Genomic DNA, 57,671 nt, shown 5'->3' with positions numbered 1-57,671 from the left:
ACGAGGCATAATACTGGATGATTCTGAGTCGAGGATTGAGAAGCAAGTAATTAAACAGCCAGTTTTGGATGCCGATATTAGCAAGGAGACGTTGACGTCCCTGATTCAAGATGTCGAGGATAGTTGGTGTATCACCTTGTTTACATCTGGCACGACAGGGAAACCAAAGAGTGTGGTGCACAGTTTTAAGTCCATTACCCGTTCAATTAAACAGTCGCCCGCACATCAGGATGATGTATGGGGATATACGTATATCCCGACCCACATGGCAGGGGTGCAGGTGTTTTTCCAGGCTGTACTGAATGGAAACCCGTTGGTAGATCTATCGGGTGGGAATGCATTAGATCTTGGAGATATCATTCGAAAATATGGCGTTACGAGTATCTCCGCCACACCAACGTTTTACCGAGTGAATATGCCTTACTTTGGGATTTGCGACAATGTGAGGCAGTTGACCATTGGTGGTGAAGGGTACGAAAAGACGTTGCTCGACACGCTTCGCAAAGGCTTCCCCAACGCAAGACTCAGGAATGTGTATGCATCAACAGAAGCTGGGGCACTGCTTGCAAGTACTGGTGAGGAGTTTGTGGTAAAGGAGTCGTTTAAATTGCTCGTAAAGGTGGTTGAGAATGAACTGTGGATACATCGTGATGCACTTGGAGATGGTGTGGTTCAGGATGAAGAATGGTATCGGACAGGTGATTCTGTTGAGATTCTTTCGGAAGATCCTACACGATTCAGATTTGTAGGCAGGAAGGAGGAAATGATAAATGTTGGTGGAAACAAGGTCAATCCCAAGGATGTTGAGGATGCGCTGCGCCAGTATCCTGGAATTGTGGATGTGCATGTATATGGGAAACGCAACAGCGTACTTGGAAACATAGTGTGTTGTGATATTGTGTCCGAAGAAAGCGCGATATGTGAATCCGCCATTCGAACCTATCTGGCCGAGAGGTTGCAGGAGTACAAAATACCAAGAATTATTAAATTTGTTGACCGAGTAGAAACGACGAGATCAGGGAAAACGAAAAGAGGATGACATGAACATTCTGCTGACAGGTGTATCCAGAGGCTTGGGTTTCGTAACAGCTGAATTGTTGCTTGATGCAGGACACACTGTCTATGGAATTAGCAGAAAAGAGACAGAACAGCTTGTCGGTCTTATTGAGCACTACCCGGATCAAATGAGATGGCTGAGTTATGACTTGAGTGATGATGTGCTTGTGCGCGACAAGATCATGAAAGAGTGGATAGGCCTTACGACGCCGATCCATGGTTTTGTCAACAATGCTGCCTATGCATACGATGATATTGCATCGAACGCAAATAGTGATCGGCTGCTGGAAATGCACAGAATCAACGTTATTACTCCAATCATAATGACGAAATATATACTTCGTAATATGCTTCTCAACAGAGTTGCTGGTTCGATGGTCCACATATCATCAATAAGTGTTCATACTGGATATAAAGGTTTGTCTATGTATGCTTCAACGAAGGGTGCATTGGAAGCCTATTCGAAGAACATTGCTCGGGAATGGGGTGAGTTGGGAATCCGATCGAATTGTATCGTGGCTGGTTTTATGAATACCGAAATGACTTCCTCGCTTTCTGATGGGCAGAAGGATAGAATATACCGGCGAACATCTCTGAAAAGTGCAGTGGATGAGCAGTCGGTGGCGGAAACAATATGGTTCTTGCTATCTGAGAAATCGAAATCGATAACAGGTCAGAATATCTTCGTTGATTCAGGGACAATATGAGTCATAAATGTGCCAATACCTCCCTACAGTCCCTGATTTCTCTATCGCCATATGAGCCCAGTGCGAAAAATACGGAAGGCACTGTCATTTGACTCGAGGACTTTTGAGTCCTACCGAGGTTTTATGCAGGAAGTGCAGCTCGCTGGTTTCTCGTTCGTAAAGTTAGAGCAAATGGCAAGTCCAAGCGAACGTATGACTGGTGTCGTCTCAATGCGGCATGATGTGGATTCATCGTTGATGCAAGCATTGAGGATGGCGCAGCTGGAGCATGACATAGGTGTTTCTGCGACATATTTTATTTTGCATACAGCGAACTATTTTAAAACACGAAGTGATGGTGGCTTAGAGCCAAGGACACTTGAAAAGGTCCTCTATATGCAAAATGAACTAGGACATGAGATTGGTCTGCATCTAGACCTGATGCACATACAGTTCTTTCACGAAGCAGACCCAGAAGTTTATCTCAAGGATCAAGTGCAGGTATTGCGGTCCCAAGGAGTACATATTGTCGGCGTATCACCTCATGGAAATATGCTGCGAAATGTGTATAGAAAAGGCACTCCTCAGTCGCAATCTAGCGGATCGGAGAATGTGTTTATCGATTCGCACCGTAAACTGAGGCTGGATTATTTACAGTTGAAGTACGAGGCCTATAGTGTCGATCGTGACCTCTATTTCAGTGATGCGTCATTTATTGGTGGCAAGCGTTGGAAGTTTAGTGATGCCAATGTGGGCGCATGGGAGGAGGCCGCAAGGGTGATAGTGCTGACACACCCAATACACTGGGCGGAATCAGCAATGAAATATTATACGCTGAATATGTATTACGATACTATGTATGCCGCGAAGTATATGAAGGAGTATCTCGATATTCGCAAAGGGAGTCGCAGATGATACGGAAGGTGTTACTGAGACTGGGTCAGCTGCTTGCATACAATATACCAGGTGCAAAATCACTTCGAGTCCGCATTCACAGACTACGCGGTGTTAGCATTGGAGATGATGTCTTTATAGGGCAGCATGTGCATCTCGATAGTGCTGCGCCGCATCGGATACATATTGGCAAAAATACTCAGTTGAGTATGAACGTAGTCGTTGTGGCTCATTTTCGTGAACTTGGCCAGAATGTCAACAAGGAGTATTCGGTCTATATAGACGATGATGTGTTCATTGGCATTAATGTTGTGATACTTCCGGATGTCAAAATTGGCAAAGGTTCGGTGATTGCTACTGGGAGTGTGGTGTCTACTTCAATTCCGGAATACACATTCGCAGCCGGCAATCCAGCTGTCCCAAAGGCCCGAGTAGGAAAACCACTGCTTGCTGAAACATCTTACGCAGATTTCATTCGCAATCTTAAACCAATCATCTAGGATTTGAATATGCTTGCGTTCAATCATCTGACGCTTTATGTAGACCCAGGTACTGGGAGTTTTATTGCGCAGGCGGTTATTGCGGGTGTGCTGGGATTTTTGTTTGTGATTCGGAAGTGGCTGAGGGATATGTGGAGGAGGCTGCGCGGGATAAAAGGGGAAGAGGGTGAGGAATGAGGGACTGCTGGGTGGGTCGTTTCGTGATCCTGCCGGGTATGTATTTGAACGCGAAGGAGTAGTCTTCCGGGCGTTGCGCGCGGAAGGGGATGCGGACTATCGTCTGCTGCAGGAGTCGGGGCTGTATGATGAGCTGACGGGGAAGGGACTGCTGCCCGCGCATGAGGAGATTATCGGACTCTCCGCACTTCCATCAGATATCGTTCGCGTGCTGCGGCCGGAGCAGCTGCCTTTCTTCTCCTATCCGTATGAATGGAGCTTTACGCAGCTCAGGGATGCCGCGCTGCTGACGCTTCGTGTGCAGCGTATGGCACTGAAGCATGGACTCACACTGAAAGATGCCTCCGCGTTTAATGTGAGCTTCCGCGGTACGCAGCCGCTGTTTGCGGATATCCTCTCCTTCACCCGCTATGAAGAAGGAGCCCCCTGGCAGGCGTATCTGCAGTTTTGTGAGCAGTTTTTCGTCCCGCTTCTGCTGTCCCGCAGGGCGGGACGCTCTGTATCCAGCCTCCTGCGTGCCCATATCGATGGCATTCCGCTCACGCTGGCCGCACGCATGCTGCGTGGGTTGCGGCGATTCAGTCCCGCTGAACTGCTGCACGTGCACCTCCACGCCCGCAGCATCCGGAAAAATATGCAGAAAGTGCATAATTCCGGGCGTCCCACCCATCAGAGCAGGCAGCAGACACTCGCATTGCTCGACAGCCTCGAACGCACCATTCAAAAAATGACGGCGCCGGCGCCCGAAAGTCACTGGTCCGGCTACTATGCCGACACCGTCTACGACGAAGCCGAAACCACCGCGAAAGAGAATTTCATTCGCGACAGCGTTCGAAAGCTCGCGCCGGCCATGGTATGGGATCTCGGCAGCAATACCGGACGATATGCCCGTATCGCCGCGGAGGAAGGAGCGACGGTCATCGCCATGGATGCGGATGATGCCGTGGTTGATGCCATGTACAGGGAGTGGAAGAAAGAGAAGCGCGAACACTGCACGCCACTGGTGATGAACCTGGCCAATCCCTCCCCCGCCCTCGGCTGGGCACATGAGGAGCGCCTTTCACTCGAACAGCGCGGTCCCGCCGACCTCGTGCTGTATCTCGGACTCATCCACCACCTCCGCTACACGCACATGATCCCGCTCGAGCAGCAGGCCGCCTACCTCGCCCGCATCGCCCGCAATGTAATCCTCGAGTGGATTCCCCCCGACGATCCCAACGTCAAACTCCTCGCCCGCGGCAGCCGGAGTGGATTCGCCTATTCCCGGGAACTACTCATGATCTCGCTGGCAGAGTACTTTGACGTTTCATACACAGAGATGTTGGAGAGCAGTGGGCGGGAATTGATGGTATGTATGCGGAAGGGCGCGATATGAAACAGTGGAATGCCCTGTTTCTACCGTTGCTGATTGCCCTGATGGTACCGATGCACGTTCTGGCCGAGAATCCAGGGACGGCATTCGTGGAGGATGTTCTCTTTGTCAGCTGCTGCTTCCTGGCGGCTGCTGTCTGCATGCTCGCACTTGGATATGCTTTGTGGAGGGACATCCCCAAAGCAGGTGTCTTTGCCGCAGGAATGCTGCTGCTGCTCGGCGTGAACATCGGTTTTCGTCTCTTTCTGCAGTGGATCGGATTCAGCATGGAGCTGACGAGGAATCTACTGTTTCAGGGTGCCCTTCATGTGTTCTGGTTTTTGCTCCTGCTCTGGATTGTTACACGCGTGAAAGAGCCAGGAAAGCTGCTGCTTGGTGGGACACTTGCGGTTGCGCTGTTCCTGCTTTTTGATGTTGGGCGCATTGCATTTCCCGACAACCATACGCCAGTACGATCAGAAGGGTTCACGCAGCAGTATGCAGCAGCGGATAGTACCGATCGTCCGCCTGACATCGTAATGATAGTTCTCGATGGACATGCGAGGCAGGATGTACTCAAGGAACTGTACGGCGTCGACAATGGCCGGCTGATTGAATTTTTGCGTTCCAGGAACTTCTACGTGGCAGACAGGGCGTTCGCCAACTATCCACAGACACAGCTCTCCATGACGGCAATGTTCAGCATGGAGTACATTGATCCGTCGGATTACGCCAGTATGGACGGTGAGGAAGTGCGCCGAAGGATGAGCCACATGATCCTGCGAGAAGCAGCACACAGGAAGCTGAAAGCGGAGGGATATCACAGTCTCATAGATCTTTCCTGGCAGAACACCTATCATTTCGACGAATCTGTCGGAGAGGTCATTCCCCGTGATCATCTTGTGCTGTATGAAACAGCTGTGTGGGAATACAGTAGCCGTTTCTTCTTCGAGAAAGTGCTGCGCTGGATCGGGATTCTCACAACACCAAATGAATTGGAGCGATTCGGACTGCTCGTAAAATCCCAGTTGTCGGATCTGCCGGCATACATGGATTTCGATGAACCGGTATTTGTTTTCTGTCATATCATTTCTCCGCATCCGCCCTTTGTTCTCGGCAGGGTGAATACCGCTGATATAAAGAATCGTCCGTATGTCGGCGCCGATGCATCGCATCATCTGCAGGAGGCAGGTGTCGCGCCTGCGGAATACCGCAGACGATATGCATCGCAGGTTGTGAAGCTGGATGAACTGGTGATGGACGCACTTGATCAATTGATCAAGGCGAACAGCGATGCCTGTATCATACTTATGTCCGACCATGGTCCCGGTTCGATGTTCGATTTCGACAATGCAGGCCGCACAAATGTGCGTGAGCGATTCCCTGTTCTCAGTGCGTACAGGGTACCCGGTGCTCCTGCAGGATTGTTCTACCCGGATATCACGCCCGTAAATACGTTTCGACGTCTGTTTTCATATTTGTTCGATACGGACAGCAGCACAGTTCCAGACCGTGCGTTTCTCTCCACCTGGAAGCAGCCATTGCGCCTTTATGACGTCACTGAGAAAGCGAGACAGGGGTACAGTCTTGAGCACTGACCGCGACCACATTGCGTCCGGGGCGACAGCGCGCAGAACGTTCGGATTCAATGCATCCGCGAAAAAGTGGTTTGCTCCGGCAATCCTTCTGCTCGTGCTGCTTGCATTTTACCTCCCCAACGTCCTTTCGCATGCTGAGTTTTATACCGATGACTATTACCTCCTGACACTGCTGCGTGAGAGGGGCATACCATCTCCGTTTTCCGGGACGGCAGGGCCGTACCACGCAGCGATGCGTCCACTGGCCATGCTGTCGCTGGGACTGGATTACCTGTTGTTCGACACGCACAGTGGCTGGTACTACGTGAGCAACCTGCTCATGGTATGGTTGGCTTCGCTGGCCCTGTACATGCTCATGCGCAGATTGATCGTGCAGTTTTCTCCGTATGGGGACAGCATCCTTCCCCTGCTGTTTGCCAGTGCGTTTATTCTCCATGCCGATATGTTTTACGCTGCCGTCTGGATCTCGAATCGGACGGAAGTACTCATGATTCTGCTCTACCTGCTTGGTGTACTGACCATGCTGCAGTATTTCAGTACGGGCAGGCGTATGCAACTGCTTGCGGTGTATCTACTGTTTGTTCTCATGCTCGCCACAAAAGCGCAGCCAGCGCATTTCCCGCTGTTATTCCTTTTCGTTGGATACCTGCTGCATCGGACGGACCGGACCCCGCTGCGTGTCAGGAGCATCTTCTCTGCCTCGGTGCCTCTGTTTCTCCTGACGGCAGCCTATGCCTGGGTAACCATTCTGCATGATCCGAGACTGTCGAGCCTGCCGTTTCAGTGGCTCCCTGAGAAAATGATGTCCGCAATAGGCATTTCCCTGATTGCCTTCCATCCCACCCTGGCAGAACCGGTGTATACCTATTTCGTGTACCACAAGGCAGCGGCGATGGTGGTGGCAGTGCTGCTTGTCGCGCTTGCTGTCTGGCTGCTTCAGCGTTTTTCTTCTCTTCAGCGACGCACCCTTCTGGGGTTTGCGCTGCTCTATGCCATCTCACTCTATCCACGAATTCTGCACTTTTCCGCACCGCGTGTGAATTCGATACAGGTCGTTCTCATACTTCTTTTCCTCTGCTGGTTTGCGCTGCAGCTGCCGCGCCGGTATGGGATGGCGCTGGCCGGTGTTTTTCTGGGTTTGCATCTCGCCGCAACTGCTGCCGTCGAGCTTCCCCGGTTTTATGATCAGGTGAGCAATCATCGATATCGTCAGCTCCTCGCTGATGAACAGGGTCATCCAGAGCAATATCGTCTCATGGTCTCCCGACAGTATTTCGATTCGTACGCAATGTATTTCCACCGCCATCATGCATTCGGCAAAGACAGCACGTTCGTCAAGTTTCCCGTACTTGTCGATCTGCAATACGGAAGCAGGACGGGATTTCAGTATGACATCTTCCGCCGCGGTGATACGCTTGTTTTCGCGTCCGCTGACCCGCGCACGACCTTTTTCCAGGAGAGTACCTTTACCCTGCCTGAGGATTTCACGATCGGATGGGAGCAGGAGGTGAAGCCGGGGAATTACCTGCGAGTGTGTCTGCTGCAGAGAGTCCCCGTCGACGGTGCTCGATATCTCGTGGAGCGCGACTACAGGTATGAGCGCATGGACGATTATCTACGCTTCGCACAGACGGAGCCTGTTCGATGATGCGGAACTACCAGAAACAATGGTTGAACAGTGTTTCCGCTCTCGCGCTTCTGCCCGTTCTTGCTGCCGCTGTGCTCGTTGTGCTGTTGATACTGAAGGCGGGTGCGTCTTTCACAACGGATTCCTTCGGATATCTCACAATCTCCCGGCACCTGGTGGAGGACGCTTCCTTTACGGATTACCTCGGCGTTCCCGTCACTGTCTGGCCTCCGCTGCTGCCTCTGTTCCTCGCACTCCTCCGCCTCGTGGGCCTGTCAGAACCGGATCAGCTCGCTGCTGTTCTGAACTCCATCAGCTATATCGTCAGCGCAGGACTGGGGAGCTGGCTGTTGTGGAACGCTCTGCAGGAAGAGGACAGAGTGCATGCGTCCTGGATGTCCATCCCATTGCTTCTGCTTTCCTCGCCCCTCGTTGTCATTTCCCTCTGGTTTCTGTCGGAGCCACTGTTTATAGCATTTACGATACTGTTTTTCACCGTCGCATTGCGATTCAGCGCGAAAGGAGCGAATTCCGTCCCACTCATGGGTATCACCGCAGCAGCGGCAATGATGACGCGCTATGCCGGTATATCGCTGCTTGTGACCGGGGTCATTCTTCTGCTGCTTTTCGAGGAAACATTGCGTTCACGCATACGCAAGGTGCTGATCTTTAGCGTCACCGCTGTGCTGCCACTCATTCTGTGGGTTTTGCGAAACTATATGGTCAGCGCTACGCTGACAGGCCCACGCCTGCCTTCGCACTACAGTATTGATGCGGCGATCGCGGACCTCCTTCATTTTGTCCTTCGCTGGTTCCTTCCGGGCAGGATTGCCGCTGATCCGATCCCGGTATTGCTCATATCGCTTGTCTTCATTGCCGGGTGGATACGTATTGTTCGCGACAGCAGATTTCGTACGCACCCGAGTGCGAAACTGGCGCTGATACTAGTCATCTTTTCTTTCGTGTACACATTCTTCATGATCATTTCGACCGTGACCGTGAGTATGGACCATATCGTTCCACGATTACTCGCTCCGCTTGCAATTCCCGCGGCGTTGATGTACATGATGTGGTTGTACTGGACGGTGAAGCTGTTTCCCTTTCAGCGCGCATTCGGTATCACCGTGCTCCTGCTGCTGCTTGTCGCGGCATCCATCATTCCAGCTTCCCGGCTGCTGGCGTTGAAGGATTACCGGGCGGAAGGGTGGAGTGCGGTCGAGTGGCGTGAGAACAGATTGATCCCTGAGGCAAAAGCAATCATGCTGCAATCTCCGGATGCGTTTCTGCTGTCGAATCTCCCGATCATGATATCATGGTATGGTGGATTACAGGCGGAGCGATCGTTGCTCGATGAAGGCAGTCCAGCCTGGGATCCTGCCAAATTCCGGAAACAGCGGGAGAAGCTAAACCGGTGTTTCCGTGAAAAGCAGCCTGTATACCTGGCATGGTTTGACTGGGGAGGCTTCGGCATCGCAATGCCCCTCACGGAGCTTCAACAATACTATCGCCTGGATACCGTGCTCTCAATACCGGAGGGATACATATTCGCGGTTTCCGCCAGGCCTGCAGACACCGCGGTCCCTGCCTCACAGGAGTCCGAGCCTGTGCCATGAAGGTGAATTACACAAGGCTCGCCCATGCGCTCTTCGCGTTGCTCGGACTGCAATTCCTCATCGTCCTTGCATATGCGAAAACGCTCAACATCGATGTCGCCCAGTATATCACCATGGCGCGGATGATTCTCGATGGAGCTCTGCCGTTCAGGGATGTGTTCGACACCAATCCCCCGACCATCATGTACCTGAGCGTCATTCCGGTTTGGATTGGCAATTGGACGGGACTGGATATCGTTCGCAGTGCGCATGTGGCCGTGACGCTCTTCCTGGCAGGCACCGGCTGGTTGACTGCGTATGCAATGCGTTTTCTGCAGCTGCCCGATCGGCCTGCGGCGACGCGTGTGTTTGCTGCGGTTTGGATTCTGCTGGCCGTATACGTGCTGCACATGGGCGACTTCGGTCAGCGAGATCACCTTATCATTGCCGCAATGTTTCCCTACGCCTTTCTCCGAATGGTGGCAATGCGCGAACGCGCACTGCCACTTCCCGCGGAATTTGCTGCGGCGGCGCTGCTTGCACTGGCGCTGCTGCTCAAACCGATGTATGGTGCCCTGCCGCTGGTGTTTGAAATGGCGGTGCTGCTGCGGCTGGGGATGCGGAAGTATTTGCGTCATCTGCGCATCGTTCTCATAGCCGCGGTCCTCGGAATACTCGCCGTGGCACTTTCGGAAGCGATGCGGCTCTACGTGACGGACTGGTGGGGACTGATCATCCGCTACCACCGGTCCTACGGTTATGACATTTGGGAATTATTGAAGGAGCTTTGCCAGGAACAGGTCTTTCACTTCAGCCTTGTGATATTTGCTGCGGCGCTGCTGCTGTACAGGGGGATGAAAGCACGTGGACTGCGTGATCTGCTCCTTGCCGTCATGCTTCTTACGGTCGGTGCATTTCTCGGTATGCTGCTGCAGGGCAAGGGGTGGAACTATCACTATATCCCCTCCATTTACGGTTTCTGCGTACTGACGGCGATGGTGCTTCTGGTGGCTCTTCAGCATGTGGAGCACTGGAAGCTTCCGATGGAGAAGGGAGTATTCGGCATTGTCCTGCTGTTCGCCATCCTTCAGCTCGCCCTGTTTCCGACCATCACCAGCTGGCTGCGCATCTCTCCTCCCCGTGCACCGTCCACCCCTCTGCAGCAGGTGATCGAGCACAATACCCATCCCGACGACTACGTCGTCGTGGTCAATCCCGGCATCGAATTTGGTTTTCCTGCCATTACCCAGAGCGGCAGGAGATATGGATCGCGGTATCTGCTCGCGTTTCCGCTGGTGATGGGGTATGGAGGACAGCCTGCGCAGCGCGTGCGTGAAGAACGGAAGTGGTTCGTGGATAAGTATCGTCAGGAACTCTGGTCTGACATCGAACGCACACGGCCCGAACTCGTGCTCGTCGATTCCACGCGTGCACGCTGGTTCCTGCCCGATACGATGTCCGCTCTCACCTGGCTGCAGGCGGAAGGGTTTTTTCTGGACGGTCCGGGAATCGCGTATGCTCCCCTGGAAGGCGTAGCGGGGAGGTTGGCTGTGTTCAAGCGCAGGACTGACATGGATACCTCCGGCGTTCATGCAAAGGCGGTGGAGGAGTAATGCAGTCCAATCGAATCCTCACCGTTTTTCAGTCCCGCATCATCACGCGCACGCTGTTCGTCCTTGCGCTGCTGCATGTTATCATAGTGGTGGTGTACGCTCGTGTCTTCAGCACGGATGCGGCCATGCTCATGACCATGTCGGATATGCTGCGTCAAGGTGTTCTTCCCGCCACACAGCTTCACGATACCAATCCCCCCATGGTCGTCTACCTCGGCTATATCCCACTCCTGTTGAGGGATCTGCTGGGCCTGAGCTTAATGCATGCAACACACGCGGCGACGGTCCTCTACCTGGGATTGACCGGTCTGCTCTCCATCTACGCGCTGAGAAAACTCACTGGAAGTGAATCGGGCACAACAGCGCTGTATCTTTTCTCTGGTGTGTGGATGTACCTGGCTGTTCTCAATGTGCATGAGAACGATTTCGGGCAGAGAGAGCAGCTCATATTCACTGCGATTATTCCCTACGTTTTTCTGCGCCTGCTGTCGCTGCGTAGCATTCCCATTTCGCGAGCTGTGATGACTGTCAGCGCCCTGCTGCTCGCGGTGGCGATGCTGATGAAGCCCATGTATGGACTCGCTCCATTCGCCGTTGAACTGCTGATACTGTGGCGGAGCGGGGGCATGCGAAAATACGGTAAGACACTGCTGTTGCCGGCGCTCACCCTGTTGTGGTCCGTCGCTCTCCTCCTCGCCATCAGGCCTCTCTGGCATTACTACACGGAAATATTTCCCCTGATGCTGGATTTCCACAGAACGCTGGGCTTCAGGATCAAGGTCGAGCTGTTCGAGCTTGTGCAGCAGCCACACTTTCAATTTGCGCTCGCAGTCCTCACGCTCGCATTGCTGCTGAGGACCGCGCTCAGAAAATCAAATCTCGCGCTGCTGCTGGACGCGATCATGCTGCTGTATCCGGCCTTTGTCCTGGCCATGCTGAGCCAGGGGAAGGGATGGAATTATCATATCCTCCCCATGCGCATGACCATGTGGCTGATCGTGCCTTTCGTACTGTATGCGCTCGCCGTCGTTTCGGGAAAAGGGCGGCAGGTTTCACGCAGCGCATTGAACACAAGCCTGGCTGTCATGTTTGTGCTGCAGCTGGGATTGTACCCGGACCTGCCGGGTACGCTTCGTGCCGGCTGGCCGGAGCCGCCGAGAACCGCGCTCTCGGAAGCGATCAGGACGCATACGCTGGCGGACGATTGCGTGGTTGCGTTTTCGAGAGAAGTGCCCACGCACTTTCCGGACATCACGTATTCTGGCCGGCGCTACGGATCCCGCTACTACTGGTCCTACCCCGTTACCATGTGTTACTCCGGTCAGCACGACGCTCGTCCCATCGCCGGACGTGAGTGGTATGAAGCGAAATACTACCGCGCGATGCTTGAAGACATCCACAAAAACAAACCCGCCATCCTCCTCATCGACGTTCAGAAAGGCCGTTGGAAATTCCCCCCCGGCTTCAACCTGAAGACATGGCTCGATCATAAGGGATTTTTTGAAGGTGAGGGAAAACATTATCACGAGGTTCAATATTTCCCCGAAAATGGCATGGTGATGTACGTAAGGAACATGGATTCCGGCTTTGTCCCGCTCGCTCCGCCTAGCGGGGCTTTGCGGAACTACGCCGGGACAAGTTATTGAAAATGATGTTCCGCATATCATGAGTGAGGGTTTGAAAAAGAAATCAATCCATACTCCAGGGATGATTGTTATCACCCTCGCTTTCCTCCACCTCCTCGCCGTGATTGCATGGCGGTGGTGGATGGAGGCGGATGTGGCGATGCTGGTGAGCATGGGGGAAATGCTGCGCGGGGGAGCGGTGCCGATGCGGGATATGATCGACACGAATCCCCCGCTCATCATGTACCTCAGCGTCGTACCGACCTGGGTGCGGGATGTTGCCGGAATCGATATCGTCCGGGCCACACATCTGAGCGTCCTCGCATTGATTGCCGCGAGCGGGGGAGTGGGTGCGTGGCTGCTCGCACGCGTGCTGCCTGAGGAGCGGCGCTGGCTGCCGGCGCTGTTCCTGCTGCTGCTCGCGAATGTCACGGCGCTGCTGCTGTACCGAGGGGATTACGGTCAGCGCGATCAGCTGATTTTCCTCATGCTTCTGCCCTACGCGCTGCATGCCGCATTGCGACTGCAGGGGGAGCGGAGTCCCGCTCTGCTGCAATCCCTCATCGCCCTTTTCCTCGCCGTGGCGCTGCTGATGAAACCGATGTACGGCGCCCTGCCGGTGGGAGTGGAGCTGTGGCTGCTCATCCGCCTCCGCTGGAAATCCTACCTTCAGCTGCGCCGGTTGCGCGTGCCTCTGGAAGCAGCCGCACTCGTCATCATCCTTTTCCTCCTCCTGCCGTCGCTGCGGGATTATTACGGGAACTGGTGGCCGCTGTTTGTGGACTTCCACCGCGCGATGGGATACGATCCGCTCGGGGAGTTTGGTGGACTGCTGCTGTCATGGGAATTCCTCGTGTCCGTCATTTCCTTCGTCCTTGCAGTATTCCTGGCGAGGGGACATGCGCGGTGGATGCAGTTGATTCAGCTTCTCGGCATCCTCTTCGCGGCAATGGCCATCGCCATGATTGTGCAGGGGAAGGGGTGGAGCTATCACTACGTCCCTCTTCACCACGTCGCCGCGCTGATCGTCGGCTTCGCGATGTACCTGTTGATATGGAGGCAGGTGCGTGAGGAAAAACGTCCCCGCGCCACGATGCTGCTCCTCGTCGTTTTTCTCCTGCTGCAGATCGGTTTCCTGCCTCGTCCCTCATTCTGGCTGCACGCCGACGCCCCGCGTCCCGCAGGCAACGCCGTATCCTCCCTCATCACCCAGCTGTCCGACAAGGACGATTCCATCGTCGCGATTTCCGACGAAGTCGATCCCCAGTTCCCCGCCATCACGTATGCGGGACGACGTTACGGCTCGCGTTATTACTATGCATTCCCCGTCACCATGTGCTACGCGGGAAGGAACACCATCTCGCCCTGGCCCGACCGCGCCTGGTTCGAGGAAAAATACTACCGCGAGTTGATGGAGGACATCCGCACCCACGCGCCTGCCATCCTCCTCATCGAACGCGGCGCCTCCTACTGGAACTTCCCTCCCGGCATGACCATCTACACCTGGCTGCAATCCCGCGGCTTTTTCGAGCAAATCGCCCCCGATTATGCAGAAACTGCATATTTGTCCGACTACAACCTGGAAATCTGGGTGAGAACCCACTCCGACAGGAGAATGGATTGAATTCTCCAGCAGATAACCACCGAGGGATCGTATCCATCGACGCAACACAAAACCCGCGTCGGAAGCTGCAAGGGAATTCAATCCATGCTCCACAGGATGTTTATCGATCGAAGGGAAATCAATCCATTCTCCACGGAAGCATTATTCCATTGTTCCATCTTTTCATATTTCTATCTTTCCATCGACCTGATTCTCAGTAACAAACCCCCGGAGCTCAACTCCCCCCATGTGCGGCATAAACGCTATATACCATTTCAAGACCGAAGCCCGTGTGGATCTCGCCGAGCTGCGGGAGACGCGGGATCACATGAGCGCGCGCGGACCCGATGGCTACGGGGAGTGGGTGTCCGACGACGGACGCGTGGGCTTCGGCCACCGGCGCCTCTCCATCATCGATCTCTCCGAACGCGGCGCGCAGCCGATGCACTCGGTCAACAAACGCTTTACCATCACCTTCAACGGCGAGATATATAACTATCAGCCGCTACGCCAACGGCTGCTGGATGAGGGATGGCAGTTCCATTCGGAGACGGACACGGAAGTCCTCATGGCACTGTATGCGCGGCATGGGGTGGACATGCTGCCGATGCTTCGCGGGATGTTCGCGTTCGCCATCTGGGATGCCGAGCGGAAGCGCCTTTTCGCGGCCCGCGATCCCTATGGCATCAAACCGCTGTACTACGCGAGCGACGGACACAGCATCCGCCTCGCTTCGCAGGTCAAAGCCCTCGTCGCCGGCGGCAACGTCTCCGCCACCATCGACCACGCCTCCCTCATGGGCTTCCTCATGCTCGGCTCCGTCCCCGAACCCCGCACGATTTACGAAGGCATAAAGGCATTACCTGCGGGCTCGTATATCGAGGCAGACGCAAAGGGCTTCCGGGATCCCGTATCATATTTCTCATTACCCGAGATATTAGGAGAAGGGATTGAATCCCTTTCCAAATACACGTCCACGGGTTCAAACGCACATTCATCGAAAAAATCCTCTATGTCAGGGTCGCAGGGGGATTCAATCCCTGCTCCACGTGATGATGCAGGGTCGCAGGGGGATTCAATCCCTGCTCCACGTGAGGTGATCTCCGCGGCCCTGAAGGATTCCACCTCCCACCACATGATCGCCGACGTGCCCGTGGGAGCATTCCTTTCCGCGGGAATCGATTCGGGGTCACTGGTTGGACTCGTGCGCGACGCGGGCATTGAAGACCTGCGCACGGTGACGCTGGCGTTCGAGGAATTTCGCGGGCGGCATGATGACGAAGCGCCACTTGCCGCGGAAGTGGCCGCGCATTACGCGACCGATCACCGCACGCGCATGCTCACGCAGCAGGAATTCTCCGGCGATCTCGAGCATATCCTTCACGTGATGGATCAGCCATCCATCGACGGTATCAACACGTATTACGTCAGCAAGGCGGCGCAGGAAAACGGACTCAAAGTCGCGCTGAGCGGATTGGGAGGAGACGAACTGTTCGCGGGATATAACACCTTTGAAGATGTCCCTGCCTGGGTACAGCGTTTCCGCATTCCATCCAAAATGCCGCTGCTGGGGGATACTTTCCGCACGCTGTATTCCTCGCTTGTTGCGGGGAAAACCGGCCGTTCACCCAAGATCGCCGGCGTGCTCAAGTACGGCGGCAGTTATCCCGGCGCGTGGTTTTTACGCAGGGGACTGTTCATGCCGTGGGAGCTGGCCGAGCTGTTCGATCAGGATATGGTGCACGACGGGATACAGCAGCTGCAGCTCATGGAGCGTATAGAAGCCGCCATGCAGCCGGATCCGGGAAACGCCTATGGACGTGTGGCCGCGCTGGAAGCCGGACTGTACATGCGCAATCAGCTGCTGCGTGATTCCGACTGGGCCGGCATGGCGCACAGTATCGAGATCAGGGTGCCACTGGTGGACAGTGTCCTTCTGCAGTCCGTCGCACCCCTGCTGCCGCCCACCGTTCTCACCGAGCGCAAGCGCTACCTCGCGCACGCCCCCTCGCGTCCCATTCCCCAGAAACTCCTCGACCGCCGCAAAACCGGCTTCCAGGTCCCCATCCGCCACTGGCTCGAGCAGGACTCCCGCATCGACAGCTGGAAAGCAGTCCCAGCGTTGTCGGGTCCGGCTGCAAACTGGGAAAGAAAATGGGCTTTTGTGCTGGCTTCCAGACTGCTCGGTAAGTAGGTGTTTCGCCGCTCGCTGCGCTCGCGTCGAGGTGTTTGTCTTCCGCTGCGCGGAGGCCAGTTCTTTATCCCCGCTGCGCGGGGATAGTTTTCGGCAGCATCCGTGTAATCTGTGTACGCCCCGGAGGGGCAATACCTGCGCTCCGCGTAGCGGAGGGCAAACGCCTCCGCGAAGCGGAAACACCTCCGATTGACTCAGCGAAGCTGAGGTCAATCGGAAAGAACCCTGTAACATACCCGCACCCATTGTGTCAATTCCCGCGTAGGTGACAAACACCAATGAAGTTTGTTCCCTCCCCCGATCTTCGTATTTTTCGATAATTGACCGAACTGGAGCGCATGCGCTGATGATGCTATATCCCATACTCGCCCTGCTGCTTGCCGTGACGGCGATGCCATTGTGCATACGTCTCGCCCGGCGGTACGGATTGCTGGATCGTCCCGACGAACAGCGGAAAATGCACGCGGAAAGCGTGCCGTTTACCGGTGGGTACGGGATCATCGCGGCGTTCACCGTGGCGATGGGGGTGATGCTCGCAATCGAGGGCGTGGGTTTTTTCGCAGCCGAGTACGCGAACTTCGTGCCGATGTACCTGTACATCGCGGAAGCAACGCTGATCATTGTCGTCCTCGGCGTCATCGACGATCTGCGCGAGCTGACGTATTCGCAGAAGTTCTTCTTCCAGTTCATCGCGGCCTTCCTGATGATTCTCGGGGCCACGAAATCGAACCTTTTCCCTTCAGTGTTCAGTATTGAGAATTCCGGCGTGCTGGTGAATTCCATCGGCATGGTGGTGTCTCTGCTGTGGCTGGTCGGGACGACCAACGCCATCAACATGATTGACGGGATGGATGGACTCGCGGGCGCGACCTCGCTGATTTCCGCCATTGCGCTGGCGGTGGTGGCTTTTCTGTGGGGCAATCCGGTGATCGGACTCATGCTGCTTACGCTGAGTGGCGCTATCCTGGGCTTCCTGACCTTCAACACGCATCCCGCGCGCATCTTCATGGGTGATGGGGGATCGATGTTCATCGGCTTCGTCCTCGCCTTCAGCGGCTGGATGATCGTCGACGCGGGACCCGACGATTTCATTTCCATCCTCGTCCCCATCATCATTCTGGGACTCCCGGTTTCCGACACACTGCTGGCATTTTTCCGGCGCATCATGCGCGGGTCCAACCCCTTCTCGGCCGACCTGCTGCACATCCACCACATGGTGAAAGAGCGCTTCAACCTCTCGCTCAGTCGCTCGGTCGGTGTGCTCGCTCTGCTGTCCTCCCTCTACGGCATCGCCGGTATCGCGGTGGCCATGCTTCCTCCCACCGGGGGATGGATACTCATCGGTGTTCTCATCGCCGGCAAGGCCGCCTTCCTTCACAAGCTTGGTTACACCGAACTCGTGCTGCCCTCGCTCGCGGCTCGCAGACGCGCGCGCCGTCACATCCCCAATTTCGAAGCCCTCGCGCATGATGTCCTCGTCCGCAACGGGAACGGGAAATCGAACGGCATTCATGCCAACGGGAATGGCGTGCACGTGAACGGCAACGGGATTCACGTCAACGGGAATGGCGTGCATGTGAACGGCAATGGCATCCATGTCAACGGCAACGGCAACGGCAACGGAGTGCATTCCAACGGAAATGGACTGCATACGAATGGGAATGGTTTCCATGCCAATGGAAAAAACGGGAACGGTCATCACAAGAACGGTAATGGCACTTCCAGCGGGAAAGAAAAGAAGAAGTCCAACGACGGAGATCGCGCTGCTGATTCAGACGCCGCATGAGCTTCGTCCACCACCACATAGAAATGTTCTCCCTGACTTATTCTGTGAGTATGTATGTCGTATAACATCAGTGTTGTAGGAACAGGCTACGTAGGCCTGGTTTCCGGCACCTGCTTTGCCGAGAACGGCAACCAGGTGATCTGCGTCGATAATGACCCGAAGAAGCTGCAGAAGCTGAATAATGGACAGATCCCGATTTACGAACCGGGACTGCATCCCCTGTACGAACGCAATTATCAGCGTGGACGATTGAAATTCACTGACGACCTCGAGCACGCGGTGCTGAATTCGGATGTGATTTTCCTCTGTCTCCCTACGCCTCCGCAGGAAGACGGCAGCGCCGACCTGCAGTACGTGCTGAAAGTGGCCGAGGACATCGGCAACATTCTCGCGAAGCACGCACCGCAGCCGTTCAAAGTCATCGTCGACAAGAGCACCGTGCCGATTGGGACATCGGAGAAAGTCACCGAAACCATTCGCGCGAACTATGACGGCGAATTCAGCGTGGCATCGAACCCGGAATTCCTGCGTGAAGGCTTCGCGGTGGAGGACAGTCTGCGTCCCGATCGCGTGGTCATCGGCGCCAGCGACGAGCGCGCCATCGACATTCTCACCGAACTGTACGAGCCTTTCGTCCTTTCCGGAAATCCCATCATCGTCATGGACGAACGCAGCGCGGAAATCACCAAGTACGCCGCCAACTCGCACCTGGCCATGCGCATTTCCTTCATGAACGACCTGGCCAACCTGTGCGAAATCCTCGGCGCCAACATCGACAACGTGCGCCGCGGCATCGGCACGGATTCGCGCATCGGCAAGAAATTCCTCTTCGCGGGATCCGGCTACGGTGGCAGTTGTTTCCCGAAGGACGTCAAGGCACTGCTCAAGACCAGCACCAACGCGCAGAACACCCTGCGCATCGTGCAGGCAGTGGAGGATGTCAACGCCGATCAGCCCAAGCGCTTTTTCAAGAAAGTGTATGAGTACTTCGACGGCGATCTCGCGGGCAAGACCTTTGCCATCTGGGGACTCGCGTTCAAGCCCAACACCGACGACACGCGCGAAGCCCCGGCCTTCATCATCATCGATCACCTGCTCGACGCCGGTGCAAAAGTGCAGGCCTACGATCCCGAGGCCATGGAAAACACGCGTGAGCTGCGTTTCGGCGACCGCATCACTTATGCCGAAGGCGCCTACGCCGCACTCGAAAACGCCGACGCCCTTCTCCTCGTCACCGAGTGGAATGAATTCCGCATGCCCGACTGGAAGAAAATCCACTCCATGCTCAACGTCCCCGTCGTCTTCGATGGCCGCAACATCTACGACATGGAAGAGATGGAAGAGAACGGGTTTGATTATTTCTCGATCGGACGTCCCCCTGTACGCGGAAGGAAATAGATTACGCAGGAGTAAGAGCTACGCAGATTTAACGCAGGAGTAAGAGCTACGCAGATTATCGCAAATTAAACGCAGATTATCGCAGGGAAGGATTTTATAATTTTTACCTGCGAGAATCTGCGGAAAATCAGCGAGAATCTGCGTTCCTCTTCAGTTGATACCTATGAACTTCATCACCACCACCCTCCCTGGCATTCTCCTCATCGAACCGAAGGTCTTCGGCGATGAGCGGGGCTTTTTTATGGAGAGCTTCCGGAAGGATGCGTTTGAGGCGCAGGGGGTGCCGGCGCTGGTGCAGGATAATCATTCGCGGTCGGTGAAGGGGACGCTGCGGGGACTGCATTTCCAGCATCCGCATGGACAGGGGAAACTCATTCGCGTCACCACTGGAGCGGTGTATGATGTGCTGGTCGACGTCCGTCACGGCTCGCCGACCTTCGGGAAATGGGAAGGACACGAACTCAGCGCCGAAAACAAGCGGCAGCTCTGGGTTCCCCCCGGCTTCGCGCACGGCTTCTGCGTCCTTACCGACAGCGCCGACTTCCTCTACAAATGCTCCGACTACTACCACCCCGAACACGAACACACCCTCCTCTGGAACGACCCCGCCATCGGCATCACTTGGCCAGTGGATGAACCGCTGCTGTCAGAGAAGGACCGGAAAGGGTTGCGGTTGAGGGAACTTGAAAATCTGCCGGAATACATGTAAGATTTCGCGGATTCAGCGCAGAGGAAAGAGCCACGCAGATTCTCACAGATTAAACGCAGATTTTCGCCGGTATGAATTTGTATTCAACCTCACCTGCGAAAATCTGCGTAGCTCTTAATCTTTGAAACTTCAATTCCCACATATCACTCCCCGGGTTTATGCATCTGTTCTGATGCTGCTACCGATGATCGGGTATGTGGTGCTGCTTCAGCACTACGGTGTGAATATCCCTGCGCTGGATGATTACGATACGATACTGGCACACGTTGTTTCTGATCGGGCAGATTTATCGGGGTGGATTGCGCAGTTCAATGAGCATCGGGTGGCATGGATACGGCTCAGTGCATCGGGGTATTATCATCTGTTCGGTGAGATAAATTTTGAGCATCTGATGTACTTCGGAAATCTCGCGCTGCTGCTGCTGTTTCTGTTGCTGCTGAAAATGTACAGGTCTCTCAAATATCCGATCATGTTTTTCGTGCCGGTAGCGTATCTGCTGTTCCAGCCGCAATCGTGGCGAAACATGATCTGGGCAATGGCCTCGCTGCAGAACTTCTGGGTCCTTTTGTTCGTACTGCTTTCCCTCCTCCTGTGGAGCAGGGGAAAGACGTGGTCATATCTCGTGGCGGCCGTATTTGCCGTGATGGCTGCGTTCACAGGTGGAAACGGGATACTGGTTTTCGTGGTGTTGCTCATCTGGGAACTGTTCAGAATCGCAGGGAATCTGAAGTCCCGCCGTTATGTGAACTGGAAACTGGGCGTGCGCGAAAATCTGCACCTGGGCATTCTCATTATCGCTGCCGCCAGTGCAGCGTACCTGTACCTCGATGGCTATCAGACTCCGGGGCATGCACCGGACCTCGTCGCAGCACTACTCAATCCCGTTTTGGTGATGAAGACTGCCGGAATCCTCGCCGGATCGTATCTGAAGTTTCTGGACCACAGGCTCGTGCTGGCGGTAGGAGTGGCTGAGGCGCTGTTCTTCGCTTTCCTCACCTGGAAAGGATACATGCGGCGAAATCCCGTGGCTTATTACTTTCTGCTTTTCCTCTTCCTGACCATGCTGCTAATCGGACTCAGCCGCTCAGGCTGGGGCGAACACCAGGCTCTGATTCCACGGTACAGAATTTTCGCCATTGTCGCTCTCATCATGCTGTACCTGGCATTTATCGAGTACGCCGGACCCTGGTTGAGATCAAGGAAAAACCTCGTTTGGGTCATTGTGTCCCTCGCACTGCTCTTCAATCTCGGCTCCATTCACATGTCCCTGCCCAGCATGCGAATCATGAAAACCCGACTCACACACGGACTAAGCGAATGGAAGCAAACCGGCACGGGCCTCTACCATGGAATTCCTCCATTCGCCAACCGACTCATGGAGGAAGCCATCAAAAAAGGAATCTACCATCCCCCGGAGAAACTCGCAGATTGAACGCAGGAGGGAAGAGCTACGCGGATTCTCATAGATTAAACGCAGATTTTCGCCGGTTAGTCTTGAAGAATTGTTATACCTGCGAAAATCAGCGATAACTCAGCGAAAATCTGCGTTACTCTTTTTTCCCATTTCACTCAGCGATAATCCGCGTGTAATCCGCGATAATCTGCGTTCCTCTTCCCTCTGCGTTCAATCTGCGCCCGGGAATTCCCTCTGAGGAATCTGTGTTTAAATCCGTGTAATCTGTGGTTGCATTTAATTAGACAGACATGAGACAAATTTTACATATCCTAACATTTACCATGCTCGTTTCCACGGCCATGCTGCATGCCCAGGGCACGGGGTCGGTGCGGGGCAGGGTGCTGGATGCGGTGACGAAAGAGCCGCTGGTGGGTGCGAACGTGTTTTTGAAGGGCAGTTCTTTCGGGGCGGCGACGGATCTGGAGGGACGCTATGTGGTCGACAATGTGGATGCGGGCACCTACCGGGTGCAGGCTTCTGTCATTGGCTACAAGGCGCAGATCGAGACCGATGTGGTCGTGCAGCCGGGACGCGAGACGCAGGTGGATTTCGACCTCGCTTCCACTGCCATCGATCTGGACGAAGTGGTGGTCGAGGCGGATTATTTCCGCGAGAATGCGGATGCGCCGGTGAGTGCGCAGACGCTGTCGTATGAGGAAATCCGCCGTTTCCCCGGGGGACAGGAGGATGTCGTGCGCGCCATTGCGGTGCTGCCCGGGGTGGTGCAGGCGTCGGCGGGACGAAACGACCTGATCGTGCGCGGCGGCGCGCCTTCGGAAAATCTTTACGTGGTTGATGGACTCGAAATTCCCAACATCAATCACTTCGGCACGCAGGGCGCGACCGGGGGTCCCCTGAGCTTCATCAACCTGGATTTCGTGAAGGACGTGACTTTCGCGACCGGGGGATTTGGTCCGCGCTACGGCGACAAACTTTCTTCCGTCATGAACATCACGCTGCAGGAGGGTCGACGTGATCGCCTCGGCGGCAAGGTCAACGTGTCCGCCACACAGTTCGGACTCAATTCCGAGGGTCCCATCGGCGAACACGGTTCCTTCCTCTTCAGCGCCCGGCGCAGCTACCTCGATTTCATCTTCAAGGCCGCGGGCTTCGGCTTCGTGCCTGAATACTGGGATTTCATCGGCAAGGCCACGTACGACATCGACCGCGCGAATGAAATTTCCTTCCTGACCATCGGCGTGCTCGACAACGTCCGCTTTTTCAACGACGACGAGGAGCAGCGCTTTTCCAACAGCCGCGTGCTAGGGAATGCGCAGGATCAGTATTTCTCCAACATCCGCTGGAGGCATCTGATGGATAACGGCTTTGTGAGCTTTGCGCTTGGGAGGACGTTCGTCGATTACAGTTTCCTGCAGTCCGATTCCCTGCTCAATCCTGTTTTCGTCAGCGACTCGAAGGAAGGGGAGACGAGTCTGCGGGCGGATGGCGTGTTCCTTCTCGATGACCGCGCACTGGAGCTGAGTTTCGGTGTGCAGGGGAAGCGGGCGAAGATTGACGGCGCATTTGCGTGGACCCCGACCCCGGACAGTTTCAACGAAAATCCGATGATCAGCAACATGGAAAACCAGTGGGATACCACTGCGTACAAGGCCAATGCATACGTGCAGCTGGCGCGTGATCTGCTGCCGAAGCTGCGGGTGACTGTTGGGGGACGCATGGATTATTTCAATCTCATCGAAAACCCCGTCGCCATTTCCCCCCGGGCATCGGTCCGGTATTCCTTCACCGACGTGACTTCCGTCACTGCGAGCGGAGGCACGTACTATCAATCCCCCAGCTACATCTGGCTGATGTCCAATCCAGCCAACACGAGCCTGGATTTCGTGAAAGTGCAGCAGACCGTGCTCGGCGTCGAGCACCTGCTGCGCTCCGATCTCCGTGTGCGTGTGGAGGGGTATTACAAGGAGTACCACGACTATCCCGCCAGCAGTGAGCGTCCCTGGCTCGTGCTCGCCAACACCGGTGCCGGCTTTGGCGGAGCGGAGAGCGGTTTCGACGCCTTCGGTTTCGACAACCTGCAGAGTGTGGGAAACGGCACCTCGCGGGGAATCGAACTGCTCGTGCAGAAGCGTCTTTCGGAGCTACCGTTTTACGGGATATTCAGTCTGTCGCTGAACGAGACCGAGTACACCGCGATCGACGGCGTGTCGCGTCCCGGACTCTACGACCAGCGCGTCATTTTGAATTTGAGTGGGGGATGGAAGATCGGGGAGAAGTGGGAAGTCTCGTCGAAATTCCGTTACGGCTCGGGCACGCCCTACACCCCCTTCCAACCGGACGGCAGCCGCAATTACGAGGCAGATTACAACGAAGCCCGTCTGCCGGACTTCCACTCCCTCGACCTCCGCGTCGAGCGTCGCTGGCTGTTCAGCGGATGGAGTCTCATCACCTACATCGACATCCAGAACCTCTACAACCGCAAGAACGTCCAATCCTACCGCTGGGATCCCCGCAACAACCGCGTCGAAACCCAGGGCGGGAGTATCGGGATCTTGCCGAGTATCGGAGTGTCCGCGGTGTTCTAGATTACGCAGATGAAACGCAGAGGGAAGAGCTACGCAGATTTTCGCGGATAATCCGCAGATTCTCGCAGGTATATTTTAACAAAATTCTCTCAGCGAAAATCTGCGATTAATCTGCGAAAATCTGCGTAGCTCTTCCCTCTGCGTTCAATCTGCGGCCTTCTCCAATCGATTCATCACTGCCACCCCCACTCCCACGGCTTCGATGGCGGGGCAGAGGATGATGTCGACGTTGGCGGTGTCGAGGGATCGGAGTCCGGCATACAGCAGGCGCGCGTAAGAGAGAGCGCTGCCGTCGCCGAGAGAGAAGAAGACATGTTCACCGCAGTCGCGGTAAGAGGAGGGGGCAAGGAGTCCCACGCGCTCGTTCTCTTCAAGATGCCCTGCAATGCTTCGTTGCAGGGCATTCTGCATTTCAGTGGGATCGGATTCCCACGGGATGATCTTCAGCGGAGCATGCGGCGCGTAGTGACGGTACTTCGTTCCCGGTGAACGAGGTGCGCCGGATTGCGCATCCGCGAAATAGACATTTCCCTGGATCACCTCTTCGATATCCTCGCGCGTGACGGTACCCGGACGCAGAATGACCGGTTGCGGGGAAGTGAGATCGAGTACCGTGCTCTCGATGCCGACGGGACAATCTCCGCCATCGAGCACCGCGTCGATGCGTCCGTTCAATTCCTCGAACACCGTTTGCGCCGTGGTGGGGGATGGACGTCCCGAAAGATTGGCCGAAGGTGCCGCGACGGGGACCCCGGCAGCTTCGAGCAGTCGGCGTGTGACCGCGAGATCCGGCATGCGGAGGGCCACCGTATCGAGCGCGGCCGTCACCACATCCAGTACCGCCGCATTGTGCCGGACGATAAGGGTCAGCGGTCCCGGCCAGAACTCATTGGTCAGCTCCGCAAACAGCGGCGGTTCGACCTGCATCAGCTCCCTTGCCTGCTGCACGCTGCTGACATGCACGATCATCGGATTATCCGTGGGACGCCCCTTCACCTCATACACCTTGCGCACCGCCTGTTCATCCAGCGCATTCGCCCCCAGTCCATACACCGTCTCCGTCGGAAACGCCACCAATCCCCCCTCCCGCAGCAACCGCGCCGCCGTGGTGATATCTGTGTGGGTGGTATGGAGGAGATGAGTATTCATACTGGTAAAGGAGCTACGCAGATTTTAAGAGCTACGCAGATTATCGCTGATTGGTCGCAGATTCTCGCTGAGTGAAATGGGGGAGAAGAAGATGAACGCAGATTCTCGCTGAGTTATCGCAAATTTTCGCAGGTATAAAAATTCTTCAAGCCAAACCGGCGTAAATCTGCGTTTAATCTGTGAGAATCTGCGTAGCTCTTCTCTCTGCGTTAAAATCTGCGTTCCGCTTAATTTCATTCATCAAACAGCCTCCCCTGCACATCGGCTTTTTTTCCGCGGCGGGGGGGCGCTTCCTTGTTGATGTTGTTCTGTTCCATCATCATTTCATGGGCGGTGCGGAGGAGTCCGGTGATTTCTGTGTGGAGATGCGGGATACCCTCCCGGGCGTCCTTCACCAGCTGGGACGCCACACGCGCAAACGCCTTCGAGAGCAGCAGCACGCGCGCGATTTCCTGCGAGTGCCATTCCGTGAACTCGATCGAATATTGCAGCGAATTCCCGCCGAGGAAAAACAGGCGAATGCCGAGCCGTTTGCCCGCGGCCGACAGCTGTTCCCATCCATCATACACACGCAGCAGATTGCCGGTAAGCAGGTAGCGGTCGTCATCGACCACGAACTGCAATTCCTCCCGGAAACCTTCCTTCAATACGCGCAGCGGCAGCGGCTCGAAATCCTCAAACAACCTGAGCAGCGTTTCGTCATCCTCGCCCTTCTCAATCCTCACCCGCTGCACCATCTTTTCCCGCACCCTGTAGTACATCCCTTCCTCATCCACAAACGGGTGCCACGCACCATCCGACTGCAAAAACTTCCCGGCCTTCGCCAGGCGTGATATGGGTGTTTGTTGGTAGCGCATGTGGTAAAAATACGAAAGCAAGATGAGAAGAGGAACGCAGATTTAGCGCAGGAGGAAGAGCTACGCAGATTATCGCGGATTAATCGCAGATTCTCGCGGAGTAAAATGGGGGAGAAGAGGAACACAGATTTTCGCTGATTGACCGCAGATTCACGCAGGTAAGTGGTAAGAAAGCCTTTCCTGCGAAAAGCTACGTATTTATTTGCGACAATCTGTGTAGCTCCTCCAACCGCGTAAAATCTGCGCTGCACATCTAGGGGATGTACCGATCCGGTTGGGTTTTATGACTTGTTGGAGATGATGTGGAAATGCAAATTGTGTCTCCACATTGAGACATCGGTATTGGGAGTATCTGATGGAAATGGAGAAGATCAACGAATTGACCTCAGCTATTATTGGCTGTGCGTACAAGATTCATTCAGCGCTGGGCCCAGGTCTGCTCGAATCAGCGTATGAAGCCTGTCTTGCATTGGAAATTCGTCAAGCTGGCCTCAAAGTTGAGGAGCAGGTTCCAATTCCCCTTGTTTACAAAACAATCCGTCTAGAAGTCGGCTACCGGCTTGATCTGCTCATAGCAAATGAGGTCATTGTCGAAATCAAAACCGTCGATAGAGTCATTCCGATGCACAGAGCGCAACTGCTTACCTATCTCCGCTTAACGGACAGAGAAATCGGACTCATCCTCAATTTCAATGAGCACAACATGCAGAAAGGAATCCATCGCGTCACGCGTGAGTACGAAAGAAAGCGCCTCCGCGAACACTTCCTTCCCGATCCCCCCCCACGCTCATCCTAACCACCACCAGCGACAATCCGCGTTCCTCTTACATTCATACACCAGCGACAATCTGCGACCAATCAGCGATAATCCGCGTTCCTCTTACATTCATACACCAGCGACAATCCGCGACCAATCAGCGATAATCCGCGTTCCTCTTACATTCATACACCAGCGACAATCCGCGACCAATCAGTGATAATCTGCGTTCTTCTTACATTCATACACCAGCGATAATCCGCGACCAATCAGCGATAATCTGCGTTCCTCTTACATTCTCTTGCATTAGATAACCTAATATAGTAAGTTAGTTTTATGTCTAAGTATATCCGCTCATTCATTGCTCTCTACCCCGACTATGAAGCGCTGACTCACATTAGCGACTTTATCGGCTGTCTGGGATCTGAGGACCGCTCCATTCGCTGGGAGCAGCCGGATAAAGTCCACATAACCCTCAAATTCCTCGGGGATGTCGAGTCCGCGACGCTGGATGCGATTGCGCGGGAGATGGAGGCGGAGGTGCGCAGGGAGGGCGAGATTGTGGCGGAGATAAATCGTACGGGCGGGTTTCCGAATCTGCGCAGGCCGAGGATTGTGTGGCTCGGGTTTGCGGAGGCGGTGCCGCGGGTGATGGGACTGCAGCGATGGACGGAGGAGCTCTGTGCACGGCATGGACTGGAGCAGGAGAAGAAGAAATTTACACCGCATTTTACCGTCGGCAGGGCGCGCCGCGGGGCGGATACCGGGGGTTTGGAAAATGCGCTGGCAGCATGTAGTTTTCAGCCTGCGACGGTGCATTTTTCCGCTGTACATATAATGGAAAGCACGCTCACCCCCAGGGGAGCGATACATAAAGAACGCGCCCGTATTTCACTCATACCCGGGACATAACTGCGGGGACGTTTTACCAAACGAAGGAAATGACAATGGCTGAAGACAACGGCAAGCTTAAAGCTCTCGATCTCGCGATGCAGCAGATCGAGAAGAATTTCGGGAAGGGATCGATTATGCGCCTGGGAGACGGTGTGATCGCGCAGGTCGAAACCATTCCTACCGGGTCCATTTCCCTGGATGCTGCGCTCGGTATCGGCGGTATTCCCAGGGGACGTATTGTGGAAATCTACGGACCGGAATCTTCCGGGAAGACCACCGTCTGCCTCCACATCGTCGCCGAGGCACAGAAGCGTGGCGGCATGGCGGCCTTCATCGACGCGGAGCACGCGCTGGATATCGGCTATGCCCGCAAGATCGGCGTGGATGTCAGCAACCTTCTCGTTTCCCAGCCGGAATATGGCGAGCAGGCACTCGAGATCTGCGAGACGCTGGTGCGCTCGAACGCGATCGATATCATCATTATCGATTCCGTCGCCGCGCTGGTGCCGCGCGCGGAAATCGAAGGCGAGATGGGAGATCCGACCATGGGTACGCAGGCCCGCCTCATGTCGCAGGCGCTGCGCAAACTCACGTCCGCCATCAGCAAGAGCAAGACGACGGTGATCTTCACCAACCAGCTGCGCTCGAAAATCGGCATCATGTTCGGCAACCCGGAAACTACCACGGGCGGTAACGCGCTCAAGTTTTACGCGTCCATTCGCATGGATATCCGCCGCAAGGATGTGCTCAAGGATACCGGCAACATCATCGGGAATCGCGTGCGCATCAAGGTCGTGAAAAACAAGATGGCACCGCCGTTCAGGGAAACGGAATTCGATATTCTGTACAACGAAGGCATCTCCAAAATCGGTGACCTGCTCGACGTGGGCGTCGAATGCGGCGTGGTGCAGAAAAGTGGTTCGTGGTTCTCGTACGGGGACGAGCGGCTGGGACAGGGTCGCGAGGGTGTGCGGAAATTCCTCAAGGAAACGCCGGAGTTGCTGCAGCGCATCGAAAAGGATGTGCAGCGTGAACTCGGTATCGGCGTGTTCGAAGAGGAAGCGCCCGCCGATGAAGGGAAAAAGGAAGAAGCGGAAGACGCTGCTGAAACAGACACGAAGGGAAAGAAAAAATAACGGAGTTTGTTATGCGCACACGCGCTCTTCTGCTGTATCCTCCTATCGTACTCATTGCCGCGACGATGCTGTTTTCCACGGGCTGCGACAATGATTTTTCCCCGAAGTCGGACTTCGAGAGTAAAATCGCAGTGTTCTGCATTCTCGATCCCGTGCAGGAAGTCCAGACCGTCGTGGTGGCGCGCAGTTATGACGCGGAACTGGGCATTTCCCTGCAGCCGCTGACCAGCAAGGAGGTGGAGGGCGCGACCGTACGTATTTACGGGGAAGGGAAAACCTTCGATTTCAAGGATACCCTGGTAACGCTCGATGACGGCGGAACGCGAACCGCGTGGATCAGCCGGGAACTCGTGCCCAAGCCGGGTTTGAATTACCGGCTGCAGATCGACGTGCCGGAAGAGCCCCAGCTCAAAGCATCAATTTCCCAACCGCCGCGCATTTACGTGCAGGCGAAAAGAACGCGGCCGGATACGGGCGATGGACATGTGCGCGTCTATCCCGCCGCGACGGGTTTCCCCGTTCCGCCGGACGCATATTATTTCAGGTTGTTCGTGGAAACATGGAAGCTGCTTCCCAGTGGGGATACGATCAAGCCGCGGCTGGAGGTGCCGATCTATAGCTCTCCGGGAGGCGGTGGATGGGTGTATTCCGCCCCGTCCCGCGCCATGGAGGCGGCCTTCCTGCCCGGAGTTGTCAGGCAGTTTGTCGATGCCAATGAACAGCCGGCGGATTCGGTGCTGTCGCGACGATGTATCGTCAAAGGATACGCGATGGATCGTCCCTTCTACAGTTATTACAAAATCGTGCGGGGGTTTGACGATCCCCGGACAGTGCGTCTGGATCTGCCGGATGTGTCATTTATCGAAGGGGGACTGGGAGTGTTCGGCGCCGTCACGCCGGATTCAACCCAGTACAGCGTTTTCCTTTTCACCAACTGAGTTTTCTGCGTATCTTTTACATCTGTGCTCCGATTTGCCTTGCGCCAAACCGGATACAGGTGCGTAGTTAGTTGACGCATGCCGCTTTCTCTACTTTCGAAACTCGAGGTACTTTTGCAGTCGCGATATATTCTTCCCTTCGTTGCCCTCTTTCTTCTCGCCGGATGTGAGAATACCTTCACACCCAAAGCGCCGTACGAAGAGCGCATCGTGGTGTTCAGCGTCCTCGACCCTACGGCGGCATACCAGGTCGTGCGCCTGGAATCCACTTACGATGCCGATCTGAGCAATCCTGACGAGCCGCTGACGCAGAACGTCGTTGATTCCGCCCGCGTCACGATTTCCACGCCGCGCAAAAGTTTCGTGTTTCATGATACACTGATTGCGTTGCCTGACGGCAGCCAGAAGCGTGTGTGGGTGAACTACGACCTCGTACCGACCGAAGGAATCGATTACACGCTCGCCGTCGATGTCCCGGGTTTTGAGAGGATATCTGCTTCGACGCAGGTTCCGAGCCGTGCGTACGTGCAGATACGGAACACCGTGACCGGTCTTCTCGTCATCGGGGAGGACGAAACGGCGTATCCCCCGGATGCCTTCCAGTTCCGCCTCTGGGTCGTCGGTGAAAAGGTTGAAGGAGGGAATACCACTGAAATCCGCAAGGAAGTTTTGTGGCGGAAGGAAAACACAGGCAGTGAAGATGAGTGGGTTTACACGGAGCCTTCACGTGCCAGCGAGATAAAATTCAGTATAGATAAAATTGTCGAGGCGCAGGAGCAGCTTCGTGCGGAGCAGAATGTGTCCGGCAAGTATCTCGCGGCGACATCCTATTCACTCGACAAATTCATCTACAGCTATTACAAGCTTGTGCGTGGCTTTGACGATCCGGTGTCCGTGCGACAGGATCTTCCGGATGTGTCCAACATCCGCAACGGTGTCGGCATCTTCGGTGCCCTGTATCCGGACTCCACCCGTGTCAGTTACAGCTCCATCGTGACACAGTAAGCCCGAAATTCATGCTCATCACCCGTTTGGAACGACAGAAGAAACGTCGCCATCGAGTCTCGGTATTTCTCGATGGCGATTTCGCATTCGGCTGCAGCGAAGACACTGCGTTTCGCTTCGGTATGCATAAGGGGATGGAAATCGATGAAGAGAAACGGCAGGAAATCGAGGATTATGACAACAGGGTGCAGGCCAAGCTGGCGGCGGAACGGCTGATTGGAACGCGTATGCGTTCCGAGCGTGAGCTGCGGCGCCGTTTGAAGGAGAAGGAATTCCCCGAGGAAATCATTGATGAGACCGTCAGCACATTCACGCGGGTGGGACTCCTGAACGACCGGGAGTTCGCGGAAGCCTTTGTGCGCGATCGTCTCCTTTTGCGTCCCCGGGCCTCCAGTGTGTTGCGTCGCGAGCTGCGCGGTCATGGCATAGACGGCGAGATCGTAGACAGCGTTCTCGCCGCCCATTTCAATGCGGAGACGGAAAATGAGCTCGCCCGCGACATGGCGGATTCCTACATTCGTTCCCACAGTTCGCTCGATACCCCCGTCCTCAAGCGCCGGCTCGCAGGTTATCTGCAGAGGAAAGGATTCCGCCCCTCCCTCGTCTACGAAATCCTCAATTCCCTCGAGAAGTGATCTTTTGTTCCCTTAGCGGAACATCGTATATTTGTTGCTGGGCCAAGTCCCTCGCAATGTATGGATACCCAACCCCGCCAGGTCCGGAAGGAAGCAACGGCCGGTATATCTACATGTGACGAGGGTCGCTTGGCCCTTTTTTTTGCTCGCGTGAGCCTCGTTGCACTCGGCGCGTGAGCTCGCTTCGCCCTGCGAAGCTCGCGCGTGAGCCTCATCCTGTCCCGCTTCGCGGGAGGATTCGGCGCTTGAGCTCGTCCCCGATTGCATCGGGGCCTCGCGCCAGAGTCCCGCAAGCGGGACGAGTCCGTTCATCCCTCGCGCCGCGTAAGCGGCGCTCAAGCGCGCCGTCAGGCGCTCCCGCGTGGCGAAGCCACTCCCGCGCGCCGTCAGGCGCTCCCGCGTGGCGGAGCCACTCCCGCGCGCCGTCAGGCGCTCCCGCGTGGCGAAGCCACTCCCGCGCGCCGTTAGGCGCTCCAGCGTGGCGGAGCCACTCCCGCGCGCCGCGTTAGCGGGACTACCTCGCCAGCGTCATCCATTTCGTCTGTGTTTCTCCTTCAAAAGTCAGTCTGCAGAGATACGTGCCTGATGGCAGCGCCGCTGCGTCGAACTGTTCGGTATACTGTCCGGCGCGGCGGTGTTCGTCGACGAGTGTCGCAAGGGTTCTTCCAAGGACATCGTGAACAGTGAGCTGTACTGAACCATCGACAGGTACGGTAAAGGTTATGGTTGTTGTCGGATTGAACGGGTTCGGATAATTCTGCGCGAGTATGAGCATGTGCTCGGGAAGTGTGATCTCGGGACGCACCTGCTTTGGTACTGGCGGAGCGCATCTGTCGTAATGCAGGAACGGTGCGGGCTTGATGGATGCTGCCGAGTAGGCGGCGATGAGCTCCGTTTCCATCTGGCTGACCGGCATGGCGGCCAGGAGGGAGTAGTGAGAGGGAATCGCCCATGCCACGGTTTTCGCCGTTCCGCAGAGGTTGATGGTTTCCGGCCAGAAGAGGAAGGGGAACGCCTGCATCAGGTTTGCATCTCCGTACATCGGACTCCCGCTTACGACGGTGAGCATGACGTCATCCTCGTAGGCCTGAAGGACGTCATCGTAGGGATTGTTGCTCAACTTCGGGATCACCACGAGATCGGCCTGTTTCCCTTCTTCGATACTGCCGATGCGATCCGAGAGCCCCAGCGCATCCGCTGCGTTGACGGTGACGAATTCCACGAGGTCCTCAGAGGTCAGCAGGTTGTTCCAGTGGGACTGCGACCAATTTTTCGCAAACCGCATTTCGTCCAGCAGGTTGAAGGATCCGGATTCCGTCCAATCGGCTCCCAGAGCCACGGTGACGCCGGCGTTCAAAGCAGCAGGGACATCGGCGGTCGCACCGTACAGCGCAACGTTGCTCTGCGGCGACCAGATGAGTTTGCTGTTTACCGCAGCCATCTTGGCGAAATCGGATGCACCGAGTGCGACACCGTGAATGATGCTGAAACGTTCATCCATGATTCCGGCTTGATCTAACAACTGGAACTGTGCGTATGCATACGCATCCGTTCCTTCGCTGAGGTGTATGATGAAACGATCCCAGTATTGGTTCAGCCAAGTAGGCCACTGCGGAATCGAGGATTTCGATGTGGGAAAGACGATGTGTTTGCTTCGCGCGGGGAAGCGCTCGGCATTGTTGATGCCAATTCCCTGTGCGGCGTAATGCTCGTCATGATTTATCTCATTCGGGTTCGTTCCCTGCCATGTAGTCGTTCCTGCACAAAGTGCCCGGAGTTCCCCCCACTTGACGATATTGAGCGTTTGAATGCCCGGGTAAAACACAGAGTAGCCATGAACATCATTATACTCCACCTTGAATTCGTCATACAGTGCTGTCTCTGCCCACTGATCCCTGTGCGAGAAATACGGTGGAATGGCAAACGGGATGACCCCGAACACGTTGTAATAGGGATGGTTGTGGGCATCGATGAGTCCGGGCAGAATGTAGCCATCGACTTCGAGCACGATGTCGCAGGCGGGACGATTCTGTGAAACTTTCACGATATCATTGCCATGAATTTCCACGTACCCGTTCATGATGATGCGGCGCTGCTTGTTCATCGTGACGACGATACCCTTGATCGCATAGTGTGGGATGAGAGTGGATTCGATATCCTGCGTACTTCTCGGCATGAGTCGGAAGTCGCTGAACTCGTAGCGCACGATTCCTGTCACAGCATCGAGCTGATCATTGAGCTGCGGGTAGTAAGTATAGTCGTTGGCATAGTTGCACAGCATGCTGCCGCTGTTGTCTGTAATCTGCCAATCGTCATTGTAGTAGTACGGATGCGATGGGAAGCCGGTCACCGTCACGTTCTCGCAGGTGACGAGAACGGATTCGTATGCTTCCGACCGGGCAAGTTGTACGGGCACGACCACGGGACGGATATGGTTGGGGTGCTTCACGGAAAGCAGGGTGTAATTGGTGACGTTCGACAGCTCCGTGAGTCCCCAGTACTCAGAAACAGTGGCTGAGAACTGGACCTTGTGACCGATGTCGGGACCAGCATTGTAGGTGTACACGAAAATCGCGTTCCATGGACCTTCGTCATCCGCAACAATGAAACCATTGTAATAGGTGGCGGTAACGATCCCTCGTACAGTTACAACATCTCCCTCCATGGGAGAGTCGCCTGAAGCCGAGGTGGTGTACTGAATGTCATGGATGCTGGTGAGCTGCGATGCATTCACAGGTTGTGACTGTGCATGCAGATAATGTGATGGTTGAAGGAGGAACATGCAGAGCAGGAGGGACAGCCCCAACGGCCAGGCATGCGTTGACAGTACCGAATGCGAGTGTTTCATGAACCTTTCTCCTTGTGCTAGGACATGACACGGCTACCGCCCCCGCTGGCAGGAATGGTACAATACACCGCATTGCACGCACGGCGAGACGCGCGGCCGATTACCTGTAAAAAAGATAGTGACACCCGTATATACGGTATAAGGAGGGGAATGTCAAGCTGGGGCTCGTTCCCGATTGCATCGGGTCCGAGTGCTTGAGCCACTTCGTGGCGCTTGAGCGGCTATCGCCGCGCCTGAGTTCATCCGCTTCGTTCCGCAGAGCGGAACTTCGCGGGGTCACGCTTGAGTCGCTGCTGCCGCAGCGACGGGCTCAGTCCTCTAGCGTGCCGCCAGGCGCTCCCGCGTCCCACCGACAAAACGTTCTGAAGATTTTATTGTCTGCTACTAGGTGGTACTACCCAGGAAAACAGGTAGTACTACCTATTGCCTGCCTGCAACAGGCGGACTATTTTTTTATCGTCTTATCCCATCATAACAAACGTGTTGCGTTTTCTACGCGCATTTCCTCGACCCGACTATTCTCGAGCGCGGGACCCGGCGATTCTTTGCTCATGCATAACGGATCACTGTGCCCGGATGTCGCCAACATATCCAAATTCATACTATCAAGAGGAGAAGCACACTATGAAACAAAGCATGTCGTTGACACTTGGCTTCATCCTGCTTGTGACGATGTTTGTTGCGTGCAGCGAGGAAACTCAGAATCCGATCGATGCCACACAGAGCGACGAAGCTCAGGTCCTGCACAAACTCTCTGACAGGTACCTGGTTGAGTACAGTAATGGAAACAAAATGATGAAAGCCCTGGAAAATGCGGGCGGGACGCTGGTGGAGGATATTGACGCAATCAAGGTTGCAATTGTGAGTGGACTCACGGATCAGGCGGCTCAGCAGCTTGCGAACAGTAATGGTATACAGAAAGTCACCAGGGACATGAAGATGAAATTCGTCCCGAGCCTGCAGGAGGCACTGGCTGGATCTGCACAGCATTTCACCAATCCACAACCAACCGGCGCACCCGGGGATGCCTCAGCTCTTGCCATTCAGTGGAATATGCATGCAATTCATGCACCGGAAGCATGGGCGACGACGACAGGGTCGAGTGAGATTCGTGTCGGTATCCTCGACACGGGAGGAAGCCCCGACCATATTGACCTCTACGGTAAATACGATGAAGACTACTGCATCAATTTCAGCGAAGAGGATAATTATAACCCTGCCATATGGGTGGACAGGCATTTTCACGGAACGCATGTCGCTGGGACAGTAGCGACGAACAATATCGTCGTTGCAGGAGTGGCTTCCGATGTGACGCTGGTCGCAATCAAGGTGATGAATGATAACGGGGAAGGGTGGTTTGAGGATATCATCCGTGGCATTGTCTATGCAACAGACGTTGCGGATTGCGATATAATCAATATGAGTCTCGGTGGGTACGGGCCACGTGCACACTACGGAAATTTCATCTCCACCGTGATCCGCGCTGTCAACTATGCAAACAGCCACGGTGTTCTTGTCGTCATGTCTGCGGGGAATGAAATGCTGGATCTCGATCACAGCGGTCAGATGGTCTATCTGCCGGCAGAAGCCGGCGCAGGCGTGGTAGTGAGTGCCACCGGTCCCGTGGATCAAGCCAACTTTGACGATTTCGCATGTTTTTCCAATTATGGAAACAGTTTTATTAACGTCGCAGCCCCAGGCGGAAACGGTGACTGTGGCGGCGTGGGTATCGTAAATACGTACGATGGTGTACTCTCGTGCTATGCTCCCTGGGTTGCGGCAAATGTTGATGGACTCCCGAATCCCACAGGCTACTATGTTTGGGCCTGGGGAACGAGCATGGCTGCACCGCACGTATGCGGAACAGCGGCACTCATCGAGGCCGCGAAAGGAAACAGCAATCCCGGCTACCTGCAAGCGCATCTGCAGAACACCGCCGATGATCTCGGCGCGCCGGGCAATGATCCCTACTACGGCAAAGGCCGGATAAATGCAGCGACTGCGGTCCGCTGATCGAACGAAGCTTACGCCAACAACCCATAAGCCCCGCCACGGCGGGGCTTATGGGTAACAGGCGGATCGCTTCAAACATTGGGACGATGCGCGTTCTGTCACGCACTGCGAAGCAGTGCTCCCGAGCCAGGTCCGGGCGAAGCGGGACGAGGCTCAAGCGCAGCGAAGCCACTCCCGCGCGCCGTTAGGCGCTCCCGCGTGGCGAAGCCACTCCCGCGCGCCGTTAGGCGCTCTAGCGTGGCGAAGCCACTCCCGCGCGCCGTTAGGCGCTCTAGCGTGGCGAAGCCACACCCGCGCGCCGGTAGGCGCTCTAGCGTGGCGAAGCCACTCCCGCGCGAGCGTCAGCGAGCTACGATGAGAGACACCACTTCCTGCGTGCTGCCGGTAGAGAGGACGAGGAAGTAGCGTCCGCTGGGGAGATGGTCGCTATCGATACGGGCGAAGTACTCGCCTTTCTGCATGCTGGCGTCGATGAGCCGGCGGACTTCATTCCCCATGGCGTCGACGAGACGGAGAATGACGTGACGATCCGTGGCGATGCCGAAGGTGACGGAGCCGTTTCCGGTGATGGGATTGGGATGGGTGTTGAGAATTCCCTCGCGCTGTACGGTGCCCTCGGACTGTCCCAATGCGCGCTCGCAGGTTCCGCTTACGGTGACAAGACCGTTCTGGGAACTGGCGATCGTGCAGAATTGCTGGACTTCAGGCGGGGAGATGCCGATTTCCGTCTTGCGGCTTTCAAAGATGGGGGCGGCTTCAAATGTGAGGTAACAGAGCTCTCCCGGCGTGGTGACGTCGTTGCCGCCAATGATGCGCACATCGCTGCCGCGGAGGGTTTCATTACGCTGAATCGTGTACCCGGTCGTCAGATCCCCGACGGTCGCATCTACCAGGTGCAGCAGGTCCGTGTCATAGTCGACACTGAATTCGAAGATGCTGGGGGCACGTTCAGGGGAAACACGTGTCAACTGAACAGGGATCGTGATCTGTTCGCCGGCTTCGACGACGTAGTCGCGAAGAATGGATGTCTGTACATAGGAAAACGTGGTGGTGTCGTAGGGAAGATTGTAGGAGGTGGACGCGAATGCGAGTCCACCCGGCGCATTCACTTCGACATCGACATGGACCTCGTCCCCATTCCAGCAGTCAATTGGCGAAATGTACTGCAGCTCACACACGCCCGTGGTTTGCAGCTGCTCGGCGATCTCGGAATAAATCTGATCCAGGTCGGTGGAATTCGGCGCATAGAAATATTTTCCCTCTGTCATATCCGCCAGACGGATCAACTCATCTTCGTCGACCAGCCTCCCGAGTCCGATGGTATACACCGTGGCGTCGGCGCTGATCGCGTAGCTGATGGCTGTACCCGGACCATTCTGCGAGTCTCTGTCCGCACCATCAGACAGAACGATGATAATTCGACGCTGCGTCCGATAGCGGATGATGTTGGAAGCGGCTACCACGGCATCCCAGAGTGCCGTGCCTCCGAAAATGCCAATGAAAAGGCTGTTGATCCTGGACTTGAGAAGATCCATGTCCGCCGTCCATGGCTGCACGTACGAAGGATTGTCGTCGAATGCGACAAGCGCCGCGCTGTCGCCCGGCTGCAGGCGGTTTACGAATGAAGTCGCGGCACGTTTCGCATCATCAAGCGAAGACCGCATACTCCCGCTGATATCAATGAGCAGAAGAACGGCGACGGAAGCACGGGAAAGAGTGTCCTCACAGTACACTGCCGTCAGCGGCATGTTGATGCCCATTTCAAGTGCTGCGAAATTTTGCAGTCCCAGTCCACCGACATTCGAATTACCATCCGTCACGCGCACTTTCATGCGCACGGTCGGATACGCCGTCACATCGACGCTGTCAATATTCAGCTGCACCTGCGCCATCGCAATGGCAGGAAGCAGCAGACAACACATAAAGACAGAAGCAAACCGTTTCATATCACCGCCCGAACTCGTGAGGGAATGGTCCTGTATTATATCCACCATCTTGAAGAGTAGCAAGGGTATTTTGCTCGTCCACCGATTTCATCGGTGTCCGAGCGCTGGAGCTCGTCCCCGATTGCATCGGGGCCTCGCGCCTGAGCGCCGCTTCGCGTCGCGCGTGAGTGCTTCGCACGCTTGAGTCGCTGCTAACGCAGCGACGATGTGCTCTCGCGTCGAGTCCACGCGTAGCGGGACGAGACTCCCGCGCGCCGTAAGGCGCTCCCGCGTGCCGAGCGCAGCGAAGGTACTCCCGCAGCTTGCAAACCTACTCCCGCAATTGTACCATTACGTATGAAATTAGCATTCACGATAATAGTTCTCATACTCGCTACACCTCTGCAAGCCCAAAACGCGGGGGAGCGGGTGACGGCAAATGGGGGAATGGTGGTATCCGCGAGTGCGGAGGCCAGCGAGGCGGGAGCGGCGATGCTGCGTGCGGGAGGAAATGCGGTGGATGCTGCGGTGGCGGTGGGCTTCGCACTGGCAGTGAGCTATCCATCCGCCGGCAATATCGGGGGTGGATGCTATATCGTGTTGCGCATGGCGGATGGACGAGAGGCGGCGGTGGATGCGCGGGAAACGGCGCCTGCCGCAGCGCACAGGGATATGTATCTCGATGAGAATGGGGATGTGGTCACCGAACGATCGCTGTATGGTCCACTGGCGGCGGGAGTGCCGGGGTCTGTGCATGGACTGCTGACGGCGCTCGAGCAATTCGGAACAATGTCCCGAAGCGCGGTACTGCGTCCCGCACTGCAGCTTGCTGAAGAAGGACTCCCCCTGCATCCGCGCCTTGCACGCTACCTGAAGATGAAGCGCGATGATCTGTCCCGCTTCCCGGAGACGCTGGAGAAGTTTACCCGCAACGGCAGAAACTATGAAGAACGTGAGGTTTGGAAACAACCGGCACTCGCGCATACGCTGCGGCTGATTGAAGACCATGGGAACGCAGGTTTCTATACAGGCGAGACTGCGCGAAGGATCGCGGATGCCATGGAGCGTGACGGGGGACTCATAACGCTTACGGATCTGGCCTCCTATAGAAGTATTGTTCGAAAACCGCTGCGGGGAAGTTATAGAGGATATACAATCCTTTCCATGCCCCCTTCCAGCTCCGGAGGAGTGGCGCTGCTGCAGATGCTCGCCATGCTGGAACATCGGACACTGGTGATTCCGGCGAAGGACGATGTTCCCACTGCGCACTATATGATTGAAAGCATGCGACGCGCATTCGCTGATCGTGCCATGTATCTGGGTGACCCTGCATTCTACAATGTCCCACTTCAGCGACTGCTCTCGCGGCGATATACCGACTCTTTATATAACAGTATTCAGGCGAACCGGGCGACGGATAACAGGGAAATGCCGCATACGCTGCTCCCTCCGAAGGATGGGAAGCAGACCACGCATTATTCGGTGATGGACCGCTGGGGGAATGCCTTGTCGGTGACGACAACAATTAACAGTTCTTTCGGGTCGCTGTATGTTGTGCCCGGAACAGGGTTTTTGTTGAATAATGAAATGGATGATTTCAGTGCGCGTCCGGGAGTGCCGAATCAATTCGGACTGCTGGGGGGAGAGGCAAACAGTATACAGCCGGGGAAACGGATGCTCAGTTCCATGACTCCGACGATTGTCATGAAAGACAATAACGTCGTGATGCTGACCGGGAGTCCGGGCGGCTCCACGATTATAACAACGGTGTTGCAGAGTATTCTGAATATGATCGATGGGGATATGCCTGTTGATGAGGCGGTGACGTCACCGCGATTTCATCATCAGTGGTATCCCGATATTGTGCGGTATGAGGACGATGCGTTATCCCCCTCTACGCGCAAGGCGCTGGAAGTGATGGGACACCATTTCAAGTATGAGCATGAGATGGGACGCTGTGATGCCGTAATCGCATACCCGGATAAGAATATGATGGATGGGTGTTCTGATCCCAGAGGGTACGGCAGTGCGATTGGTATAACTTTTTAACGCTATACTTCTTGCTATTGTATTATAATTTTCGTGAATTGTAGCCAACACATCAATTAGCAAGGAATATTCATGGAAGACATTAAAAAGATGCAGGCGGATATCTCCAAACTGGAAAAGGATATCTCCCTGAATCAAATGGCAAAGCGCAGCGGCATTAATTATGTGACGCTGATGAATATTAAAAAGAATAAGTCCAAGCGCGTCACCGACGGTGTGAAAAAACGCTGGGATGATTTTGTAAAAGCCTTCACCGGTGGCGGCGTTCCCGCGACGGGAGTGCCTGCGGCGAAAACTCCTGCAAAGCGCGGACCGAAGCCTGGCAGCAAGCGTGCCACGAAAAAGGCCGGACGCAAAAAAGCGGTGAAAAAAGCGGCGGCGAAAAAGGCGACGAAGAAAGCTGTTGCCAGGAAGGCTGCTGCGAAGAAGCCGGGCAGGAAGCCGGGTCCCAAGCCTGGAAGCAAGAAGAAAGCCGTGGCCGCCGCCCCTGCATCGGTACCCTCGAAGCTCGATTTTGCCTCCCCCGTACTCGGCAACGCACTTGATCGTGAGATCGAGATTGCGGAAGCACGTCTCGAGTACCTGAAGAGTCTCCGCGAGATTGAAGACGAATTTCTGAAGGCCGTCGGCCGGAAGTAAGTCCGCGTCCTCATCTCTCCCAATTTCCAATGCCGCCTTGCGTGTTTGTCGCGTGAGGCGGCATTTTCGTATCTTTACTAGAGCCGACGGTTTATCTACTGATTTCTGGATTCCATGAGTACAAAGAAAAACGAAAATATAAAGTGTTCATTCTGTGGCCGCAGCTCGAAAGAGGTCGACAGTATCATTGCCGGACCCAGTGTCTACATCTGCAACAATTGCGTGATGAGTTCGGTCGACATTCTTCGCAGCAATTCCGCGGCGTTCACCGGCAGAGAACTGGGTGCGAAAAAATCCGTCCGTCGTCCCGCAGAGCTGAAAAAAGCACTGGACGAATATGTGGTGGGACAGGAATCGGCAAAGAAAACGCTTTCCGTCGCCGTGTACAATCACTACAAGCGATTGGAGAGCAAGCAGGTGTTTGCCGACACGGATGTGGAAATCGAGAAGAGCAATATCCTGCTTATCGGTCCCACCGGCACCGGCAAAACCCTGCTGGCAAAGACACTGGCCCGCGTACTCGATGTCCCCTTCGCCATCGCAGATGCCACCACGCTGACCGAATCCGGTTACGTCGGTGACGATGTGGAATCCATTCTCGTGCATCTTCTCCAGAACGCGGAGTACAATGTTCAGCGCGCCGAGCAGGGCATCATCTATATCGATGAAATCGACAAGATCGCGCGCAAAAGTGAGAACATGTCCATCACCCGCGACGTGTCCGGCGAAGGCGTGCAGCAGGCGCTGCTGAAAATTCTCGAAGGATCAACCGTCGGTGTTCCGCCGAAAGGGGGACGCAAGCATCCCGAGCAGCCGCTGATCACTATCAACACGCGGGATATCCTCTTCATCTGCGGCGGTGCGTTTGATGGACTCGAGAACATCATCCAGCGCCGCATCGGGAAAAACCCGGTCGGCTTCGGTTCGGATATGCTCACACTTAACAAGGCCGAGCGGCAGTACATCCTTACCCATGTGGAGCCTGAGGACCTGCTGCGTTACGGACTCATTCCTGAATTGATCGGACGTCTCCCGGTGATGTCCTCCCTGCACCCGATTTCCAAAGAGGGACTGCTCAACATCCTCACCCAGCCGAAGAACGCCCTGGTCAAGCAGTACATCAAACTCTTTGAAATGGAAAACGTGGCCCTTGAATTCGACCACGCCGCGCTTGAAGCCATTGTTGAAAAAGCCCTCCTGCGCGGAACAGGAGCCCGGGCCCTTCGCTCGATCATGGAACGCGCCATGATGGAAATCATGTACAACCTCCCCTCCAAAGACGCCGTCACCCGCTGCTTCATCACCCGCGACACCATCGACAACGGTGCCGAACCCATGTACACGATGAAGGAACAGAAGAAGACCGCGTAAGCTCGCCCCGTTTACGGGGCTCGCGCTGGAGCGGCTATCGCCGCGCTGGAGTTCGCTTGCGCTCACGCTGGAGTTCCGCTCTGCGGAACGCGTGAGTGCTTCGCACGCCTGAGTCGCTGCTGTCACAGCGACGATGAATTTTCTTCCCGCGGCTCCGCCGAAGGCGGAGACTCAAGCGTCCCGCGTCAGCGGGACTCCCGCGCCGCGAAGCGGCTCAAGCGCGAGCGTTAGCAAGCTTATCGTCTACGCTTTCTGCCGGATTTCCCGCTTCCCCCTCCGGATTTGCTCGCTCCCCCGCTGCTCTTACGCGCATTCTCCTGTTGTTCGAAGAGGCGGGCGTGCAGTGTCTGGCGGTAGCTGCGGTCGAGGAGCATGGCGAGCAGCATGCGCATTTCATCGTCTTCGTACAGCGTGTCGACGACAGGGAGGAAGTGCGCGATACGTTCGCGATCCATCATGGCGTAATCATGCAGCTGATCTTCGAGGCGTACGATCAGACGTTCGGAGAGCCGCTCCTGCAGCATTTCATCCGATGGCAGTTCGCGTTGCTCCACGCTGAAACCATACTGCTTTGCGATGCCCAGCAGTTTCCGCTCCTGTATGCTCTCGCAGATGGTAATGGCGATACCGGTCTTGCCCGCGCGTGCCGTTCTTCCCGAGCGATGCACATACACCTCGACGTGCTCCGGGATGTCATAGAGAAACACATAGCTGAGATCGCTGATGTCGATACCGCGTGCAGCGACATCGGTAGCGATGACGTAGCGAAGCTCTCCACTCCGCAGTTGCTCCATGATGCGCTCACGCTTGCTCTGCCGCAGATCACCGGTCAGATGCTCGGCATCGATGCCGTTGTTTTTCAGGTACTCGGACAGGTATTCCGCATCCCGCTTGGTGTTGGTAAAGATCAATGCGGAATCGGGATTCTCGTATTCGATCAAACGCAGCAGGGAGCGATCTTTCTGCAGCTGAGGAGCGATATAGTAACGGTGTTCGAGTTCGGAGACGGACTGATTTCCCTTGCTCAGGCTCAGGCGATCGGGATTGTGCAGGAATTCATACGCGAGTTGCTCGACGTGATACGGGATGGTGGCGCTGAACATGTAGGTCTTGCGCTTCTCCGGAATCTGCCTTCGCAGCTTGCGCATGGAGGGATAGAAGCCCATCGACAGCATCTCATCCGCCTCGTCGAACACCAGCGTGTGGATGTTCATCAGCGTGAGCGTTCCCTTGTACACGTGGTCAAGGATGCGTCCCGGTGTCCCGACCACGATTTGCGCTCCGTCCTTCAGGTCGCGGATCTGGTTCCCATAGCGCACACCACCGTAAATGACAGTGGATTTCAATTCCGTCCCACTCGTCAGCTGCACCAGCACATCGCTTACCTGCTTTGCCAGTTCCCTTGTGGGAGCGAGGATCAGCGCCTGGCAGTATTTCTTTTTCGTATCAATCGTTTCGATGATGGGGAGGAGGTACGCACCCGTTTTCCCGCTCCCCGTGCGCGCCTGCACGATCATGTCCCTTCCCTCGAGGAGGTAGGGAATGGCCTTTTTCTGCACCGGCGTCGGCTCGGTCCATCCGAGCGACTTCACCCGCTCCCGCAGTTCATCCGGCAGTGCCGAAAAACTGAAATCCGGCAGCGCGTTTTCAGGTTCGTACAGTACGTCGTCCATGTTCTCCATGGCGGTCTTGTCATCTGTCATACAATGCTCTGATTCTTCTTTCTGTATTCAACCTATCAATATAGGGAAAATGTGCGCATGGTGCGTACACCGTGAAAGTGTGGTGACTATGGAAAGATGAAATGATGGAAAAATGGAATCATACCCGTGACCCCATATTTCCATCATTCCATAGTCGGCCGAGAAGAAGGGACTGTCAGCCTGCATCGAAGCGGTCAGCTGAAGTCATATCCGAGCGGAAGAGACTGCAGGCCTACATCGAAGCTGTCAGCTGACGCAGACCGTCCTCGAAGCTGGTAAACTCCATTCCGCAGGCTTCACGGATTTTGTCCGTGCGCAGTGATGTGTCGTCGGTTTCGGGGAGAGCGACGGATTGGATCAGGGCGGGAGAGAAGCCGTAGTGGCGGGAGAGATGGATACCGATGTCCATGCGGCTGAGGCGGTCGGGTCCGCCCAGGTGGTATATGCCGGGCGCGGCGTCCGTGCTTTCGAGTACGCGAATGGCACGGGCGACATCGTCGACGAAGAGAGGCGTGCGATGCTGGTTTTCGTACAGGGAGATGGAAATGCCGCGGAGGGGATGCTGCACATTCCACGACAGAAAAGAGGCGGGATTCCCGGCAGCATCATTCCCGTAGATCAGTGCGCAGCGAAGTACATACGCATCTGGATGCGCAGCCATGACCGCGCCTTCCGCTTCCGCCTTGCTTGCGCCGTAAATCGAAGCCGGGGCTGGCATATCATCTTCCGCGTAGGGAGCAGCACTGCCATCGAAAACGAGATCGGTAGATATGAAGAAGAAGCCGATATCGCGCTCCCTGCAGGCAGCCGCCAGTTCGGCCGCGGCACCGGCATTGATGCGATTCGCGTAGGATGGATCGGAGGCGCAATCCTTTCGCGCCGCACAGGCTGCCGCATGCACGACCACGTCGCTGGCTGCCTGATCGAGCAGCGCATGTGCATCGCCACCATTCAATTCGAAGCGCAGCCACAGCTCCGCTTCGCTATGTCCGTCTTCCGGACTCCGTGACGTCCCCACCACGCGCAACCCATACTCTCGCATCCCCCGGCACACATTGTACCCCAAAAAACCATTCGCTCCGGTGACAAGTACGTTACGCATGGGCTCAAATTCCAGATTCCTGTCGCGCCGAAGTCCACCCGCGCACCTGTCCGCCGAAGCTTGAGCGAAGCGAAAGCGAAGGAGGAAGCGGGACGGGACGAAGGCGGAGCAGATGGCAGATGACAAATCGCAAATGACAAATTCCTGTGGAGCCGGGATTGCTTCCGGCAACGTATTCCCGGATGCACCGATTCATCCAGGAAGCAATCCCGGATGACAAAAACAGGTATACCATGGCAGACAATCAAAAGATAGAAAAATTGAAGGATGGAAACATCATACTGGCATTGATGACAGGTCCAAAGGCACCATCGCGTCGAGCGAAGCGAAGCTCCCGCGTTCCGCGTAGCGGAACTCCTCCGTCGAGCGAAGCGAGACTTCTGCGCGAGTCCCGTTTACGGGACGAGCTCCCGCGCGCCGACAGGCGCTCCCGCACCGAGTTCCCGATGCAATCGGGAACGAGCATAACGACAACCCCCGGCCAACCGAAAATGCGGCGGACCGGGGGATATCGTTCCATGAGGTATGTGGAAAGTCGGACGCTATTTGGACAGCGCCATTTTGATGGTCTTCGTGAAGGTCAGGTTCGACTCGCTGCCGGTCACACTGATGGTGGCGATGTAGGTGCCACTCGAGAGCTGGGAAGCATCGAACTGCACTTCATGCAGACCCTGGTCGACACTGCCGTCGACCAGTTCCGCCACCTGACGTCCGAGTGCGTCGGTCACCACCAGGCGCACATGCGACTGTTCGGGAACCGAGAACTTGATCATCGTGGTCGGATTAAATGGATTCGGATAGTTCTGATCCATCGAGAAGCTGGCAGCGGTGGGAGCGCTGGACTTCGGCGTGCCGGGATAGGTCGGCGTGGTCTGCGCCCAGTTCAGCTTCATCGCGATGTAGTCCATATTGTTCACGACGCCGTTACCGTCGGTATCCATGTAGCAGCCCTCGGGGGTGTACCATGGGGCGGCAGCCTGCGGTTTCCACTCGACGTATGTGAAGGGATTGGTTTCAGCATCGGCCTGGTAACGGGCGGGACCACTCAGCCAGGTCGAGCGCAAGTTGGCATTGTAAATATAGAGGTTGAGATCGCGGCGATCGACGTATGTCACGATACCGTCGTTGTTGACATCACCCGGCCAGACCACGCAGGGCTTCTGTCCTTCACCCACGACAAGCAGGGCCACGGGATACGGCATGTAGTCGCGGTAGACGTCGCAGCTGTTTTTCGTGTTGAAGATCACTTCAATCTTGTACGTGCCCGGCTGCAGCGACTGCGGCAGGTTGATGTATTGCACGCCACTGAGCGGCACACCATAGGCTTTCGCTGCCTGGAAGCTGGTCTGCCACGCGAGGGTGTTGGTCGTGACATCGAAGAACTGAACGGTGAAGGTGACCGTGGAGGCGAACTCGGGGAAGGTCACTGAATACTCGACGCCGATGGTCCCGGGCGCTTCCGCATAGGCTGCGGGAAGTCCCTGTGCGTCAACGAAGCTGTAATTCAGACTTCCAGGTGCCACGTAGCAGGCTTCGTCCGCCCCGCGATAGGGATTGACGCGTGCCTCATGGTCGATGTCGTCAGTGACCGACGCCAGCAATGTTCCGAACAGATCGGTGTCGTCGTCTGAAGGACTCGCCAGATGCAGATCGCCGGCATACCAGTCTTTGTAGGTGACGGACTTGCTGATCGAATTCGCGTCCATGCCGGTGTAGGATTGCAGTGCCGCGAGACTTGCACGCGCGCCGCCCCAGTACGCGAGGTTGTTACCGTTCGAATACCAGAGGTTGTAATCGGAGTCGTTGATGTAGCCGTTGCCGACTTCATACCAGCAATATCCTGCACCGGCATGATAGAAGATGTTGTTGTAGATGTCGCTGCCCTGTCCATAGGGTGCGTAGACGAGATAACTGCTGGTGTACGGGGTGTTGCTGTAAATGGTGTTGTGTGCAAACAGGGTATTGCCCATACGGTACGCGTAGACACTGTAATACCCGTAATTGCAATCCAGCATCGAGATCATGTTGTTGACAAATCGCGACTGACCGCTCTGGTAGTAGTTCTCATAATAGAAATACACACCATAGCAGTAGTTGCCGCCGTAGGAAATGAACGTGTTGCGTTCGATCTGCGAATTGTATCCGTAGTAGAAAGAAGCGGGATAGTGGTACGTGTACGTGTTTGCCGCTTCCTGCACGATGCGGTTGTCGAGGAACTTGATCTCCCCAAGATACACACCGTAGTAGGGACGATAGTACTGTCCGGTGAATTCGCAGCCCTGGATGAGGCAGCCGTCCATCGTGGATGTGGTATTGCTGCCATACAGGTACATGCCGTATCCACCTTCACGAATGCCGCAGTCGATGAAGGACGTGCGGTGATTGAGTGAACCGGACGGCGAATACACGACGGCCATGTAGGTTGATGTGGAATTCACATCGGGGGATATCAGCTCGCAGCCCTCAACAGTGTTGTCGGTCGCCGTTCCCTGAATGAGCACGGCGGTTCCGTAGGAGGAGCCGGTTCCTTCAATTGTCATGTCCTTGAACGTTACCCACTGGCAGCCGTTGTAACTGACAACGTAGTTGTTCGCGGTTCCTGTTGCCGCAAACGTCATGTGTACATCGGCGTTGTTGCCGGTTTCACCCTGGAAGGTGATGGTGTTAATGGATGATGTCCCTGCAATGTCGCTCAGTTCCACCTGTTCATTGTAGGTGCCTGGACGCACGTTGTAGACAACGGGACCGCACACTCCAAACTGGTTGAGATCATTGACGGCGGAAGCGAAATCCGTGTAATCCGGTGATGCGCCGCCGATGGTGAAGGTGCCGGCGATAGCCGCCTGCACGGTCACGGAAGAGCTGTCATTACTGGTTATGGTATCCTGCACACCGTTCGGCATCGTGGTCCACGCCGTGATGGTATAGGGCACACCGCTCTGGAAACTCATGTTCGCAAGCGTGACCTGCGTTGAACGCGTGCTGAAATTCAGCGTATCCAGCAGTCCGGTCCAGTTGTACGGCGTCTGCGGCACACCGTTCAGCGTCCAGTTGATCGTTGCGGACGTAATCTGATTGGTTCCGAAATTCTTCAGCGTGACGATGATGTCCTCATTGCCGGCGCAGAAATTGAACGGAGAATCGATCGATCCGATACCGGCATCGTTGGGACCGGTGACGGCGGAGGTGTAATACATCTCGACGCGGCAGACCTGATAATTGGGCTCCCACCACACATCACCGACGGGATAGGTGTATCCCTGATGACCGAAACGATGCAGTGTCACGGGGAGACCGAAAATACCGTTGCTCGCCGTCCACGGCGAGTTGCCGACAGAGTAGGAGTTCGCCTGCGTCGAACCATTGCTGCCGCGCGTCCCGATGATACCGATGATATCACCATTGCTTATCAGAATGTCGCAGGGAATCATATTGGTCGAATTCACATTCGTCCATACCCCCAGCGAAGTGTAGTTCGTCGTGGTCGCGGGCCAGGGCTGCAGGGCGGCGTTCATCTTGACGACCTGGATATTCTGCACGCCAGTACCCACATCAGTGGGGACACGGAGTCCGACAATGCGGAAATCCGCAGGCGCGGTGAACCAGAGTCCACGGACCTGACCATTGTATGTGTTGTTGTAAGCAGGAAGCGGCATCATTTGCTGTGCCTGCAGCACTTCTGCGCCCAGAAAGAGCACGGAAAGCGCAATCGCAAACACAACAGCACGCTTCCGAAAAGGAAGTGGTTGCATGAGCCTCATGACATACCTCGTGAATAGTAAAAGAAAACATCTCATCCCCGGCAGAACTTCCATCCTGAAGCTGCCGCTGAATACATGCGGTAACGTCCAGATGAAAAAAACCGGTCAGAAACGATTGAGTTGGCAATTCTCAAGAGTCAGCAAACAACAGTAGCTCCACATGGGAGACCACAAAAAACTGCTGACCATAGGTACTTTTTGGGCTTATGGTGTAAACATATTCAGGAATTCCATCAATTTCAAGAGGAAACGTGAAAAAAATTCACTCTGTGGCGATAGCGCACTCAAAATCGCATCAAGTGGATCAAACGACTGCGAAATTTTATGCAGTTTCTGCATAAAATCCCGCGGCAGAATATGCAGAAAGTGCATAATAACAGATGCTTACGGCCGTCAGAATGGAAAAATGGAAATATCGAACGATGGAAACATGACCGCACATTGTCATATTTTACTTGTCTCTTGGTGTCTTCGTGCCTTGGTGTCTTCGTGCCTTGGTGTCGTTGTGTCCCCCGGATATATTCAGAAATTCTCCCTATCTTTCATGTTGTGCAGCATCAAGGCAGGAAAGGTGACATGGACAGGAAGTTCAAGCTCGTATCGGAGTATAAGCCGACCGGTGATCAGCCCGAGGCGATTCGTCAGCTGATAGAGGGAATCAACCGGGGTGATGATTTTCAGACGCTGCTGGGGGTGACGGGCAGTGGCAAGACGTTTACGGTATCGAACGTGATAGAGGAGATCGGGCGTCCCACGCTTGTCATTTCCCACAACAAGACCCTGGCCGCGCAGTTGTACGGGGAATTCAAAAGTTTTTTCCCTGACAATGCGGTGGAATTCTTCATTTCCTACTACGACTACTATCAGCCGGAAGCCTATATCCCGTCGACGGACACATATATAGAGAAGGATATGTCCATCAACGACGAGATCGACCGCCTGCGGCTGAAGGCGACGACGGCGCTGATAGAGGGACGAAGGGACGTTATCATCGTGGCGTCGGTATCCTGTATTTACGGCATCGGTTCTCGCGAGGCGTATGCGGATCAGCTGGTGTTCTTGCGCGCGGGTGAGGAGGTGTCGCGCGATGCCTTTCTGCGACGGCTGACGGACATCCACTACGTGCGCAACGATTTCGATTTTTCACGCGGGACCTTCCGCGTGCGGGGTGATGTCATTGAGATCATCCAGGCCTATGAATCGGATGAAGTGCTGCGCGTGGAGTTTTTCGGGGATGAAATCGATACGCTGTCGCTGGTGGATCGCATGACGGGAAAGGTACGCGAGAAAATCCAGGAAGCGGCGGTGTATCCGGCAAAGCATTTCCTGACGACGGAAGAGGAATTGAAGCGCGCCATCAAGGATATCGAGGTCGAGCTGGATGAACAGCTGGAGTTTTTCCGCAACAGCGGGAAATTTCTCGAAGCGCAGCGGCTGGAACAGCGCACACGCTACGACCTGGAGATGATGAAGGAAATAGGATACTGCTCGGGAGTGGAGAATTACTCACGGCACCTGGCGGGAAGACAACCGGGGGATCGGCCGGAATGCCTGCTGGATTATTTCCCGGAAGATTTCCTCCTCGTGATCGACGAATCGCATCAGACGCTGCCCCAGGTGCGTGCCATGTACAATGGCGACCGCATGCGGAAAACCACCCTCGTTGAGCATGGATTCCGGCTGCCGTCGGCGCTGGACAACAGGCCGCAGAAATTCGACGAATTTGAGACGCTGATCAACCAGTGCATTTTCGTCAGCGCGACTCCCGGACCCTATGAGCTCGAACGCAGCGGGGGCGTGGTGGTGGAACAGATTATTCGTCCCACCGGACTCCTCGATCCTCCCATGGAGGTGCGTCCCGTGCGCAATCAGATCGACGATCTCATCGCCGAAATCCGCGAACGCGCAGCGAAGAATGAGCGCGTCCTTGTCACCACGCTTACCAAGCGTATGTCCGAGGATCTCACCGAGTACCTCGAAAACATCGGGATCCGCGTGCGCTACATGCACTCCGATATCGATTCACTCGAACGCGTGGAAATCCTGCGCGAACTGCGTCTCGGGAATTTCGATGTGCTGGTGGGTGTAAATCTGCTGCGTGAAGGACTCGATCTCCCCGAGGTCTCACTCGTCGCTATTCTGGATGCGGACAAGGAAGGCTTCCTCCGCAGTGAAAGTGCAATCATGCAGATCGCGGGGCGCACCGCGCGCAACGCTGACGGACTGGTGATCATGTATGCCGATCGTATCACGGATTCCATGCAGCGCGTCATCGACGAAACCACGCGCCGCCGCGTGCTGCAGAAAGATTACAACACCGAACACGGCATCAATCCCGAAACCATCCGCAAGTCGATGGACGAAATCATGCACTCCACCGCAATCGCCGATGTCAAGGCCAAACGCGACGAGCGGCAGGAGCGTCAGAAGCCCAAACTGGTCGCCGAGCCCGTCCTGCGCTTCATGACCGACGAACAGAAAAAAGAACTCATCGAACAGCTCCGCGGCGAAATGCGCGAAGCCGCCAAAGACCTCGAATTCGAACGCGCCGCCCAACTCCGCGACGAGATAGCCCGAATTGAAGCAAGGTAATCCACGCTGCAGCGTGGATTACCTTGCTTCAATTCGCGTGAGTTCCGCTTCCACCTTCGCTTTACTCATGCTTCGACGGACAGAGACGCGGAACGCGTGAGTCCCGTTAAATCGGGACGCTGGAGCCCCCCGCTTCGCGAGGGGCCGCATGAGTGCTTCGCACGCGCGCCTTCGGCGCCCCAGCGTTCCGAAGGAACTTCCGCGTCGAATCCCGCGAGGCGGGATGAGACTCCCGCGCGAGCGCTAGCGAGCACTCTCCGTGGGCAGCCTCATCGGTCGCATAAGCCGGCGCACGGGATAGACATCCTTCTTCTTGTCCCAGTACGGGGAGCGCTGATAGAAGAACATGAGTCGCTCGCGGGGAGAAGCGGCGAAGGTGCTGTCGGAGGCGAGACGCTGTTCGAATTCGGCGCGCAGCTGCGGATCGTTTTCCAGCATGTCCGGCGCCATGGCTTCCATCACGTAATCCTCGAAATACTCCTTGCGTTCGAAGATGGCGTTGAAGAAACCCCAGTACACGAAGGAATCCGGTGCCCGGGGTTCGAGCAGATGCAGTGCGGCACGGGCGGAAGCCTGTGCCATGTCGACCACGTATGTCCCTTCCGGGAAAATCATGGTGTCCTGCCGCGTCTGCTGCTCCGCTTCGACGGTGAAGCGTCCTTCGTAAGGACTCTCCCTCCACTTCGGCTCACTGAACACATAGGTTTCAACGATAAGTCTGATATCCCGCGTCAGGCGCGCGAGCTCGACGGCGTGAAAACGCAGAACTTCCAGAACGTCCTTCCATTCCTGCGGAATCAGGTAGAAACGCGGGGGACGAATGCTGACGGTGGGCTGTACGTCATCGAACAGGGGTATGGTGGCCTCCATGGGACGCGAGTGATCCCAGGTCACATACTCACCGCCGCTGATTTCGCTTTCATGAACCTCGGAGGCATATCCCAGGAAATGGAATTCCCTCGTGCTGCCTGCGGCGCGGAAAGCTACGGGCACGGATGTCGTATCACCGCTGCCGAAATGCGCGAGATCGCGTTTTTCCGCGGCGCGGACGGCGGCACGCAGGGAGCCGTGATGGTCATGCACGTAGCGCAGTACCAGCTCCAGCATGTTGTACGTTGCCTGTACGCGTGCGCTGTAGGGTTTCAGCATATGAGTTTCGATCAGGAGGTTGGCGCGATTGCGCACGGCGGCATATCCCGTGCTCAGGCGCGGGGGACTCGCCCAGTCTACAATCCCCTTGCTCAGATCGCTGCGTTCCCGTGGCCAGGTATACGGCGCGATGGGGTCGTTCTTCGCCTGCATCCCGTCGATGCATGCCGCTTCGAGTCCACGCTGCCATGTCACCACGGGGGGAGACATGTTCCCGTGCATTTCCATGGTGTAGGTCAGGTTGTACTGAAAATCGATACCGTCGGTCACATGACAGTCGATCAGCATGTCGGGCATCCAGTTATTGAACAGGCGCAGCCAGGCACGCATTTCCGGGGCGTCCGCCTTCAGGTAGTCACGGTTGAGATTCAGGTTTTGCGCCGTCGTGCGCCAGCCCATGATTTCGGGCCCGTTCTGATTGATGCGGTTGTAGGGACTGCGTCGCTCGTGTCCATCGAGATTGAAAATCGGCATGAACAGCACGATCGTGGAATCCACCAGCGAGGCGAGATCATGCGTGATGGCGATATCCCGCAGGAGCATCATGCCGGCATCTTTCCCGTCGATCTCTCCCGCGTGAATGCCCGCCTGTATCAGGAGGATTTCCTTTCCCGATGCTGCGGCGCGTTCCGGGGTAAATTCCCCGTCCTTCGCCAGGATGACCAGCGGAAGCCTGCGTCCCTGCGGCGTCACGCCGAAGTCCGTCACATGAATCCATGTGGACGCCTGCTCCAGCCGCTGCAGGTATTTCATCGTCTCGGCAAAATCGGGCGAGGCCACGCCCCCCGACGCCTCGTAATACGTTTCCCAATCCTGCCCTGCCGCGCTGTTGGCGGCCGCCAGCAATACCAATCCCAGCCAGATCAAACGCATGCCTTGTTCTCCAACTATGCCGATGAAAACAAACAAAGTACATATTTCAGATTACAGATTTCAGATCGCAAATGGCAAAATCTGCAATCTGTAATTTGTAATATGAAATTTGTTATATTACCTGACTTGGGCAGTTAGCTCAGCAGGTTCAGAGCGTCTGGTTTACACCCAGAAGGTCGGGGGTTCGAATCCCTCACTGCCCACAATCCTTCCTTGCACTCGCCTGGCGAGGTTTTCCAGATACGTTAATGCGGAGCGAAGCACACCATGCGCAGATCGATTATTGCCACGATTCTACTTGTTTCAGGAATGGTTTTGGCCGCCTGTGGCGGTGGGGGAGAACACGGTGATGCGCTTTCCACCACGCCGCCGCCGGTGAAGCTTTATGGCGTCCCGAATGCCATCATTACCTATGAATACAGCGATGCAGCATCGGGGAACAAGACGCATACCATCGCCAATTACGGCATGTACCAGGCGCTGCTGGATTCGATGACTTTCAGCTTCCAGGGGAATACGCGCAGCATTCATCAGCTCGACATCACGGCCGACACCGTGCAGTGGAACATCGATCTGACGACGATGGAAGGCACGCGCAGCAATTTCGATACCTCACGTATTCGCCGTCTGGTGGCGGATTTCAGTCCTGAAGAAAAAGAACATTTCCAGGAATCCTTCATCGTGCGTGGTGGCGGAACGAAGGTCGGCACCGAAACCATCCTCGACCGCGAATGCGATGTGTACGAGCTCGGCATGGGCGGCATCAAGGTTGCGCTGTGGAAGGGACTGACCATGAAAATGGACGTCGTGATGGGTGGACAGCATATCGTCATGACGGCGGTGGACATCGATACCGACTTCACTCCCACCCGCGACATGTTCAATCCACCGACCGATGCGAAGATCACGGAGCCCGAGGTTATCAGCAGTTTCCCCGAGGGACATCCGCCGGTAGACGCTCCGCAGCAGAACAGCGGAAGCGAGTTGCCCGAGGGTCATCCACCGGTGCAGAACTGACGGAGAACTCCCGGCGAGACTCCTGTGTTCTATCGGTAGGTAATTGATATTCACTCGAGGAGATCGCCATGAAGTCCGGTAATCCCATACTCAACGAGCGACGCTTTCAGTCCGCTGCGGTGCAGTTCGCGGGCGAGGAGCGCATGACGTTCAACGGAGCCCTGAACAAGACAGGTCTGCTCTTTCTCATCGTACTGCTCGGTGCGAGCTGGTCCTGGTCCGACGTCAGCTGGGGCGCGCCGGCCGCCGGGATGTCCGCCAAAATGATAATTGGCCTGATCGGCGGATTTATCGCCGCCATCGCGACATCCTTTCGTCCCCAGTGGGCGCCGATTTCCGCTCCCATCTACGCCTTCCTCGAGGGCATGTTTCTGGGCGGAATCTCCGCATTTTTCGAAGCGCGCTATCCCGGCATCGTCATTCCTGCCGTCGTTCTTACATTCGGCATCATGGTGGGCATGCTCGTCACCTACCGTGCGGGACTCATCCCTGTAACACAGAAATTCCGCATCGGTGTCATAGCCGCTACGGGAGGAGTGTTCCTCTTCTATATGGCGTCAATGGTGATGGGTATGTTCGGCGTTTCCATGCCCCTGCTGCACGGTGGCGGAACGCTGGGCATCGTGCTCAATCTCGCCATCATTGGCATCGCCACGCTCAACCTCGTGCTCGACTTCGATCTGATTGCGCGGCTGTCCTCATCCGGCGCCCCGAAGCAGATGGAATGGTACGGTGCCTTCGCCCTGATGGTCACCCTCGTCTGGCTGTACATCGAAATTCTCCGCCTCCTCGCCCGCACACGGGAGTAGTGAGTAGGTTATCGCGCTTCTTTAAGGTGTTCTAATCGCGCCGTAAGGCGCGAACACCTGCGCCGTCAGGCGCAAACACCTGTGCCGCCAGGCACAAACACCTGCGCCGTAAGGCGCAAAGGACCCCATTATGATTCGTACGATCTGGTTATTCAACGATAAGGAACAGGAAGCGTATATAAAGGAAAGCTTTCTTCCGTTACTGCATGCGCTTCCGGGAGCGGAGGGGATTGCCATGCTGCGCGTGGTGGCGTCGGCGATGGGAGAATTCCCGGCACAATTGATGGTCGAGGCCCGCTTTGCCACCGAAGATGCGATGAACGAGGCGTTTGCTTCGCCGGAGGGACGCCGTATTTCGCGCGAGATCATGGAATCATCAGGGCAGGGGATGGAGATGGTGACGCTGGAAAGCGATCCCGGGGATGCCTGAGCGTAAAGGTTGCCCTTATCCGCAAACTGCAGTAAGTTGACGTATTGCATCCACAACTGGTATCCAGTCCACAATGAAGTTCGATACGCTCGTCCTTGCGACACGCAATCCTCACAAAACAGAAGAACTCCGCGCCATGCTTGAGGGACTCCCGATCACCATCCGTGATCTGACGGAATTTCCGGACTGTCCTGAAGTCGAAGAGGACGGCAAGACGCTGGAGGCGAACGCGCTCAAGAAAGCGCTGGCGGCGCACAAGTGCACCGGATTGCCGGTGATTGCCGATGATACGGGACTGGAAGTGTACTACCTCCTTGGCGCTCCCGGGGTGTACTCGGCGCGTTATGCGGGTGAGGATGCGACGTATGCGGACAACAATGAGAAATTGCTGGGTGCCATGCGGCAGGTACCGCCGCGCCGGCGCGATGCGCGCTTCCGCTGCGTGATTGCTTTGGTGGGACACAGGATGGAAGAGTATTTCGAGGGGAAGGTCGAGGGAGACATTCTGCGCCATCCCAGCGGTGAAAACGGCTTCGGCTACGATCCCGTTTTTCGTCCCGAAGGATATGACCGCAGCTACGCCGAACTGACCGCTGAAGAAAAAAACAGTATCAGTCATCGTGCACTCGCCATCATGAAACTCAAGCAATTCCTCCAGAGCTGAGAGGTTCCCCATGCGCAGCGTTCTTCCCCTTCTTCTGCTGAGCCTCGTGCTCGTCGCCTGTAATGAAGCCCCTCCTGATGTCGTTTCCAGCGGGAATGCCCTCATGGCGGACATGCAGTACTATCCCGTGGAAGCGGGAAGCGCGTGGGAATACCGCGTCGATACGATGCGGAACGGGAGCTGGGCAAAGGGCGTCGCACAGGTGCGCTCCAGCATCACCGGTACGAGAGCGGTTGACAGCCTTTCCTATGCCGTGCAGCTCAACCAGGTGATCACGGCGATGGGTCCCACGACGGATACACTGTTCGTCCGCAAAACGGCCGCCGGGGTGATGATGAGCAGTCCCGGACTCATCCAGCTCGCATCCATCGGCAGTATTCCGGGACTTCCTATCGAGGACATCCCGAGTGAATTCCTGGCCGTGCCATCTGTCGATAATCCGCAGACAGAGTGGACCATCTTCAATTTCGAATATTCTCCCATCCCCCTGCTGACCATCCGTTACCGGATTTCTGGACGGTACCGGGGACGGACTTCCGTGGTTACCGACCAGCGCACGTACAAGGATTGCGCCCATGTCACGCTCTCCATCGACGCCAGTATCCCCAATCCCGATAACATTCTCGTTCCCATCACTATCGACGAGGATGCCGATTTCTACTACACGCGTGCCCATGGCATCGTGGTCATCGAAGGCTCCACGGCCATTTTCACGCTTCTGCGCGGCGGACTCCCCCTTGATCTCACCTACGGCCAGGCCCGCCAGGAACTCATCAACTTCGACATCCCCCAGCCAGACCCCTTCTGTCCGTAAACCTCGTCGGCGCATAGCGCCGCCTGCGGTCCGGTGTTTCGTCCCGCGTTGCGGGACGAGTGGTTTCGCCTGCGGCGAGTGGTTTCGCCTGCGGCGAGTGGTTTCGCCTGCGGCGAGTGGTTTCGCCTGC

42 protein-coding genes, 1 tRNA gene and 1 other RNA gene (1 of these 44 running past the window's edge) are annotated in these 57,671 nt (G+C 55.8%); 36 read left to right on the top strand and 8 right to left on the bottom strand.

Annotated elements, in window-relative coordinates; all coding sequences use genetic code 11:
- The 18 genes from KQI65_00220 to KQI65_00135 all read left to right on the top strand — a co-directional run.
- Positions 1-1,039: the 3' portion of a fatty acid--CoA ligase family protein gene (locus KQI65_00220; protein ID MCB2203142.1), read on the top strand. The gene continues 200 nt to the left of window position 1, outside the view; 1,039 of the gene's 1,239 nt are visible here — the last part of the coding sequence; its start codon lies beyond the left edge, outside the window; the stop codon is at positions 1,037-1,039.
- A gap of 1 nt (position 1,040) precedes the next feature.
- Entirely contained in the window at positions 1,041-1,763 is a 723-nt protein-coding gene (locus KQI65_00215; GenBank protein MCB2203141.1) for an SDR family oxidoreductase, read from the top strand.
- A 123-nt stretch (positions 1,764-1,886) separates the two neighbouring features.
- Positions 1,887-2,657, top strand: a complete 771-nt coding sequence (locus KQI65_00210; protein ID MCB2203140.1) for a hypothetical protein — start codon at positions 1,887-1,889, stop codon at positions 2,655-2,657.
- Positions 2,654-3,136, top strand: a complete 483-nt coding sequence (locus tag KQI65_00205) for an acyltransferase (protein MCB2203139.1) — start codon at positions 2,654-2,656, stop codon at positions 3,134-3,136. The genes KQI65_00210 and KQI65_00205 overlap by 4 nt, the downstream gene beginning before the upstream one ends.
- A gap of 9 nt (positions 3,137-3,145) precedes the next feature.
- Positions 3,146-3,313: a hypothetical protein gene (locus KQI65_00200; protein MCB2203138.1), complete on the top strand. Its 168-nt coding sequence runs from the start codon at positions 3,146-3,148 to the stop codon at positions 3,311-3,313.
- A complete protein-coding gene (locus KQI65_00195; GenBank protein ID MCB2203137.1) occupies positions 3,303-4,688 on the top strand; it encodes a class I SAM-dependent methyltransferase in 1,386 nt (461 codons plus the stop codon). Before KQI65_00200 ends, KQI65_00195 begins: the two co-directional genes overlap by 11 nt.
- Positions 4,685-6,262 carry an LTA synthase family protein gene (locus KQI65_00190; GenBank protein ID MCB2203136.1) on the top strand — a complete coding sequence of 526 codons (1,578 nt, stop codon included), beginning with the start codon at positions 4,685-4,687 and terminating at the stop codon, positions 6,260-6,262. The genes KQI65_00195 and KQI65_00190 overlap by 4 nt, the downstream gene beginning before the upstream one ends.
- Positions 6,252-7,910, top strand: coding sequence for a hypothetical protein (locus tag KQI65_00185; protein MCB2203135.1), 1,659 nt, complete (start codon positions 6,252-6,254; stop codon positions 7,908-7,910). The genes KQI65_00190 and KQI65_00185 overlap by 11 nt, the downstream gene beginning before the upstream one ends.
- A complete protein-coding gene (locus tag KQI65_00180; protein ID MCB2203134.1) occupies positions 7,907-9,502 on the top strand; it encodes a hypothetical protein in 1,596 nt (531 codons plus the stop codon). The genes KQI65_00185 and KQI65_00180 overlap by 4 nt, the downstream gene beginning before the upstream one ends.
- Positions 9,499-11,094, top strand: a complete 1,596-nt coding sequence (locus KQI65_00175) for a hypothetical protein (protein ID MCB2203133.1) — start codon at positions 9,499-9,501, stop codon at positions 11,092-11,094. Before KQI65_00180 ends, KQI65_00175 begins: the two co-directional genes overlap by 4 nt.
- Positions 11,094-12,740 carry a hypothetical protein gene (locus KQI65_00170; GenBank protein MCB2203132.1) on the top strand — a complete coding sequence of 549 codons (1,647 nt, stop codon included), beginning with the start codon at positions 11,094-11,096 and terminating at the stop codon, positions 12,738-12,740. Before KQI65_00175 ends, KQI65_00170 begins: the two co-directional genes overlap by 1 nt.
- 61 nt (positions 12,741-12,801) lie before the next feature.
- Entirely contained in the window at positions 12,802-14,343 is a 1,542-nt protein-coding gene (locus KQI65_00165; GenBank protein ID MCB2203131.1) for a hypothetical protein, read from the top strand.
- A gap of 226 nt (positions 14,344-14,569) precedes the next feature.
- On the top strand, positions 14,570-16,516 hold the full coding sequence (gene asnB / locus KQI65_00160; protein MCB2203130.1) for an asparagine synthase (glutamine-hydrolyzing): 1,947 nt from the start codon (positions 14,570-14,572) through the stop codon (positions 16,514-16,516).
- Positions 16,517-16,862: 346 nt separating this feature from the next.
- Positions 16,863-18,302: a hypothetical protein gene (locus KQI65_00155; GenBank protein ID MCB2203129.1), complete on the top strand. Its 1,440-nt coding sequence runs from the start codon at positions 16,863-16,865 to the stop codon at positions 18,300-18,302.
- A gap of 54 nt (positions 18,303-18,356) precedes the next feature.
- Positions 18,357-19,700, top strand: coding sequence for a UDP-glucose/GDP-mannose dehydrogenase family protein (locus KQI65_00150; GenBank protein ID MCB2203128.1), 1,344 nt, complete (start codon positions 18,357-18,359; stop codon positions 19,698-19,700).
- A 163-nt stretch (positions 19,701-19,863) separates the two neighbouring features.
- On the top strand, positions 19,864-20,409 hold the full coding sequence (gene rfbC / locus KQI65_00145) for a dTDP-4-dehydrorhamnose 3,5-epimerase (protein ID MCB2203127.1): 546 nt from the start codon (positions 19,864-19,866) through the stop codon (positions 20,407-20,409).
- Positions 20,410-20,581: 172 nt separating this feature from the next.
- Positions 20,582-21,841, top strand: coding sequence for a hypothetical protein (locus tag KQI65_00140; GenBank protein ID MCB2203126.1), 1,260 nt, complete (start codon positions 20,582-20,584; stop codon positions 21,839-21,841).
- Positions 21,842-22,113: 272 nt separating this feature from the next.
- On the top strand, positions 22,114-24,411 hold the full coding sequence (locus tag KQI65_00135) for a TonB-dependent receptor (protein ID MCB2203125.1): 2,298 nt from the start codon (positions 22,114-22,116) through the stop codon (positions 24,409-24,411).
- Between the two features lie 144 nt (positions 24,412-24,555).
- On the opposite strand, the gene KQI65_00130 is transcribed toward KQI65_00135, so the two are convergent.
- On the bottom strand, positions 24,556-25,560 hold the full coding sequence (locus KQI65_00130) for a threonylcarbamoyl-AMP synthase (protein ID MCB2203124.1): 1,005 nt from the start codon (positions 25,558-25,560) through the stop codon (positions 24,556-24,558).
- Positions 25,561-25,793: 233 nt separating this feature from the next.
- Positions 25,794-26,417: a hypothetical protein gene (locus KQI65_00125; GenBank protein MCB2203123.1), complete on the bottom strand. Its 624-nt coding sequence runs from the start codon at positions 26,415-26,417 to the stop codon at positions 25,794-25,796.
- Positions 26,418-26,778: 361 nt separating this feature from the next.
- Here KQI65_00125 and KQI65_00120 point away from each other — a divergent pair, with 361 nt between their 5' ends.
- The 7 genes from KQI65_00120 to ffs all read left to right on the top strand — a co-directional run bounded on the left by KQI65_00120 (position 26,779) and on the right by ffs (position 31,920).
- A complete protein-coding gene (locus KQI65_00120) occupies positions 26,779-27,213 on the top strand; it encodes a GxxExxY protein (GenBank protein MCB2203122.1) in 435 nt (144 codons plus the stop codon).
- Between the two features lie 297 nt (positions 27,214-27,510).
- Positions 27,511-28,086: an RNA 2',3'-cyclic phosphodiesterase gene (gene thpR / locus KQI65_00115; protein MCB2203121.1), complete on the top strand. Its 576-nt coding sequence runs from the start codon at positions 27,511-27,513 to the stop codon at positions 28,084-28,086.
- Between the two features lie 35 nt (positions 28,087-28,121).
- Positions 28,122-29,204, top strand: a complete 1,083-nt coding sequence (gene recA, locus KQI65_00110) for a recombinase RecA (protein ID MCB2203120.1) — start codon at positions 28,122-28,124, stop codon at positions 29,202-29,204.
- Between the two features lie 11 nt (positions 29,205-29,215).
- Entirely contained in the window at positions 29,216-30,142 is a 927-nt protein-coding gene (locus KQI65_00105) for a DUF4249 domain-containing protein (protein ID MCB2203119.1), read from the top strand.
- A 78-nt stretch (positions 30,143-30,220) separates the two neighbouring features.
- Complete coding sequence (locus tag KQI65_00100) at positions 30,221-31,147, top strand: DUF4249 domain-containing protein (GenBank protein MCB2203118.1); 927 nt, start codon at positions 30,221-30,223, stop codon at positions 31,145-31,147.
- A gap of 11 nt (positions 31,148-31,158) precedes the next feature.
- The gene (locus KQI65_00095; protein MCB2203117.1) at positions 31,159-31,782 is read left to right on the top strand and encodes a RecX family transcriptional regulator; all 624 of its coding nucleotides are present in this window, start codon (positions 31,159-31,161) and stop codon (positions 31,780-31,782) included.
- A gap of 40 nt (positions 31,783-31,822) precedes the next feature.
- An RNA gene (ffs, locus tag KQI65_00090) (signal recognition particle sRNA small type) lies at positions 31,823-31,920 on the top strand.
- 376 nt (positions 31,921-32,296) lie between these two features.
- Here ffs and KQI65_00085 read toward each other — a convergent pair.
- Positions 32,297-34,630, bottom strand: a complete 2,334-nt coding sequence (locus tag KQI65_00085; GenBank protein MCB2203116.1) for an amidohydrolase family protein — start codon at positions 34,628-34,630, stop codon at positions 32,297-32,299.
- Between the two features lie 624 nt (positions 34,631-35,254).
- Here KQI65_00085 and KQI65_00080 point away from each other — a divergent pair.
- Complete coding sequence (locus tag KQI65_00080; GenBank protein ID MCB2203115.1) at positions 35,255-36,643, top strand: S8 family serine peptidase; 1,389 nt, start codon at positions 35,255-35,257, stop codon at positions 36,641-36,643.
- A 341-nt stretch (positions 36,644-36,984) separates the two neighbouring features.
- Here the strand turns inward: KQI65_00080 and KQI65_00075 are convergent, their stop codons facing one another.
- A complete protein-coding gene (locus KQI65_00075; protein MCB2203114.1) occupies positions 36,985-38,589 on the bottom strand; it encodes a VWA domain-containing protein in 1,605 nt (534 codons plus the stop codon).
- Between the two features lie 336 nt (positions 38,590-38,925).
- On the opposite strand from KQI65_00075, the gene ggt reads away from it, so the two are divergent.
- The 3 genes from ggt to clpX all read left to right on the top strand — a co-directional run bounded on the left by ggt (position 38,926) and on the right by clpX (position 42,627).
- Positions 38,926-40,617: a gamma-glutamyltransferase gene (ggt, locus tag KQI65_00070; protein ID MCB2203113.1), complete on the top strand. Its 1,692-nt coding sequence runs from the start codon at positions 38,926-38,928 to the stop codon at positions 40,615-40,617.
- 72 nt (positions 40,618-40,689) lie between these two features.
- Entirely contained in the window at positions 40,690-41,256 is a 567-nt protein-coding gene (locus tag KQI65_00065) for a helix-turn-helix transcriptional regulator (protein MCB2203112.1), read from the top strand.
- A 105-nt stretch (positions 41,257-41,361) separates the two neighbouring features.
- Entirely contained in the window at positions 41,362-42,627 is a 1,266-nt protein-coding gene (clpX, locus tag KQI65_00060; protein ID MCB2203111.1) for an ATP-dependent Clp protease ATP-binding subunit ClpX, read from the top strand.
- A gap of 236 nt (positions 42,628-42,863) precedes the next feature.
- On the opposite strand, the gene KQI65_00055 is transcribed toward clpX, so the two are convergent.
- The 3 genes from KQI65_00055 to KQI65_00045 all read right to left on the bottom strand — a co-directional run bounded on the left by KQI65_00055 (position 42,864) and on the right by KQI65_00045 (position 49,193).
- Complete coding sequence (locus KQI65_00055) at positions 42,864-44,330, bottom strand: DEAD/DEAH box helicase (protein ID MCB2203110.1); 1,467 nt, start codon at positions 44,328-44,330, stop codon at positions 42,864-42,866.
- A gap of 232 nt (positions 44,331-44,562) precedes the next feature.
- Positions 44,563-45,432, bottom strand: coding sequence for a sugar nucleotide-binding protein (locus KQI65_00050; protein ID MCB2203109.1), 870 nt, complete (start codon positions 45,430-45,432; stop codon positions 44,563-44,565).
- Positions 45,433-45,974: 542 nt separating this feature from the next.
- Positions 45,975-49,193, bottom strand: a complete 3,219-nt coding sequence (locus KQI65_00045; protein ID MCB2203108.1) for a T9SS type A sorting domain-containing protein — start codon at positions 49,191-49,193, stop codon at positions 45,975-45,977.
- 576 nt (positions 49,194-49,769) lie between these two features.
- Here KQI65_00045 and uvrB point away from each other — a divergent pair.
- Positions 49,770-51,785, top strand: a complete 2,016-nt coding sequence (gene uvrB / locus KQI65_00040) for an excinuclease ABC subunit UvrB (GenBank protein ID MCB2203107.1) — start codon at positions 49,770-49,772, stop codon at positions 51,783-51,785.
- A gap of 243 nt (positions 51,786-52,028) precedes the next feature.
- On the opposite strand, the gene KQI65_00035 is transcribed toward uvrB, so the two are convergent.
- Complete coding sequence (locus KQI65_00035; protein MCB2203106.1) at positions 52,029-53,807, bottom strand: peptidase M14; 1,779 nt, start codon at positions 53,805-53,807, stop codon at positions 52,029-52,031.
- A 128-nt stretch (positions 53,808-53,935) separates the two neighbouring features.
- On the opposite strand from KQI65_00035, the gene KQI65_00030 reads away from it, so the two are divergent.
- From KQI65_00030 to KQI65_00005, 6 genes are all read left to right on the top strand, one after another.
- Positions 53,936-54,010 (top strand) — tRNA-Val (locus KQI65_00030).
- Positions 54,011-54,074: 64 nt separating this feature from the next.
- Positions 54,075-54,824 carry a hypothetical protein gene (locus KQI65_00025; protein MCB2203105.1) on the top strand — a complete coding sequence of 250 codons (750 nt, stop codon included), beginning with the start codon at positions 54,075-54,077 and terminating at the stop codon, positions 54,822-54,824.
- Positions 54,825-54,892: 68 nt separating this feature from the next.
- Positions 54,893-55,633 carry a Bax inhibitor-1/YccA family protein gene (locus KQI65_00020; GenBank protein MCB2203104.1) on the top strand — a complete coding sequence of 247 codons (741 nt, stop codon included), beginning with the start codon at positions 54,893-54,895 and terminating at the stop codon, positions 55,631-55,633.
- 130 nt (positions 55,634-55,763) lie between these two features.
- Positions 55,764-56,063, top strand: a complete 300-nt coding sequence (locus tag KQI65_00015; GenBank protein MCB2203103.1) for an EthD family reductase — start codon at positions 55,764-55,766, stop codon at positions 56,061-56,063.
- 73 nt (positions 56,064-56,136) lie between these two features.
- A complete protein-coding gene (rdgB, locus tag KQI65_00010; protein MCB2203102.1) occupies positions 56,137-56,727 on the top strand; it encodes an RdgB/HAM1 family non-canonical purine NTP pyrophosphatase in 591 nt (196 codons plus the stop codon).
- A gap of 10 nt (positions 56,728-56,737) precedes the next feature.
- Entirely contained in the window at positions 56,738-57,541 is an 804-nt protein-coding gene (locus KQI65_00005; protein MCB2203101.1) for a hypothetical protein, read from the top strand.
- Positions 57,542-57,671 lie beyond the last annotated feature (130 nt).

This window comes from bacterium (genome assembly GCA_020444325.1).
Classification (GTDB): domain Bacteria; phylum Bacteroidota; class Ignavibacteria; order SZUA-365; family SZUA-365; genus BM516.
Note: the sequence above shows the minus strand (reverse complement) of the source record. Positions and strands in the feature narration are given on the sequence as shown.

What these genes read in the sequence shown, in the direction of transcription:
- KQI65_00120 (MCB2203122.1), top strand. Translation starts at nt 26,779, where the DNA reads ATGGAGAAGATCAACGAATTGACCTCAGCTATTATTGGCTGTGCGTAC.
- KQI65_00025 (MCB2203105.1), top strand. Translation starts at nt 54,075, where the DNA reads ATGCGCAGATCGATTATTGCCACGATTCTACTTGTTTCAGGAATGGTT.
- KQI65_00175 (MCB2203133.1), top strand. Translation starts at nt 9,499, where the DNA reads ATGAAGGTGAATTACACAAGGCTCGCCCATGCGCTCTTCGCGTTGCTC.
- KQI65_00075 (MCB2203114.1), bottom strand. Translation starts at nt 38,589, where the DNA reads ATGAAACGGTTTGCTTCTGTCTTTATGTGTTGTCTGCTGCTTCCTGCC.
- KQI65_00100 (MCB2203118.1), top strand. Translation starts at nt 30,221, where the DNA reads ATGCCGCTTTCTCTACTTTCGAAACTCGAGGTACTTTTGCAGTCGCGA.
- KQI65_00080 (MCB2203115.1), top strand. Translation starts at nt 35,255, where the DNA reads ATGAAACAAAGCATGTCGTTGACACTTGGCTTCATCCTGCTTGTGACG.
- recA (MCB2203120.1), top strand. Translation starts at nt 28,122, where the DNA reads ATGGCTGAAGACAACGGCAAGCTTAAAGCTCTCGATCTCGCGATGCAG.
- KQI65_00130 (MCB2203124.1), bottom strand. Translation starts at nt 25,560, where the DNA reads ATGAATACTCATCTCCTCCATACCACCCACACAGATATCACCACGGCG.
- KQI65_00095 (MCB2203117.1), top strand. Translation starts at nt 31,159, where the DNA reads ATGCTCATCACCCGTTTGGAACGACAGAAGAAACGTCGCCATCGAGTC.
- ggt (MCB2203113.1), top strand. Translation starts at nt 38,926, where the DNA reads ATGAAATTAGCATTCACGATAATAGTTCTCATACTCGCTACACCTCTG.
- KQI65_00055 (MCB2203110.1), bottom strand. Translation starts at nt 44,330, where the DNA reads ATGACAGATGACAAGACCGCCATGGAGAACATGGACGACGTACTGTAC.
- rdgB (MCB2203102.1), top strand. Translation starts at nt 56,137, where the DNA reads ATGAAGTTCGATACGCTCGTCCTTGCGACACGCAATCCTCACAAAACA.
- KQI65_00065 (MCB2203112.1), top strand. Translation starts at nt 40,690, where the DNA reads ATGGAAGACATTAAAAAGATGCAGGCGGATATCTCCAAACTGGAAAAG.
- KQI65_00125 (MCB2203123.1), bottom strand. Translation starts at nt 26,417, where the DNA reads ATGCGCTACCAACAAACACCCATATCACGCCTGGCGAAGGCCGGGAAG.
- asnB (MCB2203130.1), top strand. Translation starts at nt 14,570, where the DNA reads ATGTGCGGCATAAACGCTATATACCATTTCAAGACCGAAGCCCGTGTG.
- KQI65_00105 (MCB2203119.1), top strand. Translation starts at nt 29,216, where the DNA reads ATGCGCACACGCGCTCTTCTGCTGTATCCTCCTATCGTACTCATTGCC.
- KQI65_00150 (MCB2203128.1), top strand. Translation starts at nt 18,357, where the DNA reads ATGTCGTATAACATCAGTGTTGTAGGAACAGGCTACGTAGGCCTGGTT.
- KQI65_00200 (MCB2203138.1), top strand. Translation starts at nt 3,146, where the DNA reads ATGCTTGCGTTCAATCATCTGACGCTTTATGTAGACCCAGGTACTGGG.
- rfbC (MCB2203127.1), top strand. Translation starts at nt 19,864, where the DNA reads ATGAACTTCATCACCACCACCCTCCCTGGCATTCTCCTCATCGAACCG.
- thpR (MCB2203121.1), top strand. Translation starts at nt 27,511, where the DNA reads ATGTCTAAGTATATCCGCTCATTCATTGCTCTCTACCCCGACTATGAA.
- KQI65_00210 (MCB2203140.1), top strand. Translation starts at nt 1,887, where the DNA reads ATGCAGGAAGTGCAGCTCGCTGGTTTCTCGTTCGTAAAGTTAGAGCAA.
- KQI65_00170 (MCB2203132.1), top strand. Translation starts at nt 11,094, where the DNA reads ATGCAGTCCAATCGAATCCTCACCGTTTTTCAGTCCCGCATCATCACG.
- KQI65_00165 (MCB2203131.1), top strand. Translation starts at nt 12,802, where the DNA reads ATGATTGTTATCACCCTCGCTTTCCTCCACCTCCTCGCCGTGATTGCA.
- KQI65_00085 (MCB2203116.1), bottom strand. Translation starts at nt 34,630, where the DNA reads ATGAAACACTCGCATTCGGTACTGTCAACGCATGCCTGGCCGTTGGGG.
- KQI65_00140 (MCB2203126.1), top strand. Translation starts at nt 20,582, where the DNA reads ATGCTGCTACCGATGATCGGGTATGTGGTGCTGCTTCAGCACTACGGT.
- KQI65_00180 (MCB2203134.1), top strand. Translation starts at nt 7,907, where the DNA reads ATGATGCGGAACTACCAGAAACAATGGTTGAACAGTGTTTCCGCTCTC.
- KQI65_00135 (MCB2203125.1), top strand. Translation starts at nt 22,114, where the DNA reads ATGAGACAAATTTTACATATCCTAACATTTACCATGCTCGTTTCCACG.
- KQI65_00155 (MCB2203129.1), top strand. Translation starts at nt 16,863, where the DNA reads ATGATGCTATATCCCATACTCGCCCTGCTGCTTGCCGTGACGGCGATG.
- uvrB (MCB2203107.1), top strand. Translation starts at nt 49,770, where the DNA reads ATGGACAGGAAGTTCAAGCTCGTATCGGAGTATAAGCCGACCGGTGAT.
- KQI65_00015 (MCB2203103.1), top strand. Translation starts at nt 55,764, where the DNA reads ATGATTCGTACGATCTGGTTATTCAACGATAAGGAACAGGAAGCGTAT.
- KQI65_00045 (MCB2203108.1), bottom strand. Translation starts at nt 49,193, where the DNA reads ATGAGGCTCATGCAACCACTTCCTTTTCGGAAGCGTGCTGTTGTGTTT.
- KQI65_00050 (MCB2203109.1), bottom strand. Translation starts at nt 45,432, where the DNA reads ATGCGTAACGTACTTGTCACCGGAGCGAATGGTTTTTTGGGGTACAAT.
- KQI65_00020 (MCB2203104.1), top strand. Translation starts at nt 54,893, where the DNA reads ATGAAGTCCGGTAATCCCATACTCAACGAGCGACGCTTTCAGTCCGCT.
- KQI65_00205 (MCB2203139.1), top strand. Translation starts at nt 2,654, where the DNA reads ATGATACGGAAGGTGTTACTGAGACTGGGTCAGCTGCTTGCATACAAT.
- KQI65_00035 (MCB2203106.1), bottom strand. Translation starts at nt 53,807, where the DNA reads ATGCGTTTGATCTGGCTGGGATTGGTATTGCTGGCGGCCGCCAACAGC.
- KQI65_00190 (MCB2203136.1), top strand. Translation starts at nt 4,685, where the DNA reads ATGAAACAGTGGAATGCCCTGTTTCTACCGTTGCTGATTGCCCTGATG.
- KQI65_00215 (MCB2203141.1), top strand. Translation starts at nt 1,041, where the DNA reads ATGAACATTCTGCTGACAGGTGTATCCAGAGGCTTGGGTTTCGTAACA.
- KQI65_00005 (MCB2203101.1), top strand. Translation starts at nt 56,738, where the DNA reads ATGCGCAGCGTTCTTCCCCTTCTTCTGCTGAGCCTCGTGCTCGTCGCC.